This window comes from Nocardia wallacei (assembly GCF_029868745.1).
Classification (GTDB): domain Bacteria; phylum Actinomycetota; class Actinomycetes; order Mycobacteriales; family Mycobacteriaceae; genus Nocardia; species Nocardia wallacei_B.
On sequence record NZ_JARWOP010000194.1, the window covers coordinates 1 to 49,877 of the forward strand.

The following is a 49,877-nucleotide window of genomic DNA, read 5'->3' on the forward strand; positions in this document are numbered from 1 at the left end:
CGGGGGGCATTGCGCCGCGGGGTGGTCTGGGGGTGGTGGGGTGGTGTGGGGGGGTGGGCCTTGGGGGGGTGGGTTTTGTTGGCGGGGGTTTTGGGGTTGTGGGGGGGGGTGGGGTTGTTGGGGGGGGGGGTTGGCGAGAGGAGGTGAGAGGGCGAGAGGAGGTGGATGAGAGAGGGGGCTGTGGACGTGGGGGTGGTGGGGCGTGATGATGGGTTTATGTCGTCCTTTGATGAGCCGATCAGTGGCGTGGCGGGGGTGGGGCAGCCGTTGGAACCTGCTGTTCCGCGGGATGCGTTGGAGGATGTGGTGGATGTTTCGCTTGCTGGGGGGTTCATTCCGGGGGGGTCGGGGGGCTCGCATCGGTCGGCGTATCCGCCTATTGATGACTACGCGTTCTTGTCGGATTGTGAGACCAGTTGTCTGGTTGCGCGTAATGGGGCTGTGGAGTGGATGTGTTTGCCGCGGCCGGATTCGCCCAGTGTGTTCGGGGCGATGCTGGATCGGAGTGCGGGGCATTTTCGGGTGGGGCCGTATGGGGTGAATGTGCCGGCGGCTCGGCGCTATCTGCCGGGCGGGATGATCGTGGAGACGACCTGGCAGACCGAGACGGGGTGGTTGATCGTCCGCGATGCGCTGGTGCTCGGGCCGTGGCACAACAACGACAAGCGCAGTCGGACCTATCGCCGTACGCCGCGGGACTGGGATGCCGAGCATATTTTGCTGCGCACGGTGAAATGTGTGAACGGTGTGGTCGAGTTGGAGCTGACCTGCGAACCGTCCTTCGACTACCACCGCGGCGTGGCCTCCTGGGCCTACACGGGGCAGGTGTACGAGCAGGCGACCGCCACCTGCGCGGACGTGCCGGGCGCGCCCGAACTCACCCTCACCACCGATATGCGGCTGGGGCTGGAGGGGCGGTCGGCGCAGGCCCGCACGCGCATGCAGGAGGGCGACGAGGTGTTCGTGGCGCTGTCCTGGTCGCCGCTGCCGCCGCCGCGCACCTTCGCCGAGGCCGCGCAGAAGATGTGGGCAACGACCGAGTACTGGCGCCAATGGATCACGCTCGGGAAGTTCCCGGACCACGAGTGGCGCGGCTACCTCCAGCGCAGCGCGCTCACCTTGAAGGGCCTCACCTACGCGCCGACCGGGGCCCTGCTCGCGGCCGCCACCACGTCGCTGCCGGAAACCCCTGGGGGCGAACGCAACTGGGACTACCGCTACAGCTGGGTGCGCGACTCCACCTTCGCCCTGTGGGGCCTCTACACGCTGGGCCTCAACCGCGAGGCCGACGACTTCTTCGCCTTCCTCTACGACGTCGCCAACAGCGACAACGGGGACACCCTGCCGCTACAGGTGCTCTACGGCATCGGCGGCGAACGTGAGATCACCGAATACGAACTCGGGCATCTGCACGGTTACGACGGCGCGCAGCCGGTCCGCATCGGCAACGACGCCTACCAGCAGGATCAGCACGACATCTGGGGCACCATCCTGGATTCGGTGTACCTGCACGTGAAGTCGCGCCAGCAGGTGCCGGAATCGCTGTGGCCGATCCTGGAGCGGCAGGTGCGGGCCGCGATCGAGCACTGGCGCGAGCCCGACCGCAGCCTGTGGGAGGTACGCGGCGAACCCCGGCACTTCACCTCGTCGAAGGTGATGTGCTGGGTGGCGCTGGACCGCGGCGCGAAACTGGCCGAGATGCACGGCGAATACGACTACGCCGAGAAGTGGCACGATATCGCCGCGGAGATCCACGCCGACATCCTCGACAACGGCGTCAACGCCGACGGCGTCTTCACCCAGACCTACGGCGGCGACACCCTGGACGCCTCGCTGCTGCTGGTCCCCCTGCTGCGATTCCTCCCGCCCGACGACGCCCGGGTGCGCAAGACCGTGCTGGCTATCGCCGACGATCTCACCGAGCAGGGCCTGGTGCTGCGGTATCGCACCGAATCCACCGACGACGGTCTGAGCGGTAAGGAGGGCACCTTCACCATCTGTTCGTTCTGGCTGGTGTCGGCGCTGGTGGAGATCGGCGAGGTGCAGCGCGCGCGGCATCTGCTGGAGCGGCTGCTGGGCTATTCGAGCCCGCTCAAGCTCTACGCCGAGGAGATCGATCCGAGATCGGGGCGGCATCTGGGGAACTACCCGCAGGCCTTCACGCATCTGGCGCTGATCAACGCCGTCATGCACGTGATCCGGGCGGAGGAGACGGTCGGCGCGGGCGAATTCCATCCGGCGCACCGGACCGCTTGAGCCCTAGCGGTCGGCCGGCGACTGCCCGCCCGTCGGCGTGCACTTGATCGTGTCGAACTCGGCTTGCCCACGCCATTCCGGGCGCGCCCGCAAACGCGCCTGGGAGGTGCCGTTGCGGGCCTCCACGACGACGGGCTCCAACTGCTGACCGTCGTAACCCTGGGCCGTGCAACTGTAGGTCGGTACGGCGGCGGCTTCCGGGGCGACCACCACGGCCACCGCGGAACCCAATAACAGGGCGACCGGCAGACCGGCGACGAGTTTGGTGCGCACAACGACTCCATCCCGCGACAACACGTTCGGCCAGGTAACTTACCCCACCAGCCTGTCGGCAGCACCCGGATCGGGTCGCCGCGGACTAGGCGGCGTCGGCGCGTTCGCGGATGTCGCGGAGGCGGACCAGGGTCTTCTCGATCTCGGTGAGGCGGCGGTCGCGGCTCTCCGGGGAGTGCACGGCGGCGGCTTCCTCGGCGGCGCGCAGCGATTCGTCGACCGTGCGCAGGGTCTGATTGGCGATCTCGGTGAAGTGGTCGCGCAGGGTGCGCTGCACGTTGCGCAGCCGGAACCGGGATTCCTTGCTGACCTGGAAGATGACGTCGTCCATCAGCCGCGCCACGGCCACCTTCGCCTCGGACTGGCGACGGTCCCGGCGCATCTTGCGGTCCTCCCACACCGCGTTGATACCGAGCGCCGCCGCGGCCGCACCCGAATACCAGTTCACCAGAGGAAGATTCAGCAACTGGGTGAGCACGCCGACCATCAGCAGGCCGCCGTATGACCCCCGCATGGCGTTCAGAACCGATTGGGTGACACTGACTTTCGCGCTGCCCAGCGGTTCCAGTGACGCCACCGGCTCGAGTACCTCGCCCGGATTCTCCAGCCGCATGTCCGGCAGCGGCACATCCCATTCGGTGTGCGGGAACTTCTCCGACACCTGCTCGGCCAGTTCGATCGAGCGGTAGTGCGCGATGACGAAGTTCTCCTCGACCGCCTCGCAGATGCGGGCGTCCAGGTCGGCGCCGAACTCCTGCCAGCGGCGGGCCGGGTCGCGCTTGCCGATCTCCGACTCGGCCTCCCGGATCAGCGTGCGCAGCCGGTGCCGCAGGTCGTGTTCGATGTCGGCCATCAGCTCCGAACAGCCGTCGGCCAGGGTGACCTGCCAGTTCGCCGAGCGCTGCCGCAGTTCGTCGGCGTCGGCGCGGGCGGTGCGCAGTTGTTCGGTGAGCGCGCTGCGGCGGCGCGGGTCGCGCAGCGTCTCGGCCTCGGTGCGCAGCGCCATCGCCAGGTGGTCGGTGATGGTGCGGATGTCGCGGACCGCGGCCTCGCGGGCCACCGCGTCGGCGCGCGCAAGCACGTACTCGCGCAGGTGATCCAGCAGTTGCGGCACCCCCGACTCGAGGTCGCGGCGCTGATCGCCGCCGGCCCGCAGGTGCAGTTCGGCGGAGATGGGCGCGACGGCGAATCCGAGCCCGGCCGCGTCCAGCAGTTCCCGGTTGCGCTGCTGCACCCGCGCCCAGTACGGGTACCGATCGATCTTGTTGAGCACGCAGATCACCGTCGGGCAGACCTGCTGGATGCGCTGCAGCAACGCGATCTGGTCGGGCGTGTACTCCGCCCCGGCGTCGGCGACGTACAGCGCGGCGTCGGCGGCCGCGATCAGAGACCAGGTGGTCGGGGTGTCGGCGGGTGCGCCGGGCGCGTCCATCACCACGAAGCCCTCGGCCAGCAGCGGGCTGGGCTCGGTGAATTCCGCGCGGATGACGTCCGCGGCGGCGAGTGCCGGGCCCGGGTCGAGGGGGTCGACGGACTGGCGTTCGGTGCGGCCGCCGCCGATCGCGCGGACCAGGGTCGCCGTCGGCCGCGGGCCGTACTCGGCGATCGCGGGCACGCTGATCGGGCTGTCGGTCGGGCTGACCGCCGTCCCGACCAGGCCGTTGACCAGCGTGCTCATGCCGTTCTTCGGCTCGCCGACCACGACCAGGCGCACCCGGGGATCGGCCACCCGCGCGCGGGCCATGCCCAGCCGGGCGGACAGGTCGGCCCGGCCCGCGGTACGGGTCTGCTCGAGCAGGTCGTCGAGCAGTCCGAGCAGCGGCGCCATCGCGTCCGGATGCTTGGCGGCGGCGGATTCCACTGCGGCCGTTCCGGTCACAGCATGATGTGGTGGTCGGTGACGGGGTGCAGCACCGGGTGATCGAATTCCGCGCCGGTCGGGCCGGGCAGCAGGGTGCCGGACAGCGCGTGGTGGTCGCCGCCGGACAGGCTCACCGGCCACGCCGCGGCGTCGGCCGAATCCGACTGGTACGACATCGGTTTCACCGGGTGCACGCCGTTGGGCGCCGGGTCGATGGTCGTCGGCGGTTTCACCGTGTGCGGCTGGGTCATCGGCTGCGTGTGGGTCGCGACGCCACCGCTGTCGCCGGGATCCGGCTGCACCGGCTTGCTGATGCTGGGAACCGTCGGAGCATGACTGGGCATGGTAGTGGGGGCGGACCCGGTCGGTTCGTGCGAGGGCATGTCGCGGGTGGGTTCGTGACCCGAGCCGTCGTGCGTCGGGAGCGTCGCGGTCGGCTCGTCGCCGTCGGACGGGGTGGGCCGGTGCGCGCCGCTCGCGGGCTGATCGGAGTCCGTGTCGCGCGGCAAGGTGACCGTGGGAGTGACGCTGGTGGGGTCCGTGTCCCTGGTCCCGCTCGGGTTCGTGGACGTTCCCGGCCTGGTGTTGTCCGGCGTCGACGGATCGGGTTTGGTGGTGCCCGGCTCCGTGGTCGGCACGACCGTGGTCGACCGGCCCGGCCCGAAGATCGGCAGGCCCGGCGTGCTGGGGTCGGGGCTGTGCGACGACGTGCCGCCGGGAGTGGTCGGACCGACGTGCGGCATGGTCGACGGCGCGGAGCTGCCCGTCAACGCCTGAGTGGGCGTCGACGACACCGGCGAATCCTCGTGCGGGCGAGTCGAACCCGGATACCCGGCGTGGTCCGGACCGCGTTCGGACAGTGCCGGCCCGGCAACGACGGGCACGGTCAAGGGCACCGAACCCGGATGCGCGAACAGGACATTGCCGACCGGGTGCGCGGCCATCTCCGGCTGAACGGTGTTCTGCAGCGGTGTCACGACAACGGGCTGAGCGATGACCGGCGCGGGCGGAGGCACCGGAGCCGGCGGAGCCGCGATAGGCGCGGGCGCGGTGGTAATGGGTTGTGCCACAGCGACATTCGGCATAGGCGCGGGAGCCACAGCGGGCATGGGCGCGGGAGCCGACAACTGCGCGGGAGCGGCGGCGAAAGGCGCGGGAACTCCAGCAGGGCCACCCGCAACCGGGACAGGTGCACCACCCATAGCGGGGGCACCACCGACCGCGGGCGCGGCACCCACCGCAGGCGCACCACCTACCGCGGGGACACCGCTCACCGCAGGCGCACCTACCGCGGGAGCACTACCCACCGCGGGCGCGGCGCCCATCGCGCCACCGGGCTGCACACCCGGACCAGCGGACTGCGCGCCCACGACAGGCTGCGCACTCCCAGCGCCAGCGACATGTGTACCCGAACCAGCAGACTGCGCACCCTCCCGACCGGCGGCATGCACACCGGAACCGGCGACTTGCGCACCTTCGGGACCGGACGGCAATCCATGCGAACCCAGGATCACGGAACCCGATCCGGCCCCCGGCTGCACACCAGCCGCCACCGGACCACCGTGCACGTCGGTACCCGTACCCTGCGCGCCGACACCGTGCGAACCGGGGATCGCGGAACCCGACGGGGTACCCGGCTGCGCACCGAACGCTGCCGGACCGCCATACACGTCGGTACCCATACCCTGCGCGCCGACACCGTGCGAACCGGGGATCGCGGAACCCGACGAGGTACCCGGCTGCGCACCGAACGCTGCCGAACCGCCATACACGTCGGTACCCGTACCCTGCGCGCCGACACCGTGCGAACCGGGGATCGCGGAACCCGACGAGGTACCCAGCTGCGCACCGAACGCTGCCGGACCGGCGTGTCCGTCGATCCCCGTGGCCTGTGCGCCTGCCGAACCAGCCGCTTGCGCGCCTACCGGACCGCCGAACTGCGCGCCGTGCGAGCCGGGGATCATGGAACCCGGTCCGGCCTCCGGGTGGGCAGCAGTTGCCGGACCGATGTGCGTATCCGTGGTTTGCGGGCCGGCGGCAGTGGGATCGAGTGGTGTGCCCGGGGCGTGGGAGCCGAGGCCGGGCAGCAGAGGGCCGTCGCCGGGGGTCGACGGGTTGGCAACGCCGCCGAGCCAGTCACTGTAGTGGTCGAGTTGGTGGCCGACATCCCCGACGACTATGTCGACCTGGGCGCCGCCGGTCACCCAGATGCCGTCGAGACCGATGTGGGCGTCGAGGGTCGCCTGGGTGTCGAAGAACACGCCGATCATGTGGCCGTCGCCGATCCCGTCGAACGCGTGGCCGGTGTCGGTGGTGCCGTCGGGCAGGCCGAAGCCGTTGGCTCCCAGCCCGTTCATGCCCGGGAGATTGAGACCGTAGGTGCCGGGCAGGCCGAGGCCGTGCCCGAACGCGCCCGTCGGATGCGGGTGCGCGTCGAACGGCCCGAACCAGTGCCCGTCCTCGTCGTCGGGCAGCACGCGACCGGTCGAGGCGACGTCGCCGACCGTGGAGCTGGTCGGATGCGTCAGATAACCGGGCAGGTCGAAGCCCTCGTCACTGAAGCCCGGCAGGCCCGGCAGCCCGAAACCGGGATCGCTGAGCGAGCCGAACGGCAGCGAACCGGAATCGCCGTAGTCGGGCATCGTGGACTGACCCGAACCATGCGACCCGCCGGGCGCCTGCCCCCCGGAACCGCCCGACGACACCGACGGCGAATATCCGTCACCCGTCGGGACCGAGTACCAGTACCCGCCCCCGTTGAACGAGCCGTCCGGTGTGGACATCCCGAAGCCGCCGTCCTGCGGCGGAGTCCACTGGTGCGGGGCGGCGGGCTCGGCCGGCGCGGGCTGGCCGAGCACCGGGGGCGGCACGGAATCCGGATCCGGATCGGGATAGGTCACCACCGGGCTGGGCGCGTCGGGCTGCGGATCGTCGGGAACCAGGCCCGTGATGCGGCTGGTGTGCGACTCGTTGGTGGGCGCCGGGGAGCCGTTGGAGGCGATCAGCGCGCCGCCGGTGACATACGCGCCCGCCCGCGCCACCCGCGCGACGCCGGTGGCGACACGATATGCGGCGTCTCCCGCATGATCGCCCGCGCCCGGATCGTCGTCCTCGATGGGCAGGTCACGCGTCATACAAGCTCCGCTCTCAGGTGTTCGGTGTCCGAACCGAACGGTGGTGTTGCCAATTCAGATCGCTTTACACCTTATTTCCGGACAACCGGCCTGTCACATCCTTTGGGCCCGGTCGGCACGGCCGTCTTCGAACCGCCGAACGGGAACCGACCATACGCCGGTGCGCTCCACATCCTGGCAGTGCTGGTTTCAGTATGAAAGCCCCGAGATCAACGGGCAATACCAACCGGTCACACGCTCAGACCAGCGCGAACGCGCCGCTACTTTCCCTTCGACTTATCCGTCGACGACTCCGTGGAAAGCGCCGCCACGAAGGCCTCCTGCGGCACATCGACCCGACCGATGGTCTTCATACGCTTCTTGCCCTCCTTCTGCTTCTCCAGCAGCTTGCGCTTGCGGCTGATATCGCCGCCATAGCATTTGGCGAGCACGTCCTTGCGAATCGCGCGAATGTTCTCGCGGGCGATGACCTTCGACCCGACCGCCGCCTGAATCGGCACCTCGAACTGCTGACGCGGGATCAGCTCCTTGAGCTTCTCGGTCATCCGCCGACCGTAGGCCTGCGCCGCGTCGCGGTGCACGATCGCCGAGAACGCGTCGACCGCCTCACCCTGCAGCAGGATGTCCACCTTCACCAGGTCGGCCTCCTGCTCGCCGGCCTCCTCGTAGTCGAGGCTGGCGTAACCGCGCGTGCGCGACTTCAGCGAATCGAAGAAATCGAAGATGATCTCCGCCATCGGCAGCGTGTACCGCATCTCGACGCGGGTTTCCGACAGATAGTCCATGCCGCCCAGCTCGCCGCGGCGCGACTGGCACAGCTCCATGATGGAACCGATGAATTCGCTCGGCGAGATGATGGTGACCTTCACGATCGGCTCGTACACCGCCCGCGACTTGCCCTCCGGCCAATACGAGGGATTGGTGACGACATGCTCCGTGCCGTCCTCCATGACCACCCGGTAGATCACGTTGGGCGCGGTGGAGATCAGATCCAGATCGAATTCGCGCTGCAACCGCTCGCGGGTGATCTCCATATGCAGCAGGCCCAGGAACCCACAGCGGAAACCGAAGCCCAGCGCCACCGAGGTCTCCGGCTGATAGGTCAGCGCGGCATCGTTGAGCTGCAACTTGTCCAGCGCGTCACGCAGATCCGGATAGTCCGAGCCGTCCACCGGATACAGGCCCGAGAACACCATCGGCGACGGCTCGCGGTAACCGGTGAGTGGTTCGGCGGCACCGCCGCGCGCGAAGGTCACCGTGTCGCCGACCTTCGACTGACGCACATCCTTCACACCGGTGATGAGATAACCGACCTCACCGACACCGAGTCCCTGCGTCGGCTTCGGCTCCGGGGAGACGATCCCGATTTCCAGCAGTTCGTGCGTCGCGCCGGTCGACATCATCTTGATCTTCTCGCGCGGCGTGAGCTTGCCGTCCACCACGCGGACGTAGGTGACCACGCCCCGATAGGTGTCGTAGACCGAATCGAAGATCATTGCGCGGGCCGGGGCGTCGGACTCACCCACCGGCGCCGGGACCTTCTCGATCACGGTGTTCAGCAGCTCCGGCACACCCACGCCGGTCTTGCCGGACACCCGCAGCACATCCTCCGGCTCACAGCCCACGATGTGGGCGAGCTCCGCGGCGTAGCGATCCGGATCGGCGGCCGGCAGATCGATCTTGTTGAGGACCGGGATGACCTCCAGATCCTTGTCCAGTGCCAGATACAGATTGGCCAGCGTCTGCGCCTCGATCCCCTGCGCCGCGTCGACCAGCAGCACCGCGCCCTCGCACGCCTCGAGCGCCCGCGACACCTCGTAGGTGAAGTCGACGTGGCCCGGAGTGTCGATCAGGTGCATCACGTAGTCGTCGCCGTCGACCGACCACGGCAGCCGGACGTTCTGGGCCTTGATGGTGATACCGCGCTCCCGCTCGATATCCATCCGGTCCAGGTACTGCGCGCGCATCTGCCGCTCCTCGACCACGCCGGTCAGCTGCAGCATGCGGTCGGCCAGGGTGGACTTCCCATGGTCGATGTGGGCGATGATGCAGAAGTTCCGGATCCGCGCGGGATCGGTGAACGTCGTATCGGCGAAGCTAGGCACTCCACCCTCTCTCTGATTGCGCCGCCTCCGGCGTCGCGGGTTTGCGGTGTTCGATTGCCGCGGCTCCGCCACGGCGGGTTTTCGGCGCCCTATGGCTCGGTTTTCGGCGGCCGCCGCTTGCTCCTTCGTCGCTTGCGCGGCGGCCACCGAAAACCGAGCCGCGCCGCAAACCGTTGGGGAGGCGGGGGCCGTTCGCTTGTGTTTCAGCTTATGGGCAAGCGTCGGCGGAGTTGAAACGGCCCTCCTCCCGGGGGCCGGTCGACGGGGTTGCCAGGAGATCTCGGGCACAGCAACGCTGGTTTGTGGTCTGGGGCATCTAGGCGCGGAACTGGTCCGCGGAGGTTCGGGTTGGCAATTTCGCCCCTCGCGCAAAGGGGTTGGGGTGGGGTGAGTTTGCGTGCTTGCGCCGATATAGTCCGACTCATGGCCAGTGCGTGGAGTTCTCTCGGCAAGCAGTTGGGGACCATTGCCAGGGAGCAGGGGCCCAAGATCGTCAAGAAGCAGGCGCCGAAGCTGGTCGGGCGGGTGCAGCGGTCGCCGGTGTGGGAACGGGCGCTGGGGCGGCGGAAGGCGCCGGTGGTGGCGGTGCGGCCGACGGCGTCGCCGCCGGTGCCGACGCGGGAGCGGGCTCGGCAGGTCGTGTACTGCCCGCAGTTGGACGGGCGGGCGGATCCCGGTGAGATCGTCTGGACCTGGGTGCCTTTCGAGGAGGATCCGCACAACGGCAAGGATCGGCCGGTGCTGGTGGTGGGGCGGGAGCGGAAAACATTGCTGGGGCTTATGCTTTCGTCCAATCCGGAACGCGGTCACGATCGTCATTGGATCGAGATTGGTTCGGGGCCTTGGGATTACGCCGGGCGGCCGAGTTGGGTGCGGCTGGACCGGGTGCTGGACGTGCCCGAGGCGGGCATTCGCCGCGAGGGCGCCGTGTTGCCGCGGAAGACCTTCGATCGGGTCGCCCACCGGCTGTGCGCCGAGTACCACTGGTTCTGAACCGGACCGACGACGACAAGGGGGCGCGGTGGACAGCACACCGGAGGACAGCACCGCGGCACTGCGGCGGGTCATCGAACGGAATTGGGACGCACGCACTCCCATCCACGTGGCGTCCCGGTTCTACGCCGGCCGGGACTCGGACTCCTGGTTCGCTCCGTTCGAATGGGACGATCTCGGCCCGCTCGCCGACCGCGATCTGGTGCACCTGCAATGCCATCTGGGCACCGAGACCGTCGCGTTCGCCCGGCGCGGCGCCCGCGCGGCCGGTCTTGACATCTCCGGCCGATCGATCGAGTACGCGCACCGCCTCGCCGACGAGCACGGCGTCGACATCGACTACGTCCGATCCGATGTGTACGACGCGGTCCAGGCACTCGGCGCCGAGCGCTTCGACATCGTCTACACGGGCAAGGGCGCACTGTGCTACCTGCCCGACCTGGACCGCTGGGCCGCGGTCGTCCGCGACCTGCTGCGGCCCGGCGGCCGGTTGTACCTCGTGGAATTCCATCCCCTGCTGACCTCGCTGGGCCCCAAACCCGGCCCGGACGACGGCCCGGAACTGCTGCTGCGCCACGACTATCTCGAGGGCCGCGGCGCCGTCGAGCACAACGCCACCCACACCTACACCGACGGTCCCGCCCTGCCCGCCGACGCCACGCGGGTCTACGAGTGGGCGCACGGCCTCGGCCACGTCGTCACCGCCCTGGTCCGCGCGGGGCTGACGATCACCGGGCTGCGCGAGACCGAACTGCTGCCGTGGCCGCGCTGGGAACGCATGGTCCGCGACGAGGCGAGCGGATGGTGGCGGCTACCCGCGGCCGATCCGCGGGTGCCGCTGCTCTACGCCCTCAGCGCCGCCAAGCCGTGAAACCGATCAGGAGACCATGTTGCGGGAACGGCCGAACAGCAGCCCGTACACCAGCGCGCCGAGCAGCCCACCGATGAGCGGGAACACCACGAACACCCACACCTGCGCGAGCGCACCCGGCTGGTAGGGCGCGACGGCCAGGCTGCGGGCCGGATTCACCGAGGTGTTGTCGATCGGGATCGAGATGAGGTGCGCCACCGCGAGCGTGATGCCGATCGACAGCCCGGCCAGCGGCACATCCGACAGCTGGTCGGTGGAGGCCAGCACCACGAACACCAGCAGCGCCGTCAGGATCACCTCCACGGTGATGGCGGCGGCAAGGCCGTAGCCGTTCTGCACCAGCGTCCCCATCGGCCCGTCCACCTGCAGCTTCGACGGACTGTGCGCGCCCCACCCGTTGGCGCCGAGGCCGTCGCGCACCCGGTGGTAGCTCGGCAGGTTCTGTGCCAGCGCGTACACCACCGCGCCCGCCGCGAACCCGCCGATCAGCTGCGCCACGACGTAGCAGCCCGCGGTGACCGCGTTGATCCGTCCGAGCACCAGCTGGCCCAGCGTCACCGCCGGGTTCACGTGGCATCCCGAGATCGGCCCGATCGCATACACCAGGAACAGCAGCGTGAATCCGAACGCGAGCGCCACGCCGAGCGCGCTCACCCGCTCCCCCGCGATCACCGCCGTGCCGACACCCCCGAGCACCAGTACGAATGTGCCGATCGCCTCGGCCAGCAGCTTGCGCGTCAGCGGCACCGGCCGCCGTTCGACGTCTTCCTCGACAACTTCCTGAGCAGTCGGAGACATGTATCTGCCACCCTTCCCGTTCGAACGGAATGCTTCGAGACCAGGTAATGCGCGGAGATTTCGGACGCTACGCCGGCCGGTACTCCGGCACAACGGAAACCGCGCCGCCACGCCGGACATTCGGAAATCGGGCAAAAACGGCGCGGCGCTCTCATCGTGCGGAATCGAGCACGATCGGCAGCTCGACCGGCCCGGTGGTGCTGATCTGCGGCACATACGCCAGGTCCGCGGGATCGCAGGCGAGCGCCAGCCGGGGGAACCGGTTGAACAGCATCGACAGGGCGATCCGGCTCTCCAGCCGGGCCAGGGGCGCACCCAGGCAGAAATGCGGTCCACGGCCGAAGGCCAGCTGGTCGCGATGATCGTGGTCGATGTCGAAGGTGTCCGCGTCGGGGTAGTGCCGCGCGTCGCGGCCGACGCCGCCGTGCCAGAGCACCATGCTGCCCGCCGGGATGTCGACGTCCGCCACCGTGACGTCGCGGAGCGGATAACGCATCAGCGCGCCGACGACCGGCGACCCGTAACGCAGCGCCTCCTCCACCACATCGGCCCACCGCGACTCCTCGAGCGCCTTGGCGCGCTGCTCCGGATTGGTGCACAGGGTCACGACGGCCGTGCTCAGCAGGTGCACCGTCGTCTCGTGCCCGGCCACGATCACCAGCCACAGCATGTTGACCATTTCCTCGGTGGTCAGATTGTTGTCCTCGTTGGCCTGCAGCAGGGCGGTGGTCAGGTCGTCGCCGGGTGCGCGGCGCTTGCGATCGAGCAACTCGGTGAAGTAGCCGATCATGCCGATCATCGCGTTCTGGGCCTGTTCGCCGGTGCTCGTGGCCGACACGATGGTGGCGGTCCAGTCCTTGATCCGGGTCTGCTCGACGCCGGCGGGCACTCCGAACAGTTCGCAGATCACCCGGACCGGGAGCGGGGTGGTGAAGTTCGCGACCAGGTCGACCTTGTTGCCCGCCGGGAAGTTCGCGATCAGGTTCGCGGTGATCTTCTCGATCCGCGGTTCCAGGGCGGCGATCCGGGCCGGTGTGAAGGCCTGGCTGATCGTCTTGCGCAGCCGACGGTGCTCGAGGCCGTCGAGGTTGAGCATGTGATCCATATCGGTCAGCGCGCGCAGCGGCCAGTCGGCCGCAATGGTGCCGTCGCGCAGGGCCGGGCAGTTGGCCGCGCTCTTGGCGAACAGCTTGTCGTCGAGCACCTCGCTGACGGCGCGGTAGCTGACCGCGACGAACGCCGGCACGCCCCCGGGCAGCTCGATCGGGACCACCTCGCCCGCGGCCCGAATGCGGGCGTAGGTCTCGTGGACGGATTCGCCAGCGGTAGGAAGCTGGATGACTGCGTCGGACATGATGTCTCCCAAGGGTTTTCCGGCTGTTCCTCCGCAGTCTCGGTGGTGCCGGGCGCTCGCCGGTAGCTCTTGCGGGATCTCCTGCCCGCCAAAACAATTCATCGGCACAAAAACGTAAGTCGCCCGTGACAGGCGATAACTCGCGCCGCTGTCGCGACTGGTGGAGAATTCACGCACGCACCGGTCGCCGTCCGAGCCGAGGATCGAGCCACCCATGAGATACGACCAGCTGACCATCGAGGACGCCCAGCAGTGGACCGAACTCACCAACACCTTCGTGCCGATGGATCATCGGATCGGCGCGCCGGAACGCTGGACCTCCACGCTGAGCGTGCAGCAGACGTCCACCTACAGCCTGCTGCGCTGGGACGAACCGGGCGACCGGGTCGCCTACCGCACGCCCACGCATGTGCGGCGCACCCCCGCCGACGACTTCTATTGGCTGGTCCTCCCGCGCCACGCCCCTTTCACCCTCGGCTGGCAGGGCGACGGGTTGACGGTGCCGCCCGGCCGAGCCCTGCTGATGGGCCTGGATCAGGTCTGCCGGATGCGGCCCGGGCCGACCGCGCTGGCCCTCCAGTTACCCCGCACCGAGATCGACCACGCGGTCCCGGCCGCGGCGCCGCGGCGCACCGTGCTCGACCTGACCTCCGGCCTCGGCCGTGTCACCGGGTCGCTGATCCGCAGCGTGCACGCCGAACAAGCGCGGCTCGGTGACCAGGAGTTCGATGGGCTGTGCGATCGGATCGGCGAACTGCTGTGCATGCTCGCGCTCGGCGATCTGCGGCCGCAGCGGGGACAATTGGACGAGACGGTGGCGACGGTCCGGCGCTACGTGCGCGAGACGGTGGGATTCGGTGACGTGCGGCTGCCCGCGGTCGCCCGCGCCCTCGGCTGGTCGCCGCGACAGCTGCGCGCGGTGCTGCAGCAGGCCGGCACCACCTATCGCGATCTGCGCCGGGAGGAGGCGCTGCGGGTCGCCCGCGACATCATGGAACGCCCCGGGCCGCCCTCGATCAGCATCACCGAGATCGCCGCGCGCAGCGGGTTCACCGCGACCTGGTTCTCCGCCGCCTTCAAGGCCCGCTACGGTGAGACGCCGCGAGAGTTCCGGCAGCGGCGAACGCGGTCCGGGTGAGCTTCGCCACGGCATTCCTCACAACGGGATTGCCTCGGCACGGCCCCGGCCGGGGTGATTTCGCCCCGGACCATGCCAACTGGTAACCTCGATCGTCGGCGAGGCGCTGCGCAGCTGGCGCGGCGCGCCCAGAGACTTCAGAGCACGAAACCAACTGACGACAGGAATCAGAGGAACAGGCGTGGCCAACATCAAGTCCCAGATGAAGCGGATCCGCACCAACGAGGCGGCGCGGCAGCGCAACCAGTCGGTCAAGTCCGCGCTGCGCACCTCCATCCGCAAGTTCCGCGAGGCCGCGGCTTCGGGTGAGAAGGGCAAGGCGGAGGAGCTGCTGGTCTCGGCGAGCCGCGACCTCGACAAGGCCGCCTCGAAGGGCGTCATCCACGCCAACCAGGCCGCCAACAAGAAGTCGGCGCTGGCGCTGGCCTACAACAAGCTGGGCTGATCCCGCGCGGTAGCACTACCGCGCACCTACTTCGTGATGCCGCCGTGGCAGAGGGTCTGTGAGAGCAGACGACCACGGCGGCTTTTGTCGTGTCCCGCAAGCTGACTCGCCAGGCTCGGGTCCGTCGGATACCGTGAGCGGGTGTTCGGTGGGGAGTTGAGCAGAATAGCGGTGCTGATCGCGGCGGGGGCGGCGTTGGCCGGATGTGGCGGATCTTCCGCTCCCGCAACGCATCCGGAGCCGGTGGCGGCCACCACGGCGGTGGAGTCGGCGGGGCTGCCGGGGTTCGGGTCGACCGGCGCCCACGGAAAGCTGGATACCGCGAGCAATCCCGACTGGATGGCCGCGTTGCCCGACGATCGTCCGCTGAGCCGGATCTCGATTCCCGGCACCCACGACACCCTGGCCGTGCACGGCGGTAAGGCGGGTCCGGCGGTCGTCACGCAGGAGACCTTCGACAAGGGCTGCGCGGACGACCGCTGCACCTCACGGCAGAGCCTGCGCATACAGTTGGAGGCCGGTATCCGGGCGCTGGACGTGCGGGTACGCCGCGACGAGACCGACTCGCTCGCCGTGCAGCACGGGGGTTTCTTCCAGCAGGTGAGTTTCGACGACGTGCTCGGTGTGGTCGACGACTTCCTGTCCCGGCACCCGCTCGAGACGGTGCTGATGCGCGTGAAGGCCGAATGCACCACCGTCGCCAAGCCTTTCGGCTGCACCGATGCCGGTGGCGTGCCGCCGGACCTGGCCCGAATCGACCGGACCCTCGCCGGACAGCCGCGGATCTGGCGGCCGTCGGCCAGCGGCCGTGCCGAGATCCCCGCATTGCGCGAGGTGCGCGGGCGGATCGTGGTCACCCAGTTCAGCGATATCGCCGACGGCGGCAGCCGCGGTCTGGCCGTCGACGCGCAGGACCTCTGGGACGGCCCCGACATGGACGCGAAGTGGGCCGCCATCGCCGCCCACCTCGACCGCGCCGCCACCGCCGCCCCCGGCACCCTCTACCTCAACTACCTCTCCGCCAACGGCGCCCCCGACCCCACCAAACTCCCCCGCCGCTACGCCACCGTCGAGAACCAGCACGCCCTCGACCGCCTGCGCACTACCTCCGGCGCACCGACCGGGATCTTGATGACGGATTTCCCGGGTCCAGCGCTGGTCGGGGAGATCATCCGCCACAACACGGGGTAGGTGGACATCGCGCCGACCCGGTATCTGCAATAGCAGCAATGCAGGCATTGCAGCTAGACTGGCGACATGACCGCCCTGACCATTCGCGATGTACCCGATGAGGTGCTGCAGGCCGTCAAAGTCCATGCCGCACAGGCCGGTTTGTCGCTGCAGGCGTACATGCTCACGCTACTCGAGCACGAGGCCACTCGCCCCAGCCCGTTGGCTCCGGCGGGCGAGACCAGGGGCCAGCGCGCGGTCCGCCGCGCTCGCGGCAGTGCGAACAACCCTGAGACCAGGGGGATGTCGACCGAGGAGCTCATGAAACTGCTGCGCGGTGCCTAAGACGCTGGCCGATACGTGCGTCCTGCTCGACATGCTGGGCGACGACCCGAAATGGGCAGATTGGTCTACCGAGCGGATACAGGCGGCCATCGACGGCGACGGCTTGGTGATAAACCCGATCGTGTACGCCGAGGTCTCGATTCACTTCGCGGAGATCGAAGCACTCGAGGCGGCGCTGCCACCGGCGGACTTTCGCCGCGAGGCCCTGCCGTGGGAGGCAGGATTTCTGGCCGGGCGGGCCTATCTGCATTACCGGCACCGGGGCGGGGCGAAGACCTCGCCGCTGCCGGATTTCTATATCGGTGCACACGCGCTGCTGAACGGTCATCGCCTGCTGACTCGCAACCGCAAGGACTTCCGCAACTACTTCCCGGCTCTGGAGATCATTGCGCCCGAATAGGCCAGCGGGTCAGCGGGTTTCGTGGAGGTCGAGGATTCGGGAGAGGGCGTGTTCGAGGGCGAAGTCGGTGTCGGCGGCGCCGCCCTTGACGTCGGCGTTGAGGGCGGCGACCACCTGGAGGGCGGTGCCGATGGTGGCGGGGTTCCAGCCGCGGGCCTGCCCTTGGGCCTTCTTGACCTTCCACGGCGGCATGCCCAGCGAGGAGGCCAGTTTGAACGGGTCGCCGCGGCCGGCCGAGCCGACCCGGGCGATGGTGTGCACGGAATCGGCGAGGGCGTCGGCGAGCAGGACGGCCGGGACGCCGCGGTCGGTGGCCCAGCGGAGCGCTTCCATGGCGGCCGGGCGGTCGCCGGAGACCGCGAGTTCGGCGACGTCGAAGCCGGTGACCTCGGCGCGGCCGGAGTAGTAGCGACGCACGGCGGCGACGTCGATCTTGCCGCCGGTGTCGGCGGCCAGTTGCGAGCAGGCCGCGGCTAGTTCGCGCAGATCCGAACCGACGGCCTCCAGCACCGTCTGCACCACCTCGCCGGGGACGCGGAGACCGGCCGCGCGGAATTCGTTGCGCACGAACTCGATTCGCTCACCCGCCTTGGTGACCTTGGCACACGGATGCACGACCGCCCCGGCCTTCTGCAGGGCCGGGGCCAGCGCCTTCGCGCGGCCGCCGCCGGTGTGCAGGATTATCAGCACCACGCCCTCCGGCGGGGCCGACGCCGCCTCGGTGATCACCGCGACGGCGTCCTTGCCCGCCTCGGCCGCCGACTCGAGGACGATCACACGATCCTCGGCGAACAGCGACGGGCTCAGCAACTCGGCCAGCTCGGAACTGCTCGCGTCCCCAGCACGCAGCCGATCCACCGGCAGTGCATCCGGACCTGGTGCGACAGCGCGCACCTGCGCCACGATCGCGGCGACCGCGCGCTCGATCAGCAACTCTTCTTCACCGAGCACGAGATGGACAGGTCCGGGGCGTTCGGTCACGCGGACGATCCTACGGGTGTGGTCCGACATCCCGCCCCACCCCCGAAGACCTTCGGCCATGTTGGCGGCCACTCTCATGGCTGGTGGACGGATGAGGCTTACGGCGTTGATGGTTCGGGAGCGATCGTTCGACGGGCACGGATCGGTCCGGAAGCAATCCATCGGCGGGCACAGGTTGGTCCAGGAGCGATCCACCGGTGGGCGCACGTTGGTTCGGGGGCGATCCTTCGGCGGGCACGGGTCGGCCCGGGAGGGAACTACCGGCAGGCGCGGGCCTGTCCGGGAGCGATCCGTCGGTCGGCGCGGGCCGGTCCGGGAGCGATCGTTCGACGGGCACGGATCGGTCCGGAAGCAATCCATCGGCGGGCACAGGCCGGTCCGGGAGCGATCCACCGCTGGGCGCACGTTGGTCCAGGGGCAATTCACCCGTGGGCGCACGTTGGTTCGGGGGCGATCCTTCGGTGGACGCGGGGTCGGGGCGGAGCGGGGCCGTAGTTCGATGGCGGGTTGATGGGAGGGCGAGTCGGTACAGCACGAGGATCAAGAGGCCGGTGATGGTGGTGGCCGTGAGGCCGGTTCGGAGGCCGCTGGGGACTATGAGTGAAATGTCCAGGGCGGCACCGTGTTCGGCGACGGCCAGTAACCACCACAGGGGTGGGCCGGTCAGGTGGAGCAGCAGGACGGCGGCGGGCTGGTACAGGCAGGACAGTGCCGCGGCGACGGTTCCCAGGATGGTGATGGGCGCTACCACCGGCTCGACCAGGACGTTCGCCAGGATGGCGAGCAGGCCGACGTGGCCGGTTAGCGCGGCGATAATCGGGGTCGTCACCAGGAAGGCCGCGGTGGCGACGGCGAATGCCTCGGCTACCGGGCGAGGCCAGCCGTGCCGCTGCAACCACAGCGCCCAGTTCGGCGCCAGCAATATCAGCCCGGCCGTCGCGAACACCGACAGTGCGAATCCGGCGTTCACGGCCAGTGCGGGCGAGTACGCGAGTAGACCGAGCACGGCCGCGCACAGGGCGGGCAGCGCCTGTTTCCGGCGCCCGGTCGTCGCGGCCAGCAGCGCGATCGCGCCCATCGCGGCCGCCCGCAGCACCGAGGGCGACGGTCGCGCGAGGATCACGAACATCATCAGCGCCGCCGCCGCGAGCGCGATGCCCAGCCGGGCGTCCAGAGTCAGCAATCGCACGGTGAGCAGCACGGCGGCGAAGAGGATCGAGACGTTCATGCCCGACGCGGCCGTCAGGTGCGCCAGGTCTGTCTTCTCGAAATTCTCCCGCACGTGTTCGGGCAGGTGCGACACGTCACCGGCGACCAGCCCCGGCAGCAGCCCGGCGGCATCATCGGGCAGGGCGCGATCGCACGCGGCCACGAATCTCGCCCGCACCGCGCCCGCGATGTCCTGGTACCACCGCGCTCCCGAGACCGTTCGCGGCGGACCTTGCGCCCGGAGCACTGTGACCGTCAGGTCCCGCCGCCACGGCCGGTCGGTCCGCGCGCGGAATTCCACTGTCTCCCCGGGCAGTACCCTCGGCCAGCCGTTGTCGGGCGCGATGATCACCACGGCTCCGCCCGCCCGCACAGGCACCTCACCGTGCCGATACTCCCGCAGATTGGCCCGTACCAGCCATTGGCGACCGCCGAAGGCTTTGCGGGTCAACGGTTTCGGGTCATCCACCGGTGTGGCGACGATCGTCACATAGGTGCCCGCCGCCGCAGCTCGCAACGGATGCGTCGCCACTCGATACTCCTGCCAGGCGGCAGCCACCGCGAATCCCCCACCCGCCAGCACCGCCGCCAATGCCGACACGACCACCACGCCGCGACGGTGTCGCCGGGCCACGCTCCGGCCGCTCGCACCTCGGTTCCCGGCCCGCCGCGACCGCCGCACCCCCACAGCCAGCGCCACCCCGGCCACAACGAGCGCCGCTGCCAGCGTCAGCCCCGCCCGCCACCCGCAGGTGACGGCCACAATCGTTGCGCCCCAGCACATCACCACCGCAGGCACCAGCCGCACATCCAGCGGCTGCGGCTCGACAACCGGATCGCCCACCCCTCGCCGATTCCGTCCCGACCCGGACCCGGCGGAGCCGTCGACAGCCACGGAAGCCGAAGGCGTACGAACACGAGACAACCGAACCTTCATGCCCCGCCCACCGACCTCCCGCCGTGACGGCAGTGCGGACGTCCTCGGGCCGACACTGCCCCGGGAGTCAGTTGCTGAACCCACAGGCACTGGGCTCAGAGGGAATCGACTCGAAAGGGATGGACTCGAAGCGAATCGACTCGAACGGGACGGACTCGAAGCGAATCGACTCGAACGGGACGGACTCGAACGGGACAGATGCGACCGGGACGGACTCGAAGAGGATGGACCCGAAGGGAAGCGGCCCGAAAGGACTCGACGCACGGTGGTCGCCAGTGACCGAAGCGCGCTGAGGGTAGGCCTGGAGGCGGAGATGTTCATACCGTGACCAAATCGCGGATGCGGGCGAGGCGGGAGGGGCCGATTCCGGTGACCTCGGAGAGTTGGTCGACGGACGTGAAGCGGCCGTGTTCGGTGCGCCAGGCGAGGATGGCGCGGGCCGTGGTGGGGCCGACGCCGGGGAGCGCGTCCAGTTCGGGCTCGGTGGCGGAGTTGAGGTCGACTTTCGCGGTCGGGGAAGGTGGTGTGGCGCCGATGCTGCCGGGACCAGGGGCCTGCCTGCTACCGGGGATGACGACGCTGCCCAATTGTGGTGGGCCGGGATTCGATCCGGCCGGCCCGACCACCACCTGGTCGCCATCGGCCAGCCGTTGGGCCAGATTCAGGCTCGCCAGGTCGGCGCCGTCGCGCGTCGCGGCGGCCGAAAGTGCGTCGGCGACACGGGAACCCGGCGGCAGGTGCAGCAGTCCGGGACGCTCGACCAGGCCAATCACGCTGACCACCAGTTCGGCCCCGCGAGGCACCGGAGTGACAGCCCCCGAGTCCACCCCGCGACTACCCGCGGGCACCTGTGTAGCCGCACCCGAGCCGGTGCCACGGCTACCCGACGGCACCTGTGTGGCGGCGCCCGGGTCGGCCCCAGGGCTACCCGAGGGTGTGGCGGCGCCGATCGCGCCCGCGGTCGGTAGCGCATCGGAGTCCGAATCCGCAACGTCGGCGTTCATCGCGCTGGTCCGCACCACCGGCAACGGCGGAACCGGTTGTGCCACTGGCCTTTCCCGCTGCGCCGCCGCGCCCGCGATGATCACCGCCACCACCCCGACCACAGCGAGCACCAGCACTCCCCGCCGTCCCGGATCGAGCCGGGTCCCGCGGAACCGCTCCGGCACCAGCCGTTCGTGCCACGCCGCGAGACCTCCCGAGGGCTCGCTCAGCCACTGCGGTGTGCGCGGCCCCTCGACCACCTCGCCCCAGTCGTCGGCGGCGGACCGTTCCGGCCCCCGATCCTCCTCCTGTTCGAACTCATCGAGATCCCAACGCCCACCCGCAACAGACCGGGTACCGGCCGGTTCACCGGCCAGCGCCCCGAGCCGCTCCCGCACCCGCCGCCGCTCCTCGTTTCGCGCCATGCGAGCCACCGTATGCACCCCGCACCCCGAGACCTCCCCGCCGACAAGCCCTTTCGCCAAACCTGGGGACAACAGATCCCCTGTGCACAACCAGCCGCACCACAGTCGAACCTGTCACACCGATCTGATAGCCCACGAACGTGTCCGCCCAACATCTCGGTCCACGTAGCAATCAGCTTGCGACACAGGGCCAACGACACCGAACGGCGCAACGAACATGGTCACTCCGCTCGATCCAACAGCTCAGAGCATGTCGGGAGATCCGCCCGCCATAGCCCCGCGCAGAACACTCCTCCGCTCCATCGACCACACGAGGCCAGACCAGACCAGAATGCAACCGAGGGGCCACTGGCCATGACGACCACTCCTCGATCAACCACACCACGCCAGGCAAGAACCCCACGCACCGATAGAGCCACTCACTACGAGCCGACCACTCCGCTCGACCAACCACGCCACGCCACGAAGTCCCTACGCGACCGAGGGACCGCTGCGGGTCGAGTACTCCGCTCGATCAACCAGGCCAGGTAAGTGAACCGGGGTATCGATCCGACCGGAAATCACCCGGCGTGCTTGCCTACCCGCTCAGTCTCGAGGGCGGCGGGCGTAGTGGACGGTTCTGGCGGTCAGGAGGAAGACGTCGGGGCGCTGGTCGATGCCCGAGGGGTCGTTCGGGTCCAGGAGGCGGTCCAGGGTGGTGCGGTCGTCGGGGGCCAGGTCGTCCGCCATGCCGCGGTAGCGCTCGATCCACTGGCGTACAGAGCGGCGCGGGCCGGCCTCCAGCGGGGCGGGGCGGTCCACGAGGAAGGTGCGGCTGTGGGCGTCGATCAGGCCCGCGGCGCGCAGCAGGGCCGGCCAGTCCTCGGTGACGGCGACCGCGTCGGGCAGTTCGGCACGCATCCGGTCGAATCGTTCCGCCATCACAGCGTCCAGCCGGACCTGCAATCCCGGCCGACCGAATCCGATGTCGCGCGGCAGCCAGCGCGCCGACAAGCCGCCTTCGGCGATGGCCAGCACACCGCCCGGCCGCAGCAGTCCGGCCATGCGGGTGAGGGCGTCGAGCTGATCGCCGACATGGTGCACCACATTGGCCGACCACACCAGATCCGCCTCCGGCAGCCCGCCCAGATCCTGCGGGAACTGCGCCACCCGCGTGTGCACCCGCACGCCGAGATCGCGGCCCCGCTGCTCCGCGCGGGCGAGCAGTTCGGGTGTGCCGTCCACTGCGATCACCTCGGCATCGGGAAACCGCTCTGCCAGCACGCTCGCCGCCACGCCGGGACCGGCACCGATATCGAGGATCCGCTCCGGCTTCAGGTCGGATAGTTCATCAAATGCCCCGTGCAGGTAGGGGCTGTACGCCTCGCCCTCGTCCACCAGCATGTCGGCCATCGCGGCCCAGTCGAAATCGTCGTGGTTCATGACATCGACAATGCCGACCGTGTGCGCATTCCGGCAAACATTGTTGCCGATTCGGCAAACGGTCAGGCGCAACCGCCTGGCACCACCACCACACCCACCGCGCCGGGCCCCAGATGCACGGCAAGCGTCGGCCCGAATTCCGCGCTGACCAGCTCGCGGATGCCGGGGATGAGGTCGTTGAGCTGCGCGGTGATGGTGGCGGCGGCCTCGGGCGCGCCGAGATGCTGGACAGCTACGGTGGCGCCGCCCTCCCCTGCCGCGCCGACGGCGGCCGCGACGAGCTTCGCGTGCGCCTTGGACCGCGTGCGCGCCTTCTCACGCAGCTCCAGGCGGCCGTCGACCATCTGCAGAATCGGCTTGGTGACCAGCTCGGTGCCGAAAAACGCGGCGGCCGAACTCAATCGGCCGCCGCGGCGTAGCTGCTCGGTGCGATTGACCACGATGAACGCCCGTCCCCTCACCGCAGCCGAAGCCGCCGCGTCGTAGACGACGTCCAGCGCCGCGCCCTCGCGAGCCCGGCGCGCGGCGGCCAGCACCGGCAGACCGGTGCCGAGCCCGGCGCTGAGCGAATCCACCAGCCGCACCCGCTCGGCGGCGTCCATATCGCGGATCGCCTGCCTGCCCGCCTCCCAAGTTGCCGACAGCTGCCGCGAAATATGCACGGCCACAACGCCGTCGCCCTCGCTGAGGGCCAGAGCCCGCTCGTAGGCGGCGCGCAGTTCGCCCGGCGCGGCGGCCGAGGTCGTCACGGTCGAGGACGCGTAATCGATCGGCTCGTCGTCGATGCCTTCCCGGTACGCCCGGTCATCGACCAGTACGTGCAGCGGCACCACCAGAATGCCCAGCTCCTCGACAAGGGCGACGGGCAGGCTGGCGGACGAATCGGTCACCACCACGACGGCCACGGCTATCCGGCCTCTCCCGAGCCGAGCGGCTGCGTGTCACGAACCATCGGACGCCGACACAACCCGTCGGCAAGCTCCTGTTCACCCACCCCCGAAGCCCCGCAGCGCTCGAGCGGTGGTCGATGGCAACGGGTGGCCGAGCGGTGTTTTTCGCTGAGTCCCAGGAGGATCCGGCTCATGCACCGGCCTCGGGCGCGCGGACCTCCGCCAGCGCCTTCACCATGGCGCGGGCGACGGCGCTGTGGCCTTCCCAGCCCCAATGGATGCCGTCGGGATTCGACTCGCCGTGGAAGATGTTGTCTCGCACGGCTTCCGCGAGATCAACGAGCGGCACGCCGGACTTCTCCGACCACGCGCGGAGCGCCCGCACCGCCGGCTCGCGGCCGGTGTGCACGCGGCCGTAGGCCTCGCAGTCGTGCACGGACGGCAGCACACCGACGATCGGCAGTTCGGGCCGCAACTGCGCCAACGCGTTTCGCGACTGCTCCAGGTAGTCGACGCTGACGTGCGGCGGCAGCGCGACCGGCCTTCCCAGCTTGGACAGTCGCGGTTGCAGCCACTGGTAGCCGGTACGCACCCGCCGCCGCAGCGCGGGCGGCCGCACGTAACGGATGAGTTCGCGCAGCGCGGTCGGCAACGGCGACGGCAGCGAATCCATACCGCCCGTGGCGAACACCACCGCGCCCGCCCGCGGCACCGCCGCCCACACCCGCGGATCACCGATCAGCGCCCAGTGCGCATCCCGGCACGTCCAACCGATCCGAGCAACCAACTCCACATCCCAATCCAGTTCAGCCGCAACCAGATTCGGCCAAATCCGCGGATCGTCAGCCGCCAGCCCACCCTTGGGCCCGAAGTATGCCAGCGAATCCGCGATCACCAGCAAAACTGGCCGACCGGACCCCGCGGCGACACCGTCCTCAGGCACCGCCACAGCGCCGTCCTCAGGCGCCGCTGCCGGAGGATCGGCGGACGGCACCGCAGCGCCGCTCAGTGACGCTGCGGTGGGGGAAGGAGGCTGCGGGTCTGGGCGGTCGTCGGGGTCGGCGTGGCCGGACTGGGTCACGTCGATCGCCCTCGGAACAACCGCGATACCGCTCTGCGCAGGAACCCTCCGCCGGAACCGGAATCCGCCTCCGGCGCAGCAGGAGTCGTAGCCGCGGCGGTTTCACCGCCCACCGGGGTGCTCGCCGCGCTTTCGTCGGCCGCACTGGCATCGGCAACACTGGCATCGGTCACACCGGCATCCGTCCCACTGGCGTCCGTCGCACCGGCGTCCGTCCCACTGGCGTCCGTCCCACTGGCGTCCGTCGCACCGGCATCCGTCCCACCGGCGTCCGTCGCACCGGCATCCGTCCCACCGGCGTCCGTCGCACCGGCATCCGTCCCACTGGCATCCGTCCCACTGGCGTCCGTCGCACCGGTATCGGGCGCACCCGCATCGGCCGTAGTGGCGGCGGCAGGTGTGGTTTCCGTATCGGTATCGGAAGCCGTCACAGCAGCGGGATCGCCCCCGTCAACTGCTTCGTTCTCCGCGTCGCCGGACATCTCGGTGGATGTCGCGTCACTACCAGCCTCCGAGGCGGCACTCTCCTGCCCCGCAATCGAATTGTCCGCCAACGGTTCAGCACCGTCGGCCACCACGTCAGTTCCGGCCTCAGCCTTCTCCTCGGCCGCGACAGAATCCGATTGCGCCGACGCACCAGGCTCCACAACGCCCGCTGCCGTATCGGCATCGCCCTGTTCCGCTACCGTCTCCGACGCAGCATCACCCGACGTACCGACCGCTTCGGTTGCTTCGGCGGTATCCGCGACCGCATCCTCAGCATCGGTATCGCCCTGCTCGACAGCAACATCCGACGACTCGGCTTCTCCGTCGGCCGGTTCGTCTACCGCCACAGCGCCAGTCGACGCAGCACCGCCATCGGCCGCAGTGTCGGCACCTTCTTGCCCCGCAACCGAATCCGACGGCGAGGACGCTACCGCTTGCTTGTCGGACTCGGTGACATCACCACTCCCCGTATCGGAATCCACAGCCGTCTCGGCTTCCCCCGATCCGGCCTCGGCGGTGACAGCCTGTGTCTCCACCGGCGTTTCGGCATCGGAGGCTGCCGCATCAACACTGCTCTCCTGCTCCGCAACCGGCTCCGGTGGCGTCACCGGGCCGCCGAACAATACGTCCGGCAGATGCCGCACCGGCGCTTCGGACGCCTTGCGGAACAGTTCGTCGGGCACGGATTTGCCGCGCTCGTAGTCGGGTTCGGCCTCCGGTTCCGGGTCTTGGTCGGCTGCGGCGGGCGCGGGCCCGCCGAACAAGGCGTCCGGTAGGCGCCGCACGGGCACCTCGGACGCCTTGCGCAGCAATTCGTCGGAAACCTGCCGGACCGGTTCATCCCGGTCGTCGGAGGACTTTTCAGAGGACATCAGGTGCTACCTTCGCCGCCGCGTTCCACACATCGAGTCGCCACCCGGGCTGCTCGATGCTCGGACCGTGACTGCTCAGCTGCACCCAACTGGTATTGGCCAGCCCACCGAGCACGGGCCAGTTCTTCCGGGGCAACTCCAGCAGCGCGGCGGTCAGAGCGGCGATCAATCCGCCGTGCGCGACGAGGATGATGGTACGACCGGGCCAGTCCGGGCGCGCGGCGAACAGCTCACGAACCACCGGCAATGACCGGGCGCCGACCTCGAGCTTGCTTTCCCCGCCCGGCGGAGTGAAGTCGGCGTTGAGCCGCCAGGTCTGGCGCGCGCCCGGGTACTGCGCGTCCACCTCGAGGTGCGTCAGCCCTTCCCACTCGCCGAGGTCGGTCTCGCGCAGCCGCCGGTCGCGCACCACCTCGAGCGTCGTGTGATCGGCCAGCGCCACCGCGGTGTCGTAAGCGCGCCGCAGGTCCGAGGACACGATGGCGATCGCGTCGTGGCCCAGCAGCTCGCGGGCGGCGTCCTTGGCCTGGCGTCGGCCCAGCTCGCTCAGCTCCGTATCGATCTGGCCCTGCATGCGATCGGCTGCGTTCCACTCGGTCTGCCCGTGCCGCAGCAGGATCAGGCGGCGCACGTTGGCATGCTTGTCGTAGCGGGCGCCCTGCTCCTCGGACTCGTCGAGGGCGTCGCCGAACCCGAGGCTCACTCGGAGGCCTCGGTCTCGTCGCCGCGCGGGCCCCCGATCCCGTCCACCGGAACCTGCGGACAGTCCTTCCAAAGCCGTTCCAGGCCATAGAAATCGCGCTCGTCGCTGTGCTGGATATGCACCACGACCTCGACATAGTCCAGCAGCACCCAGCGTCCCTCGCGGGTGCCCTCCCGGCGCACCGGCTTGTGCCCGGCCAGCCGCAGTTTCTCCTCGACGCTGTCGACGATCGCGTTGACCTGCCGCTCGTTCGGCGCGGACGCGATCACGAAACAGTCGGTGATCACCAGCTGTTCGGAGACGTCGAGCACCACCACGTCGGAAGCCAGCTTCTCGTCGGCCGCGCGCGCGGCGATCCGCGCCATCTCGACCGCTTCGACGGATGCCGTCATCCAGCTCTCCCGTTCCCTCCCGGCACGTACAGGTGCCGCTTCGATATGTACTGCACGACCCCGTCCGGGACGAGATACCACACCGGCCGCCCCTCGGCAGCGCGGCGACGGCACTCGCTCGACGAGATCGCCAGGGCGGGGATCTCGATGACGGTGACCGCGTCGGCCGGCATGTCCCGCAGGTGTTCGGCGAGGTGGTCGATGTTCAACTCGTACCCCGGACGACTCACCCCGACGAATTTCGCCAGCTCGAACAGTTCCGCCCAATCCTGCCACGTGAGGATGCTGGCCAGCGCGTCCGCACCCGTGATGAAGTACAGGTCCGCGTCGGGATGCTGACTTTGCAGGTCACGCAGGGTGTCGACGGTGTAGGTGACCTTGGCGCGGTCGATGTCGGCCCGGCTGACCGAGAATCGCGGATTGGACGCGGTCGCGATCACGGTCATCAGGTACCGGTCCTCGGCGGGACTGACCTGCTTACTCGATTTCTGCCACGGCTGCCCCGTCGGCACGAAAATAACCTCGTCGAGGTCGAAGCGATGCGCGACCTCGCTGGCGGCAACCAGGTGCCCGTGATGGACGGGATCGAAGGTCCCACCCATCACACCCAGTTTGCGCCGACCTGTTTCTTGCACGAATGCCGAGCTTACTGGGCGCGCGACAAAGTACCCGGCACCGCCGCCCTACTCGGCGGCCGGGGCTTCCCGTCGCCGGGAGCCCCGCGCGCCACGCCGAGTGAGAGCGGAAAGCCGACGGCGCAAGACCGCGCCCGGGAGAGCCGCCGTGCGGGCGGCGGCCGCGGCGGAGAGCAGGTCGGCGTGCAGGTCCCGGCAGTCGGAATCGTGTGCGGCGAATCGCGCACCGCTCTCGAAAACCTTTGCCGCACGGCGGTATCGGTGCAGCGCGACCAGACAGGCACCGAACTGTTCGTGCAGGATGGCGATTTCGGGAGGCGGATAGGGGATGTCGGGACAGGCGAGGGCGCGCTCGTAGAGCTGGGCGGCGGCGCGGTGGTGACCGGACCGGTAGTGGATGCGGGCGGCCAGCAGCGTGTGATGAGCGGCGTCCGCGGCCGACAAGCCCTGCCAGCGTTCGGCGGCGACGAGCGCGGCGGCGGCCAGATCGGCGTCGCGGCCGGGCTGGCCGCAGATCGCCGTGACGATCAGCGCGTGCAATCGAGCCAGCTGTTCGGCGGGCAGGACGCCCGCACCGGCGCCCGCCGCCCGCCGCAACGCACCCTCGGCCACCGCGGGTGTGTCGGCCAGTCGCGCCGTGCCGAACTCGATCAACGCCGACAGCTCGGCGGGGCCGTACCCGGAATCGTCGGACGATACGAACCGCGACGGGTCGGCTGGGCGCTCGTCGGTCTCCCGGGGTCGGCTCGGCACGCGTGCATGGTCGCCCGCCGCACTTGCGGGCGGCTTAACGACTTCTAATGTCCCGCGCGGGAGTGCTATACCGGCAGCAGGCGGCTCACCACGGAGGTGAGTTGGCGGGCCGAGCGGCACTCGTGCATCTCGATCACCTCGGCGTACCGTTTGGCGGCGGAATCGCCTGTGCCCCACATCTTTTCCGACTCCGGATTGAGCCAATAAGCGTGCTTGGCGACCCGCACCAATTCTTCCAGCGTGCCCAGCGCCGGGTCGCGGTAGTTGGTGCGGGCGTCACCCAGGATCAGCAGTGAGGTGCGGCTGGTGACGGCGTCCGGGAAGTTCTCGGCGAAGCCCTCGAGGGCGGTCCCGTAGTCCGAGTGGCCCTCGATGCCGACCACCCGCGCCTCGGTGAAGATCCGCCGCGTTATCTGATCCAGCGGGGTGACCTGGTCGAACAGGTCGGTGACCTCGTCCACCCGGTCGACGAACGCGAAGATCCGCACCCGGGAGAACTGTTCGCGCAGCGCGTTCACCAGCAGCATCGTGAAACTGGAGAATCCGGCCACCGAACCCGAGATATCGCACAGCAGTACGAGATCCGGCCGTCCGGGACGCGGTTTGCGGGCGGCCAGCTTGATCGGGACGCCACCGGTCGACATGGATTTGCGCAGTGTCTTCCGCAGATCGATCTCGCCGCGCCGGGAGCGGCGGCGGCGCGCCGCCAGCCGCGAGGCCAGCACCCGCGCCAGCCGCTCGCTGCCGCGGCGCAGTTCGGCCAGTTCGTTCTCCGAGATGCGCAGGAAATCGGCGTCCTCGGCCTGGCGCTGTACGCCGTAGGTGGCGACGCGTTCGCGGCCGATGCGCTCGGCGACGCGGCGGCGGGTCTCGGATTCGACGGTGCCGCGGAAGTCTTTGATGCGCTGCCGCGCGGTGCGGCGCGCGACCTCGTTGTCGAAGTCGGAGTTGTCCATTCCCGCGGCGAGTCCGGCGAGGATCTTGCTCACGAGCAGTTCCGGCTGCAGGTCCTTGAGGGTCTGATACGCCGAGAACGACGGTCCGTTGGCGGATCGGTATTGACCCATCTGCTCGACCATCTGCGCCGCGAGATCCTGCAGCTGCCGCGCCCGTTCGCCCGTGGGATCGGCAACGAGCAACTCCGCCAGCATCTTTCGCAGTTCGATGATGTCGACCTCGCCGTCGGGCTTGCGCGGGATCTCCACCTCCTGCGCACCCGTGCGCTCGCCGAGCGCGGCGGGGAACCACAGGTCGAACATGCCGTCGAAGGTGGGCCGCTGCGCGGCGCGGCGCACCAGCGCGCAGGCCAAGCCCTCGCGGAGCATCTCCCGATCCATCAGGTCCACCACCGTGAGTACCTGTCCGGCGTCGACGGTTTCCGACGGGCCCACCGGAATTCCGCGGCCGCGCAGCGCCTCCACGAATCCGACCAGGTGCCCCGACAGTCCATGCGGCGCAAGGGGTTCCGGTTCCGTCGCGGACGGTTTGCCTCGCAGCGCCGCCGAGACCAGCGAGCGGGTGCCGCGCGTGCCGGACACGGTCAGGCCAGCTTCAGCTCGGCCAGCGCGCGCTGGTGGTCGCTGCGGTGTTTGAGCACCACGCCCAGAGTGGCGCGGACGGTCTTGTCGTCGAGGTCCTTCAGGCCGAGGGCCAGCAGCGTCCGGCCCCAGTCGATCGACTCCGCCACCGACGGCAGCTTCTTCAGCTGCATGCCGCGCAGCACGTGCACCACCCGCACCAGCTGTGCCGACACCGCGGGCGCCAGCTCCGGCACCCGGCTGGCCAGGATGCGCCGCTCCAGTTCCTCGTCGGGGAAGTCGATGTGCAGGTAGAGGCAGCGGCGCTTCAACGCCTCGGACAGTTCGCGGGTGGCGTTGGAGGTGAGCACCGTGAACGGGCGCCGCACCGCCGTGATGGTGCCGAGTTCGGGGACGGTGACGGCGAAGTCGCTGAGCACCTCGAGCATCAGGCCCTCGATCTCGACGTCGGCCTTGTCGGCCTCGTCGATCAGCAGCACCGTCGGGTCGGTGCGGCGGATCGCGGTGAGCAGCGGGCGCGAGAGCAGGAATTCGTCGCTGAAGACGTCGGCCTTGGTGTCCTCCCAGCCGTTCTCGCTGGATGCCTGGATGCGGAGGATCTGCTTGGCGTGATTCCACTCGTACAGCGCCCGCGCCTCATCGATGCCCTCGTAGCACTGCAGGCGCACCAGTTCGGCGCCCGCGACCTGGGACACCGCCCGTGCCAGCTCGGTCTTGCCGACGCCGGCCGGACCCTCGATCAGCAGCGGCTTGCCGAGCCGGTCGGCGAGGAACACCGAGGTGGCGGTCGCCTTGTCGGACAGGTAGCCGGTCTTCGCCAGCCGCTCGATCACATCGTCCACCGACGTGAAGATCGGCTCGTGCACTGCGGTCTGCACTGGTCCTCCTCCGGAGCGGCCCGCCACTCCCGTACGGCCCGCCGGCCCGCAGGCCGCGAGCACACCGGTATGCACCGTATAGATATCCTTGTTCGACGGTACACATCCGACGTACCCCGCAGATACCGGGTGTTACGAATCGCACGCGCGGACCGGTTGCCGGGCACGACCGGATGCCGCGGCAGCCGCCGACGGGAGAATTCTCCGTTGCCGAAGCGCTGCCACTATCGGCCCGCGGTCAGAGCGGGCGGACGCTGCCGAGGATCTGCTGGGCGACGGACGGGGTGAGTTCGCCGGTGGTGCCGGTGTCGGCGACGATGCCCAGAACCAGCGTCGAGCCGCTCGGTGCGGTGAAGGCGAAGGTGTGGACGGCGTACGTGGTGGTGGTACAGCCGGGGCGGGAGGGTCGCCATGTGCCGGTGACCTGAACTGCCTTGCCGTTCATGCCCTTAGCGGTGAGCGACGTCGGCGGAGTGGCGGTGGCGTCGGTGGAATTGCTGTAGCCCGATTTGGCCGCGCTCAGCCCCATGGTGCGAGCGGCCTCGGCGAGATCGGCTGTCGGAGAGGGAGATATGAACGTGACCGTGCGATAGGCCGAACCGGGGCAATAGTTCTCGCCATCCGAAGCCGTTGCCGTGCCCGCGATCCGGTACGTGGTCGTTGCGGCGACGGTCCAAGTAGCGGGGACGTCGTATGCGACCCCGTAGTTCAGCGCGGCAACCGTCCGATATCCGGGAACGACGGGTGCCGGTGCCTTCACCCCACTTGTCCGCGGCGCGCTCGACCGAGTACTGCTCGCCGGACTCGCCTCATTCGACGATGAACCACGGTTCACCGCGAACACCACCGCCCCCACGATCGCCAACACCACAACCACACCGGCAGCCAGCAACCCGATCAGCAGCCCCTTGTTCCCACCGCCGGGCGGCGGCGGATAACCACCTTGGTAGGGATACTGCGCCTGTCCCGAGTACGGCGGCTGACCTGAAAACGGTGACTGGCCCGGATGCTGCGCCTGTTCTGAATACTGCGGCTGACCTGGAAACTGTGGCTGACCCGAATACTGCGGCTGGCCCAGATGCTGCGCCTGACCAGGAAACTGCGGCTGGCCCGAAGACTGTGGCTGGCCTGGAAACTGCGTCTGGTCTGGATGCTCCGGCTGGCCTGGATGCTCCGGCTGGCCTGGATGCGGCGCCTGACCTGAATACTGCGCTTGGCCCGGGTGCTGCGGCTGCCCGTACCCGCCCGCTCCGAATTGCGCCTGCCCCTGGTAGTTCGCCTGTCCCCCAGGGTATTCCGCCGAGTACCCAGGCGGAGAAGGCTCGCCCGACCCTCCGTACAGCACCGTCTCCGGCGCCCCAGGCTGCCCTTGACCGCCGTACAACACCGTCTCCGGCGCCCCCGCCACACCCTGTCCCCCGGACTGCGACACACCCTGACCACCGGGCTGTACCTGCTCCGACTCACCCGACCGCCCGAATCCCGGCCCGCCGGGCTGGGTGGACCGCTGTCCCTCGGGCCGATCCTCCCCCGGCGTATTGGGCTGGGCGAGACCGTGATTGCCGGATTGTGTCTGGTCGGCGGGGTGGGCCGGGTCTTGTTCGCCGGGAGGGGTCTTCTCCGGGTGAGGCGCCGCGTTCCACCACTGATCGTCTGTCATCGTGTTCTCTCTGTTCGTTCGCCGCGTGTGCGGGCGGCGAACCATCACCCGGGTCAGGCGGGGCGGATTTGCCCGTCGCCCCAGACGATCCACTTCGTGGAGGTGAGTTCGGGCAGGCCCATGGGGCCGCGGGCGTGCAGCTTCTGGGTGGAGATGCCGATTTCGGCGCCGAAGCCGAACTGCTCGCCGTCGGTGAACGCGGTGGAGGCGTTGACCATGACGGCGGCCGCGTCGACCCGGTTACCGAACTCGCGGGCGGCGGCCAGGTCGCCGGTGACGATGGCCTCGGTGTGCCCGGTGCCCCAGGTGTTGATGTGTTCGACGGCCGCGTCCAGGTCGGCGACCACCCGGAGCGCGATGTCCAGGCTCAGGTACTCCTCGCCCCAGTCGGTGTCGTTCGCCGGGATCAGGCCGGGCAGGTCGCCGTGCACGGTGACGCCGTGCCGTTCCAGCGCCTCGATCAGCCGGGGCACCGCGATGGTGGCGATGGCGTCGTCGATCAGTACGGTCTCGGCCGCGTTGCAGACGCTGGGGCGGCGGGTCTTGGCGTTGAGCAGGATCGCCTCGGCCATGTCCAGATCGGCGGCGGCGTGCACGTAGACGTGGCAGTTGCCGGTGCCGGTCTCGATGGTCGGTACCTGCGCGTCGCGGACCACGGCGTTGATCAGACCGGCCCCGCCGCGCGGGATGACCACGTCGACCAGGCCGCGTGCCTGGATCAGATGAGTGACGCTGGAGCGGTCCTCGCTGGGCAGCAGCTGCACCGCGTCCTCGGGAAGTTCTTGCGCCACAAGGGCTTCCCGCAGCACCTCGACGAGCGCGGCATTGGAGCGAGCGGCGGAGGAGGAGCCGCGCAGCAGCGCCGCGTTCCCCGACTTCAACGCCAGCCCGAACGCGTCGACGGTGACGTTGGGCCGCGCCTCGTACACCATCCCGACCACGCCCAGCGGCACCCGCACCTGCCGGATCTCCAGCCCGTTCGGCAGCGTCGAACCCCGCACCAGCACGCCCACCGGGTCCGGCAGGCCCGCGACCTGACGCAGCCCCGCGGCGATCCCGTCGACCCGGGCCGCGGTCAGCCGCAGCCGGTCGAGCAGCGACTCCTCGGTGCCGGCGGACCGGGCGATCTCGAGGTCCTCGGCGTTGGCGTCGAGCACGCGATCCGCGGCGGCCAGCAGCGCGTCGGCGGCGGCGTGCAGCGCGGTGTTCTTCTGTTCGGTGGTGAGCTGGGCGAGCGTTCGCGACGCCACCCGGGCGCGGCGCGCCGCGTCGTGCACCACCGTGCGGACGGTGTCCTGATCGGTGGCAGTGGGAGCAGTCATGGGTATCAGCCTACTGTGCGGATATGGCGCGAATCGCGGTGGTGGGAAGCATCAACATGGATCTGGTGACGACGACCGGGCGGCGGCCGGAGCCCGGTGAGACGCTGCTGGGCCGGGACTTCGAGATGGTGCCCGGCGGCAAGGGGTCGAATCAGGCGATCGCCGCGCGGCGGGCGGGGGCGGAGGTCGAGTTCGTGGGGGCGGTCGGCGCCGACCTGTTCGCGCCGGTGCTGCGCCAGGTGCTCGACGACGCCGGTGTGGGGACGCGGCAGCTGCGCTCGGCGCCGGGGCCCAGCGGCGTCGCCTCGATCGTGGTCGATGAGACGGGCGAGAACACCATCATCGTCATCGAGGGCGCGAACGCGGCACTGACCGAACTCGGCCCGGCCGATCTGGCGGCCGTCGCCGCCGCGGACATCCTGCTGTGCCAGTTGGAGATTCCCGTGCCGACCGTACTCGCCGCCGCCCGGCACGCCCGCGTTGCGGGAACGACGGTGCTGCTCAATCCCTCACCCGCGCAAGATCTTCCCGCCGAACTCTGGTCCGCCGTGGATATCGCCGTGGTGAACGCGGGCGAGGCCGAACGACTGGCCGCGCCGCTGAACAGTGTGGCGCACGTCGTCGTCACACGCGGCGCGGCGGGTGCGGAGTACCGCGGTCCCGAGGGCGAGGTAACTCATCCGGGCGTCCGGGTCGAGGTGGTCGACACCACCGGCGCGGGAGACACGTTCACGGGCGCGCTCGCTGCGCACTGGCACGAGGGCCCGGCCGCCGCCCTCGCCTGGGCCTGCACCGCCGGCGCCCTGGCAACGACGAAACTCGGTGCCAGCGCAGCGATTCCGAGTCGTGCCGAGGTCGAGTCGGCGCTGCCCCGGGCTCAGCGGAACTGATCGGCGTGGGCGGCGGCCCATTCGGCGAAGGTGGTGGCGGGACGGCCGGTGAGATCGGCGATGGCGGTCGTCGCCTGTTGCGGGTGCTCCACCATCGCGGCGAGGCCGTCGACGTACCACTCGGCGAATTCGCCCATCGCCGGGTGCAGCCGGTCGATCGTCTCCTGGCGGGACTCGGTCTCGAACGACAGGTCCCGCCCCAGCGCCGCGGCCAGTTGCCGGACCCGCTCCGCCCTGGTGAGGGTTTCGGGGCCGGTCAGCGGGTAGGCGATGCCGTCGTGGCCGTCCTGGGTCAGGATCGTCGCGGCGATGCGGGCGATATCGTCCATCGCGATCGGCGCGTTCGCCGACTCGGGATACGGCTCGCGCACCGTGCCGGTGGTGCGCACCTGCTCCGCCCACATCGTCGTGTTCTCCATGAATTCGCCCGCGTACAGGTGCGTCCACGGCACGCCGGACTTCTCGACCGCGCGGGCGATCGGCTGCCAGTCGGTGGTCTCGTCGCCGGACAGGTCGACGATCCGGCCGACACCGGCCTGCCGCGCCAACTCCACCACCTCGGTGACGGTTTCCAACACGGGCGCCAGATACATCCGCTGCACACCCTCGAGTGCCGCGGGCAGTGTCGACACCCGGCGCAGATACCCCCGCACGACCTCCACGCCGTCGGGTAGGTCGGCGCGTTCGGGGTGATTGGACAGGGCGCGAATGTCGTCCGCCCCCAGCGCAATCAGATGATCAACCACTTTCCTACCGATGTTCCCGGTGGCTCCGGTGACCAGAATCTTCATGGGAGACAGGCTAGTTGCCCACCCCCGGCCCGGGCACGTCGGATTTCGGTCCCGTCACGACAGGGTCTCGGCCGCGGCGCGCCACCGGCGGGGCGGAGCGCCGTGCGTGCGATGGAACAGCCGGGTGAAATATCCGGGGTCGGCGACGCCGACCCGGCGGGCGACCTCGGCGACCGGCAGTTCGGTCTCGGCCAGCAGCCGCCGCGCCTCGGCCATCCGCCGGTCGACGATCCAGTCCTGCACGGTGCGGCCGGTGCGGCGGCGCACCACGGTGGTCAGGTGTCCGGGCGTCATGCCGACCGCGCGCGCCACGTCGCGCAGCGACAGCGGTTCGCCGTGCCGCCGCTCGATCACGTCGAATACCTCGGCCAGCAGGGGCTCGCCGCTGCGCCGCAGGTCGCCCACGACGTCGGCGGCGAGACGGGCGAGATCGATGAGCAGCAGGGTCAGGTGTGCCGAGGCGGCCTGCCGATATCCTTCGTGCCGGTCGGCGAGTTCGGTCTCGATCGCCGCGATCGCGCCGTCCCACAGTGGGCGGCGAGCCGGGGGCACCTCGAGCCGCAGCAGCCCGCCGGACCGGCCGTGCAGGAACGGGAACAGCAGCGGATGCGACCGCCAGGCCGGCCACGGCGCCCGGCCGTCATCCAGCACGGACGGGTCGAAGAACACCCCGACCCCGCTGCCGACGGTCCGGGCCGCGGCGATATCGACGACCTGACCGGCCCCGATCACGTACACGACGGCGTTGTCGGCATAGAACAGCACCGGGAAGTCGTGGATGTGCGGGCGCACTTCGCGCCGCACGCCCGGTGCGCTGCCGTCGCGCAACAGCATGGTGTGGCCGTCGACCGCGCCGAAACGCAGCAGCGACACCGGCGGGACGGCGTTGTCGGTCCGATAGTCGTACACGGGCACACCACGCCGGTGGCCCACCATTCTGGTCGACTCGCGCACGCCACCGAAGATAGTCCCATTTTTGCCGAGTATCACCCAACTACCCGCGGCCACATGTGTTCACCATGGATCACATGACCGAACATCGTCCACATTCCGTCACTACCGCCATGGGTAACCGGCACGACTACCTGCCCGCCGCCGGCCGCGACGCCTTCCTGCCCGCCTACGATCTGCTGACCCGCCTGCTGGGCGCGCCCCGGCTGCACGAGCGACTCGTCGACCAGGCCGACCTGAGCGACGACCATCGCATTCTCGAAATAGGCTGCGGGACCGGCAATCTCACGCTGCGAGCGAAGCGCGTCCGCCCCGCCGCCGAGGTGATCGGCACCGATCCCGATCCCCGCGCTCTGGCCCGCGCCGAGCGAAAGGCTCAGGGGCAGCGGGGCATTCGCTTCGAACGCGCCTACGCTCAGGAACTCCCGTACGGCGACGGCGAATTCGACCGGGTGCTGTCCTCGCTGATGCTGCACCACCTCGACACCGACATCAAGCAGGCGCTGGCCGCCGAGGCACTGCGGGTGCTGCGTCCCGGCGGGCGGCTGCATGTGGTCGACGTCGGCGGCCCGATGACGCCCGCCGACGGCCTCGCGGCCCGGCTGATGCTGCGCGAGGAGCACATCGCCGGGAATCTCGGCGACGGGATCCCGCGGCTGCTGCGCGACGCGGGTTTCGACTGCACCGTGGTGGATTCGCGGCGGCACCGCCATCTGGGCCGGGTCACCTACTACCGAGCGGTCCGGCCGGACTGAGACTTCCGGCTATCGGGTGTATCCGGCGACAAGATCCGACAGCTGGGCGCCCACCCGTTCGAGCGGCTCGGCGGAGCGAGTGGCCAGCGACATCACCACGGCGCCCTCGATCGCGGCGACGATGGTAGTGGCCAGCGACAGCGCGCGCTCGGGATCCACCCGCTCCGCGCGCAGGCGCTCGGCGAGGATCTGCTCCCAGTCGGCGAATGTCGCGCCGGCCGCGTCCGCCGCCGCCGGCGCCTCGGTACGACCCAGGGCCGCCGCCACGATCGGGCAGCCGGCGGTGAAATCGCTCGACACCATCGTGTCGCGCCACAGCGACGGGAACGCCGCCACCGCCGCGGCCAGGTCCGCTCCGGCGGTGAGCTTGCGGATCAGCACGCTCGCCGCCTGCCCGGCCGATCGGGTGGCGGCGGCGACCAGTTCTGCCTTGCCCTCGGGGAAATTCAGGTAGACCGATCGCCGCGAGATGCCGCTGTGCTGCAGCAATTGCGCGATGCCGGTCCCCGCGACCCCGTTGCGGCGCATCAGATCGACGGTGCTGTCGATCAGCCGATCCCGAGCGCCCATGGTCCGATTCCTCTCCGTCCGCCCTGCGCGACCAGCCTACCTTGCCCTAGACCGATCGGTGTACTACCGTGCTGCTAAACCGATCGGTCTACCACGACGGAGGAGCATTCCGATGGCGACCCTGCACGACCCACTGCCCCTCCCCTGCGGGCAGACACTGCCCAACCGGATCGTGAAAGCGGCACTGAGCGAAGGGCTCGGCGATGCCGGACTGGGACCCGACGAGCGCTTGCACCGTCTGTACACCCGCTGGGGCGCAGGCGGTTTCGGCTTGATCGTGACCGGCAACGTGATGATCGACCGCACGCAACTCGGGGAGCCGGGCAATGTGGTCATCGAGGACGAACGGCATCTGGACGAGCTGACCCGATGGGCGAAGGCGGCCGAGGACGGGGGTACACCTGTCTGGATGCAGCTGAATCATCCGGGGCGGCAGGCGAATCCGCTGGCCACCCGCAACCGGCCGGTGGCGCCCTCGGCCGTCGCGCCGGGTATTCCGGGCCTGCCCGTGCCGCGGGCGCTGACCGACACCGAAATCACCGATCTGATAACGCGTTTCGCCACCGCGGCCCGGGTCGCGGAGGCGGCCGGATTCGACGGCGTGCAGATCCACGGCGCGCACGGCTACCTGGTGTCGCAGTTCCTGTCGCCGCTGGCGAACCGGCGCACCGACGATTGGGGCGGCGACGCGGAGCGACGCAGGCGGTTCGTGCTCGAGGTGGCCCGGGCGATCCGCACGGCGGTACGGCCCGCGTTCGCGGTGGGCATCAAGCTCAATTCCGCCGACTTCCAGCGCGGCGGTTTCACCGAGGAGGAGTCGCGGGCGGTGGTCGAGGCGCTGGCCGCCGAAGGGCTGGACCTGATCGAAATCAGCGGCGGCAGTTATGAATCGCCCGCGATGATGGGCCGGGCGCGCGGTACGTCGGCGAGCACGCGGGCGCGCGAGGCCTACTTCCTGGAGTACGCCGAGACCGTGCGGCGCTCGGCGGGCGCGGTGCCGCTGGCGGTGACCGGCGGCTTCCGCTCGCGGGCGGCCATGTCGGCCGCGGTCGGCAGCGGTGCCTGCGACGCCGTCGGTCTGGGCCGTCCCGCGGCCGTATTCCCCAGCGCCGCAGCCGATCTCCTCAGCGGTGACGCCGCCGCGCTCCATCCCCCGCTGATCTCCCTGGGGCTACGCGGCCGATGGGCCGGCGACAGCATGAAGACCGTCGACGGCGCGCTGGACCTGCAATGGCACACCGACCAACTCCACCGCCTCGGCGCCGGATCCGACCCGGACCTTTCTCGCTCACCCTGGCAAACCGCCCTGACGATGGTGCGGCGCAACGGAGTCGACGCGTTCCGGCCGCGCCGCGGCGGCTCGGGGCGCGGCGGAAAAGGCGACCGAGGCCACGAACACGATGGTTTCGAGCACAGCGACCTGCGTCACGACAGACCCCGTCGCAGCGGGTTCTGGCGCAGCGCGATGGGACGCAATGAGGCCGAGCGCGGCGGGATCAGGCGCGGCGAGGGGACCCGCGCGGATCGTCCGGAGGCGCTCGCGCGCAAGTTCCGTATCGAGCGGAGCGTGGGGCGTTACGTTGTCAATCCGGCCTTTCGGGCGCTGGATCGGCTGGGGGTGCGGTCGGCCTTCGCCACCGAGTTGGAGACCATCGGACGTAAGTCCGGGCAGGCGCGGCGGGTGCCGGTGTCGGTGCTGTTCGACGACGAGGGGGCCTGGATCATCTGCCAGCACGGCATGCGGTCGGGGTGGGGCAACAATGTGCGCGCGAACCCGCGGGTGCGGCTGCGGCGCGGCGACCGGTGGTACGCCGGGACGGCGGAGTTGCGGCCCGACGACGATGTGGTCGCCCGCGCTCGCGCCTTCGCGCCGCATCCGCTGCTCGCCCCGCTCACCGCGGCCGGCTTCGCCGCGTTGCAGACCACGCCGGTCTCGGTGCGAGTCACGTTCACCGGCAACGATTCCGCCGCGAGCTGATACATACGAGACGGGTCCGCGCTGTGACCGGAAACACAAACTGTGAAATTCCACATGCCGCGGTGGTGTACTTCTAGACTCCACGTGAACAACGGAGGAACCCATGACCGTCACCGTGCCGCCCGCGGAACGCTCCACTCCCGCCCAGCGCCACGCGACGGACAACCGCAATGCGCTCCCCGTCTCGATGATCGAGCGGATGACCCTGATCCTCGACGCGTTCGACGTCACCACGCCCACCTTGACGCTGCTGGAACTCGTCGAACGCACCGGCCTGCCGCGCTCGACCGTGCACCGCATCCTGGATCAGATGATCCGCCTGCGCTGGCTGGCGCATACGACCGGCGGCTACCGCCTGGGAATGCGCACGCTGGAGCTGGGCGGGCTGACCGCCGATCACAACGAGATCCGCGACGCGGTGGGCCCGCTGCTGCACGAGCTGTCCCAGCGCACCGGGATGGTCGGCCATCTGGCGGTGCTGGACGGCCGCGATGTGGTCTATCTGGACAAGGCCGGTGGCCGGTTCGCCACCGCCCTGCCCACCCGGCTGGGCGGCCGGATGCCCGCGCACGCCACGGCGCTGGGCAAGGCCGCGCTGGCGGCGCTGGAACCCGGCATCACCGAGGCGGCGCTGCGTGCCCGGCTGCCCCGCCTCACCCCGCGCACCGTATCCGAGCCCGACGCCCTGCGCCGGGAGCTGGCGCAGATCCGGCTGCGCCAGGGCGTGGCGGTCGATCGCGAGGAGGCGGTCGCCGGAATCGCTTGCGTCGCAGCGCCGTTGCGGGCGCGCGGCACGGCACCGGCGGCACTCTCGCTGTCCGGCCGGGCCGACGCCATGAGCTTCGACCGATTGGCGCGAGTCGTACTCGAGGTCGCGCACGAAGCGGGACGCGCCCTCTCCCCGCACCACCAACGCTGGCACTGAGCCCTCCCCGCACCACTCACGGAATATTCTCAGCTCCCACAGACAACTCCGAAGCACGCAGTCTCGAACTGTGCCTGCGGACGGTGCAGGTCGGCTTGCACCTTGGCAACCGCACGGTGCAGCCTCGAACTAAGCCTGCGGACGGCACCCGCCGGCTTGCCCGTGGCAGCCGCACGATGGGGTCTCGAACTGTGCCTGCGGACGGCACCCGTGGGCTTGCCCGTGGCAGCCGCACGATGCGGTCTGGAACCGTGCCTGTGGACGGGTCCGTTGCCCACCCTGTGGCGGCCGCAGGACGCAGCGTGGAATCAGAGGCGGCGGATGCGGGCCAGCCAGGCGGCGGTGTCGATGATGCCGTCGGCGGCGGGGTTCAGGTCGAGGTTCTCGACCTCCGCGGCGACCAACCCGGTGACGCGGCCACGGTAGCTGCTGGGCTGGAGGTCCTCCAATTCCCAACCCGCGCCGAAGGATTCGCGGATCACCGTGTCGCTGATGCGCGGGCCGATGCCGGGTTCGGCGGTCGACAGCGCCAGCACGTGCACGTATCCGCCAGGCTTGGCGAGCGTGTGCAGGGCGCGCACGTAGTCGGCACGGGTCTCGGGTTCCGTGCCGAATATATGGAACAGCGCGCTGTCGACGATGGTGTCGAACACCCCGAGTTCCGCGGCGGCCGCGGGCTCGCGACCCAGCCGCACCGCGTCGGCGACCTGGAATCGTGCTGCGGCAACCCCCTTTTCGGCCGCGTTGCGACGAGCGTAGGCGACGGCGCTGGGCGACAGGTCGACGCCCAGCACGTCGTAGCCGAGCCGGGTGAGCATGATGGTGTGCTCCCCGGCGCCGGTGCCGGGGTCGAGCACGCGCCCGCTGATTCGGCCCTCGCGTTCGAGCGCCACGATCGCCGGCTGCGGCTCGCCGATGACCCACGGCGCGGTGTCGTTGTCGTAAACGGTGTTCCAGAACTCTGCGGTCTGCGTCATGCCCTCACTGTGCATCCTCAACCACACTCGAGGTCAACACCGCCTCCGCGGTCATTCGTGTTCCGCCAGCCAGCGTTTCGCCCGTGTCGGCGAGGCGCGGCACAGCCAGGCGTCCTGGACGACCTCGGTCAGTTCGTCCAAGCGGAGTTCACCGATCCGGCTGCCCCGCAACAACACCGACAGATGACGGTCGAAGTGCGGTGTGCTGAAGAACGGCGAGGCCGGATCCTGCACCAACGCCAGTTTGTCCGACTCCGAGGGCACCCAGAACACGATCACATCCTCGAAGCGCTCACCCGTGGCGGGGTCGAACGCATCGGGTCGCGGGGTCCGGAAGAAGATGAACGACTTGCGCCCGACCTGGTAGATCGCGTTGCCCTGCGGGCCGTACTCGACCGTCACGTGCGGCATCGCCTGTGCCAGCTCGTGCACATCGTCCACCCGGGCGCGCCGTGCCATCGTCATTACCTCAATCGGCAAGTCCGGCAAGGAGTTTGCGGGTGCGGGCGGCCGCGTCACCGCCGGCGAACACCACGCCGTAGAACTCGGTGGCGCCCGCCTCGGAGACCTCTCGGAGCCGCGCCGCCACATGCTCCTCGGAACCGATGATCGCGAGATCCTCCGGGCCCGCCGCGCCTTCCCGATCCATCATCGCGCGATACGACGGCAGCGAGCCGTAGGCGCCGAACACCTCCGCCGCCGACTGCCGCGCCCCGTCGACATCGTCGGTGACGAGCACCGGCAGGGCACAGACCACGCGCGGCGCCGGGCGACCCGCCTCGGTCGCGGCGGCGGTGATGGTCGGCGCGATGTGGTCGCGAATGGTGGCCGGGCCGGTCATCCACAGCACGGTCCCGTCGGCGCGGCGGCCCGCCAGCTTCAACATCTGCGTGCCCATCGCCGCGACCAGGACCGGCACCCGGCCCTCGTTCGGGACGCTCAGGGCGAGATTGGCGCTGAGGGTCTCACCCTGGTAGGAGACCGTTTCGCCCTCGAGCAGCGGCAGCAGAATGGACAGATATTCCTTCATGTGCCGGGCGGGCCGCTCGAACCCGTAGCCGAACATGTTCTCGATGACGACCTGATGCGAGAGGCCGATACCGAGCGTGAGCCGCCCGGGGCCGGCCGCCAGCGCCGCGGTGCGGGCCTGCTGGGCCATGGCGGCCGGATGCCGCGGATAGGTGGGCACGACGGCGGTCCCCAGCTCGATGCCCGGCACCTGGCTCCCCGCCACCGCGAGCGCGGTCAGCGCGTCGATGCCGAAGATGTGCGACAGCCACGCCGAATCGAACCCTTCCTCGGCCGCCTGTGCCAGGTCGTCGGTGATCCGGCGCAGCGCGTCGGGTCCGGTCGGTTCGTTGAGCAAGATGCCGATCCGCACGGTGGGGCCTCCTCGGTCGATGAATCGAACACGTCGATGAATCGAACACACAACGTCCGTCAGTTCATCCACCCTATGCCCCGCCCAAGGCGCTCCATCACCCTGTCGACGCGTTCCCGCGACCCCACACCCCGCCTCGACGCGCGGCCCGGCGTACCTGCCGTGCGGACGAACTTCTCGACGCGCCGCGCGACATACCCGTGCCGCATGTATTCCTCGGGCGGGTTCGGGTTTGTGGTGGCGAATCGTGACCGCGCGGGGTGGGTGGCATGTCAAAATCCCGATGGTGCACGAACTATGGCGGCTGGACCAGGGACGTACCCGCTCGATCAGTCCGGAGAACCCTACGGGGGCGCCGGGGGCGGGGGGACGCGCGGCGACCGGGACGGGTGTGGCCGCGGCCGGTGACCTGGGGGTCGGGTGGAAGGTGTCGCCCTCGATCGACCTCGCGCCCGGCGAGACGGCCACGCTCGCCGACGTCGCGGGGCCCGGCATCATCCGGCATTTCTGGCTGACCACCGATCGCACCGCCCTGAGCCGGCTGCGGCTGCGCATGTACTGGGACGAGGAGGCCGAGCCCGCCGTGGACGTGCCGCTGGGCGCGTTCTTCTGCAATGCGTGGGACGAATTGGCGCTGGTGAATTCGGAAATGGTGGTGGTCGCGGCCGCGGGCGGGCTGAACAGCTTCTGGCCCATGCCGTTTCGCGCGCACGCCCGGGTCACCCTGCACAACGGCGGCGCGGAGCCGGTGCCGGTGTACTACCAGCTGACCTATCTGGAGCAGGAGGTGCCGCGCTCGGCGGGCTACCTGCACGCGCGGTGGCGGCGGTGCAATCCCCTGGGCAGTCCGGCCGTGCACACCGTGCTGGACGACGTGCCCGGGCCGGGCCGCTACGTCGGCACCTATCTGGCGATCGCGCCGAACGCGCCCGGCTGGTGGGGCGAGGGCGAGGTGAAGTTCTATCTCGACGGCGACACCGAATTCCCGACCATCTGCGGCACAGGCACCGAGGACTACTTCGGCGGCGCCTGGAATTTCGACCTCGGCGACACCTACCGGACCTACTCGACCCCGTACCTCGGTTTCGTGCAGGCCCTGCCCGACGACCGGATCTATCAGCCCGAACAGCAGTTCGGCATGTACCGCTGGCATGTGCGCGACCCGATCTGCTTCGACCGGAGCCTGCGCGTCACCGTCCAGGCGCTCGGATGGCGCGACGACGGCTGCTACCTGCCACTCGATCGCGCCGATATCGCGACCACCGCACTCTGGTATCAGCATCGATCGGTCACCGGCCGTCGGCGTTCGTCGATATCGCGGTGATTCGGCGAATACCGGCATAGTGCAAGGTGAGCGTATGGGCGCAGCGTGATGGCCGAGGATGAGCCGGTGGCGCGGGTCGACATCTTCCCGCCGGCGATCCGGGCAGCGGTGCGCCGTGGAAGGAAGTGAAGCTGATGTTGGTAGCCGGGGTCGACAGTTCGACGCAGTCGTGCAAAGTCGTGGTGTGCGCGGCGGACAGCGGAAAGATTTTGCGGCACAGCAAGGTTCCGCATCCCGACGGCACCGAGGTCCCCGCCGAGGCATGGTGGCGGGCACTGCGGTCGGCGCGCGAGGGGCTGCTGGACGGGGTGTCGGCGATCGCGGTCGCGGGCCAGCAGCACGGCCTGGTCGCGCTGGACACGGCCGGTGCTCCGGTGCGACCGGCGCTGCTGTGGAACGACACGCGCTCCGCGCAGGCCGCGACGGACCTGGTCACCGAATTCGGCGGGCCGCGGGCATGGGCCGACGCGGTCGGCATCGTGCCGCTCGCCGCGCATACCGTCGCCAAATTGCGCTGGCTGGCCGATCACGAACCGGCGCACGCCGATCGGGTCGCGCGGGTACTGCTGCCACACGACTACCTCACCTGGCGACTGCGCGGCGGCACCCCCGACCTCGAACCGACCACCGATCGCGGTGACGCCTCCGGCACCGGCTACTGGTCACCCAGTACCGGCGAGTATCGGAAAGACCTTGTCGCCCTGGCCTTCCGGGATCGCCTACCGGAACTGCCCCGGGTGCTCGGTCCCGCCGAACCGGCGGGCCACACGTCCGACGGCCTGCTGCTGGCGGCGGGCACCGGCGACAATGCCGCCGCCGCATTGGGTCTGGGCATCGGCGCGGGGGATGTCGTGGTGTCGCTGGGTACCAGCGGGACGGTCTTCACCCGCGCCGAACATCCCAGCGCCGATGCCGATGGGGCGATCAACGGCTTCGCCGACGCCGCCGGGGCCTATCTTCCGCTGGTGTGCACGCTGAACGCCGCGCGGGTGCTCGACCGGACGTCCACCCTCGCCGGTGTCGGCCTGCGCGAGCTGGAACGCCTTGCCCGCCAGTCGGTCCCGGGCGCGGCGGGCCTCACGCTGCTGCCCTACCTGGCCGGGGAACGCACCCCCAACCTCCCGGACGCCACCGGCACCCTGCACGGGCTCACCGTGTCGAACATGACCCCGGAACACCTGGCCCGTGCGGGCATCGAAGGCATGCTGTGCAACCTCGCCGACGCGCTGGACCGCCTCCGGGCCGACGGCATCCGCCCCCGTCGAGTGCTGCTCATCGGCGGCGCGGCAGCCAACCGCCTGGTCGCCGAGATCGCCGCCCAGATCTTCGAACTCACCGTCGCAGTCCCCGAACCCCAGGAATACGTCGCCCTCGGCGCGGCCCGCCAAGCCGCCTGGGCCCTCGCCGCCACCCCCGAACCACCGACGTGGGCCGCACCTCCCGCCCAGGAATTCCCAGCCCCCACTGACGGCCCAGGTCAGGAGATCCGCGCCCGGTACGAACGCACCCGCCGCCTGCTCCACGGAAGTTAGCCGCCCGGCCTGCACGGACACAATCCGCCCGCACACGGCAATCCTCGCCACTTCGCGCCGATCCGTGTCCGCCCAGGCCGGATCACGATTTCCGGCGACGATTCCTGATGACCGCCACGACCTCGTCGACGCAGTGATCCATATCGTTGAACACGTCGGCGGCGGCATATCGCAATACGAGCCAGCGGTGCAACAGCAGCCAGTTCTGGCGTCGGCGGTCGCGCCGGAAGACGTCGTGGTCGGAGTGGAACTCCCGGCCGTCGATCTCGACGAGAGTCCGGGATCGAGTGTGGACGAAATCGCACACGTACGGTCCCACGGGATGGTTCGGCGCCAACTTGATTCGCGTGCGAGCCATCGCGCGGGCGAACAGCCGTTCCGGTTCCGATGCCGCCTTGCAGGCGGCCTCCCGCAATTGCCGACGTAAAACAGGTGAGCCGTGCGCGCCGCAGCGTCCCAGTTCGAGCACCTCCTCGGGCGGCACGAGGCCGCCCAGGCATTTGTCCACCAATTGGCCCGCGGCAAGTTCGGGTAGTACCGCAACACAGTCGAGCAGGGTCACCGCGCGGCTGGTGATCGGGAGTCCCCACGCCTCGTCACTCGCCGCCGGGGGTAGGTCACGCCGGTACAGCCGCAACCAGTCCGGTGTCGCCCGATGCGCGTGCCGCGGGATCGTCGCCTCGACGACGTCCGGTTCGTCGGCCATTTGTCGCAACCACGCGGCGGTGCGATGGCTCAGCGTGGCGGTGGGCAGCCACGCCACCACGGCGGCGCAGCGCGCCAATGTGGTGAGCCGGTCCACGCAGTAGACGCGGGGCAGCACCCGGGTGTAAACGCCGCGGCGACACCGGTCATCGATGGTCGACGCGGCGACGCCCGCTGCGAGTAGCTGTTCGCGAGTTCGAATGCCGTACATGGGATCGAGGCTCTCCCAACCCTTTCGGCCGTACACGAAGCCGACCTGGCGAAACGGAGACTCTGTGGATGGTCCTCCGAACTGGGGATAACTGCGCTCCGGCCTGCACGGACACAATCCGTGCCGACGTGGCGATATCTACCGTCCGGCGTCGATCTGCGACCGCTCAGGCCGGAGCCCTTCCCCGCCGCTTGGTCCGGTGCCACCATGGCGGCATGAAACCGGACGACTTCGAACTCGCGGAACAGCTGGTGCGGGAACGGTTTCCGGAGGCGCGGGCGGCATGGCTGGGCGGCAGCATGGCGGACGGAACCGCCACCGCCACATCGGATTTAGATATCACCGTACTGCTCGCGGGGCCACCCGCACCGTACCGGGAGTCGTTCGATCAGTGAGCTTTCAGTCCCGGCCAGCCGTACCGGGCCGGTCCTGCCGCCAGACCCGCAACGCGTGGCGGCGCAACCGGACTCGGCGCTTCCGGCTGCTGCGCACCGCGTTCACGGCGCACCTGCTCCATATCCATCCACTGGATGGACTGAACGGCATCCTCCAGCTTGGCGGAGGTCTGGAAGCCGAGCTTTGTGTAGACCAGCAATCCCTCCCGGAAAACCATCAGCGTGGGCAGGCTGGTGATCTGCGCGGCCGCGGTGAGCGCCTGTTCGGCCTCGGTGTCGACGGTCCCGTGCGGGATGTCCGGATGCTGATTCGACGATTCCTCGTAGATCGGCGCGAACCGGGAACACCAGCCGCACCACCCCGCCCAGAAGTCCACCAGCACGATGCCGCCGCGTGAGATGGTCCGGTCGAAGTTCTGCTGCGTCAACGCGTGCGTGGGCATGCGGTCCTCCCGGTGACGCTCGGTTCCGCCGACATCGGTCCGGATTCTTCCACGGATCCCGCACGTCTGTCGCGGCCTGCCGTCAGTCTCCGAACCGCAGCCGCGCGAAGTGCACGCCGCCCTGCCCCCACCCGGCGCGGGTGATCCACAACGTCCCGCCGTCGTCGACGATCTCCGCCGCGTGCGCCGCGATATGACCGACCTTGTCCGCCGCTCGGAAGTGCAGCGGGTCGTCGCTGCGAAAGACGTCGGTGCCGACATAGCGGGGCCGCGGGCCGATGAACAAATACCAGGAACCCTTGTGGCACAGCACGAACGGTGACTCGGTGGGTCCGGCGCCGGTCCCGGTGCTCGGGTCGGTGTAGGCGATGGCGCGGTCGCTCCAGTGCACCAGATCGGTGCTGGTCCGGTACGCGACCACATGGTGTCCGCCGCCCGGCTCGCTGGTCGCGCAGTAGTACATGACCCAGCGGTCCTCGAGCCGCAACACCATCGGATCACGGGCGTCGTAGCCGTCGCGGAACAGCGGACCGCCCGGGTGACGAGTCCAGCGCCGCAGATCGGTGGACGTGGCGAGATTCATCGCCGTGGCGGTGCGGTCGGTCCCGCCGCCGTCGTAGTACATGAAATACCGGTCGGCGGCGCGGATCACGTACGGCGCCCACAGGTGGGTCTCCCCGTAGTCCGGATCGGCGGTCAGTACGGGCGGCCGTTTCGTCCAGGGCCCGGCCAGCCGATCGGCGGTCGCGTGCGCGAAAGCGACCTCCCGCCACGGGTCGGCCGGTTCGGTACCGGTGATGCCGAACAGATGCCAACCGTCCGGGCCCCGCACCACCGTGTGATCGTTGATGTACCACGGCCGCGTCTCCCCCACGCTCGGGTCGTAGACACGACGAAACCGGCCCGCACTCACCTGCACCCGTACACGGTGCCGTCCCCGTCGCCTCCGTACGAGCAGACACGCCGTCGAATCGTGCGACCCGGATCGGGTAGCCCCTCACCATGGGACCCCGCCTGGGCAAACACCCGAAGCGAACACCGTTCTACGGGACGCTGATGATGCTCACGGCCATGATCACCGGCCTGTGGGTGCAGGACATTCCGTGGCTCCCCCTCCGCGTCGTCACCTACGCCGCCCTGTTCTGCCTCGCCGCGGCCGGCTTCCTCATGACCTTCCGCGACTATTCGTAACGGGCTCAGCGACCGCGGCGGGCACGCAGGACGACGTCGTGGGTGTGGTGCGTTCCGGCGGGCGGCGGTCCGGTGCGGGGGCGGGTTTCGGAGGTCTCGACGACCCAGCCGGAGTCGAGCAGGGCCGGAATGTCGGTGGGGTGATAGAACGCGGTGGGGTCGATGTCCTCGTGACCGGTGAGGTCGGCCGGGTCGTGGCCGACGAAGAGCAGGATGCCGCCCGGGGCCACGGCGTCGATCAGGCCGCGCAGCGCGCGCGGGCCCGGTTGCCGAGGAAAGGGAAAGTACTGCACCGAAACCAAATCGAAAGCCGCGGCGGGCATAGCCGTGGCGGTCAGGTCCGCGCGGGTCCAGGCGACCCCGCCCCGCCCCCGCCCCCCCCCGGCCGCCGCGCGGTGCCGCGCCCCCCCCGAAAAGTCCGCCGCAACCCCACACCCCCCCATTGTACATACACACCAACCCCCCCCCCCCACCCCCCACCGATTAAGCGCCGGGGGCGCGCTTTGTTGGGGGGCGGGAGGGGCCGCGCACGGCGGAACCGGCCCCG

General features: G+C 69.8%; 48 protein-coding genes. 17 read left to right on the forward strand and 31 right to left on the reverse strand.

Annotation, left to right across the window (positions count from 1 at the left end):
• Positions 1-216 precede the first annotated feature (216 nt).
• Entirely contained in the window at positions 217-2,256 is a 2,040-nt protein-coding gene (locus tag QH470_RS15975; RefSeq protein WP_280273152.1) for a glycoside hydrolase family 15 protein, read from the forward strand.
• A gap of 3 nt (positions 2,257-2,259) precedes the next feature.
• Here QH470_RS15975 and QH470_RS15980 read toward each other — a convergent pair whose 3' ends face one another.
• From QH470_RS15980 to lepA, 4 genes are all read right to left on the reverse strand, one after another.
• A complete protein-coding gene (locus QH470_RS15980) occupies positions 2,260-2,529 on the reverse strand; it encodes a hypothetical protein (protein WP_280273153.1) in 270 nt (89 codons plus the stop codon).
• A gap of 85 nt (positions 2,530-2,614) precedes the next feature.
• Positions 2,615-4,408 carry a P-loop NTPase family protein gene (locus QH470_RS15985; protein ID WP_280273154.1) on the reverse strand — a complete coding sequence of 598 codons (1,794 nt, stop codon included), beginning with the start codon at positions 4,406-4,408 and terminating at the stop codon, positions 2,615-2,617.
• Positions 4,405-7,524 carry a hypothetical protein gene (locus QH470_RS15990; RefSeq protein ID WP_280273155.1) on the reverse strand — a complete coding sequence of 1,040 codons (3,120 nt, stop codon included), beginning with the start codon at positions 7,522-7,524 and terminating at the stop codon, positions 4,405-4,407. The genes QH470_RS15985 and QH470_RS15990 overlap by 4 nt, the downstream gene beginning before the upstream one ends.
• Before the next feature lie 260 nt (positions 7,525-7,784).
• Complete coding sequence (lepA, locus tag QH470_RS15995) at positions 7,785-9,629, reverse strand: translation elongation factor 4 (RefSeq protein WP_280273156.1); 1,845 nt, start codon at positions 9,627-9,629, stop codon at positions 7,785-7,787.
• Positions 9,630-10,052: 423 nt separating this feature from the next.
• Between lepA and QH470_RS16000 the strand changes: the two genes are divergently transcribed.
• Entirely contained in the window at positions 10,053-10,622 is a 570-nt protein-coding gene (locus tag QH470_RS16000) for a type II toxin-antitoxin system PemK/MazF family toxin (RefSeq protein ID WP_280273157.1), read from the forward strand.
• 28 nt (positions 10,623-10,650) lie between these two features.
• Complete coding sequence (locus QH470_RS16005) at positions 10,651-11,493, forward strand: class I SAM-dependent methyltransferase (protein ID WP_280273158.1); 843 nt, start codon at positions 10,651-10,653, stop codon at positions 11,491-11,493.
• 6 nt (positions 11,494-11,499) lie between these two features.
• Here QH470_RS16005 and QH470_RS16010 read toward each other — a convergent pair whose 3' ends face one another.
• On the reverse strand, positions 11,500-12,291 hold the full coding sequence (locus tag QH470_RS16010) for an aquaporin (RefSeq protein WP_280273159.1): 792 nt from the start codon (positions 12,289-12,291) through the stop codon (positions 11,500-11,502).
• Between the two features lie 151 nt (positions 12,292-12,442).
• Positions 12,443-13,645, reverse strand: a complete 1,203-nt coding sequence (locus tag QH470_RS16015) for a cytochrome P450 family protein (protein WP_280273160.1) — start codon at positions 13,643-13,645, stop codon at positions 12,443-12,445.
• A gap of 214 nt (positions 13,646-13,859) precedes the next feature.
• On the opposite strand from QH470_RS16015, the gene QH470_RS16020 reads away from it, so the two are divergent.
• The 5 genes from QH470_RS16020 to QH470_RS16040 all read left to right on the forward strand — a co-directional run bounded on the left by QH470_RS16020 (position 13,860) and on the right by QH470_RS16040 (position 17,143).
• Entirely contained in the window at positions 13,860-14,783 is a 924-nt protein-coding gene (locus QH470_RS16020; protein ID WP_280273161.1) for a helix-turn-helix transcriptional regulator, read from the forward strand.
• 181 nt (positions 14,784-14,964) lie between these two features.
• Positions 14,965-15,228: a 30S ribosomal protein S20 gene (rpsT, locus tag QH470_RS16025; RefSeq protein ID WP_280273162.1), complete on the forward strand. Its 264-nt coding sequence runs from the start codon at positions 14,965-14,967 to the stop codon at positions 15,226-15,228.
• 156 nt (positions 15,229-15,384) lie between these two features.
• Complete coding sequence (locus tag QH470_RS16030; protein WP_280273163.1) at positions 15,385-16,419, forward strand: phosphatidylinositol-specific phospholipase C; 1,035 nt, start codon at positions 15,385-15,387, stop codon at positions 16,417-16,419.
• A gap of 66 nt (positions 16,420-16,485) precedes the next feature.
• Positions 16,486-16,743 (forward strand): FitA-like ribbon-helix-helix domain-containing protein, encoded by a 258-nt coding sequence (locus QH470_RS16035; protein WP_280273164.1) that lies wholly within the window; start codon positions 16,486-16,488, stop codon positions 16,741-16,743.
• A complete protein-coding gene (locus QH470_RS16040; protein WP_280273165.1) occupies positions 16,736-17,143 on the forward strand; it encodes a type II toxin-antitoxin system VapC family toxin in 408 nt (135 codons plus the stop codon). Before QH470_RS16035 ends, QH470_RS16040 begins: the two co-directional genes overlap by 8 nt.
• A gap of 9 nt (positions 17,144-17,152) precedes the next feature.
• Here the strand turns inward: QH470_RS16040 and holA are convergent, their stop codons facing one another.
• The 14 genes from holA to QH470_RS16110 all read right to left on the reverse strand — a co-directional run bounded on the left by holA (position 17,153) and on the right by QH470_RS16110 (position 32,089).
• Positions 17,153-18,124: a DNA polymerase III subunit delta gene (gene holA / locus QH470_RS16045; RefSeq protein ID WP_280273166.1), complete on the reverse strand. Its 972-nt coding sequence runs from the start codon at positions 18,122-18,124 to the stop codon at positions 17,153-17,155.
• Positions 18,125-18,134: 10 nt separating this feature from the next.
• The gene (locus QH470_RS16050; protein WP_280273167.1) at positions 18,135-20,177 is read right to left on the reverse strand and encodes a ComEC/Rec2 family competence protein; all 2,043 of its coding nucleotides are present in this window, start codon (positions 20,175-20,177) and stop codon (positions 18,135-18,137) included.
• 410 nt (positions 20,178-20,587) lie between these two features.
• The gene (locus tag QH470_RS16055) at positions 20,588-21,319 is read right to left on the reverse strand and encodes a ComEA family DNA-binding protein (protein WP_425302682.1); all 732 of its coding nucleotides are present in this window, start codon (positions 21,317-21,319) and stop codon (positions 20,588-20,590) included.
• A gap of 945 nt (positions 21,320-22,264) precedes the next feature.
• A complete protein-coding gene (locus QH470_RS16060) occupies positions 22,265-23,101 on the reverse strand; it encodes a methyltransferase (RefSeq protein WP_280273169.1) in 837 nt (278 codons plus the stop codon).
• Between the two features lie 62 nt (positions 23,102-23,163).
• Positions 23,164-24,006 (reverse strand): DegV family protein, encoded by an 843-nt coding sequence (locus QH470_RS16065; RefSeq protein WP_280273170.1) that lies wholly within the window; start codon positions 24,004-24,006, stop codon positions 23,164-23,166.
• A 175-nt stretch (positions 24,007-24,181) separates the two neighbouring features.
• The gene (gene octT, locus QH470_RS16070; protein ID WP_280273194.1) at positions 24,182-24,934 is read right to left on the reverse strand and encodes a diglucosylglycerate octanoyltransferase; all 753 of its coding nucleotides are present in this window, start codon (positions 24,932-24,934) and stop codon (positions 24,182-24,184) included.
• Positions 24,935-25,068: 134 nt separating this feature from the next.
• Positions 25,069-26,370 carry a hypothetical protein gene (locus QH470_RS16075; RefSeq protein ID WP_280273171.1) on the reverse strand — a complete coding sequence of 434 codons (1,302 nt, stop codon included), beginning with the start codon at positions 26,368-26,370 and terminating at the stop codon, positions 25,069-25,071.
• A 49-nt stretch (positions 26,371-26,419) separates the two neighbouring features.
• A complete protein-coding gene (locus QH470_RS16080) occupies positions 26,420-27,004 on the reverse strand; it encodes a histidine phosphatase family protein (RefSeq protein ID WP_400183016.1) in 585 nt (194 codons plus the stop codon).
• Between the two features lie 125 nt (positions 27,005-27,129).
• Complete coding sequence (gene rsfS / locus QH470_RS16085) at positions 27,130-27,525, reverse strand: ribosome silencing factor (RefSeq protein WP_280273172.1); 396 nt, start codon at positions 27,523-27,525, stop codon at positions 27,130-27,132.
• Entirely contained in the window at positions 27,522-28,160 is a 639-nt protein-coding gene (gene nadD / locus QH470_RS16090) for a nicotinate-nucleotide adenylyltransferase (RefSeq protein WP_280273173.1), read from the reverse strand. Before nadD ends, rsfS begins: the two co-directional genes overlap by 4 nt.
• 48 nt (positions 28,161-28,208) lie before the next feature.
• Entirely contained in the window at positions 28,209-28,913 is a 705-nt protein-coding gene (locus QH470_RS16095) for a hypothetical protein (protein ID WP_280273174.1), read from the reverse strand.
• A gap of 65 nt (positions 28,914-28,978) precedes the next feature.
• Entirely contained in the window at positions 28,979-30,424 is a 1,446-nt protein-coding gene (locus QH470_RS16100; protein WP_425302683.1) for a vWA domain-containing protein, read from the reverse strand.
• A gap of 29 nt (positions 30,425-30,453) precedes the next feature.
• Complete coding sequence (locus QH470_RS16105; protein WP_280273175.1) at positions 30,454-31,329, reverse strand: AAA family ATPase; 876 nt, start codon at positions 31,327-31,329, stop codon at positions 30,454-30,456.
• 238 nt (positions 31,330-31,567) lie between these two features.
• On the reverse strand, positions 31,568-32,089 hold the full coding sequence (locus QH470_RS16110; RefSeq protein WP_280273176.1) for a DUF8017 domain-containing protein: 522 nt from the start codon (positions 32,087-32,089) through the stop codon (positions 31,568-31,570).
• 318 nt (positions 32,090-32,407) lie between these two features.
• Between QH470_RS16110 and QH470_RS16115 the strand changes: the two genes are divergently transcribed.
• Positions 32,408-32,533 carry a hypothetical protein gene (locus QH470_RS16115; RefSeq protein ID WP_280273177.1) on the forward strand — a complete coding sequence of 42 codons (126 nt, stop codon included), beginning with the start codon at positions 32,408-32,410 and terminating at the stop codon, positions 32,531-32,533.
• A gap of 509 nt (positions 32,534-33,042) precedes the next feature.
• Here QH470_RS16115 and QH470_RS16120 read toward each other — a convergent pair.
• A complete protein-coding gene (locus QH470_RS16120) occupies positions 33,043-34,311 on the reverse strand; it encodes a glutamate-5-semialdehyde dehydrogenase (protein ID WP_280273178.1) in 1,269 nt (422 codons plus the stop codon).
• 23 nt (positions 34,312-34,334) lie between these two features.
• On the opposite strand from QH470_RS16120, the gene QH470_RS16125 reads away from it, so the two are divergent.
• On the forward strand, positions 34,335-35,201 hold the full coding sequence (locus QH470_RS16125; RefSeq protein ID WP_280273179.1) for a ribokinase: 867 nt from the start codon (positions 34,335-34,337) through the stop codon (positions 35,199-35,201).
• Here QH470_RS16125 and QH470_RS16130 read toward each other — a convergent pair.
• Positions 35,189-35,992: an NAD(P)H-binding protein gene (locus tag QH470_RS16130; protein ID WP_280273180.1), complete on the reverse strand. Its 804-nt coding sequence runs from the start codon at positions 35,990-35,992 to the stop codon at positions 35,189-35,191. The two genes, QH470_RS16125 and QH470_RS16130, sit on opposite strands and share 13 nt — an antisense overlap.
• A gap of 54 nt (positions 35,993-36,046) precedes the next feature.
• On the reverse strand, positions 36,047-36,946 hold the full coding sequence (locus QH470_RS16135; RefSeq protein WP_280273181.1) for a helix-turn-helix transcriptional regulator: 900 nt from the start codon (positions 36,944-36,946) through the stop codon (positions 36,047-36,049).
• A gap of 74 nt (positions 36,947-37,020) precedes the next feature.
• Between QH470_RS16135 and QH470_RS16140 the strand changes: the two genes are divergently transcribed.
• Positions 37,021-37,698 (forward strand): class I SAM-dependent methyltransferase, encoded by a 678-nt coding sequence (locus QH470_RS16140; protein ID WP_280273182.1) that lies wholly within the window; start codon positions 37,021-37,023, stop codon positions 37,696-37,698.
• A 9-nt stretch (positions 37,699-37,707) separates the two neighbouring features.
• On the opposite strand, the gene QH470_RS16145 is transcribed toward QH470_RS16140, so the two are convergent.
• Complete coding sequence (locus QH470_RS16145; RefSeq protein ID WP_280273183.1) at positions 37,708-38,268, reverse strand: TetR/AcrR family transcriptional regulator; 561 nt, start codon at positions 38,266-38,268, stop codon at positions 37,708-37,710.
• 112 nt (positions 38,269-38,380) lie between these two features.
• Here QH470_RS16145 and QH470_RS16150 point away from each other — a divergent pair, with 112 nt between their 5' ends.
• The gene (locus QH470_RS16150) at positions 38,381-40,246 is read left to right on the forward strand and encodes a nitroreductase family deazaflavin-dependent oxidoreductase (RefSeq protein WP_280273184.1); all 1,866 of its coding nucleotides are present in this window, start codon (positions 38,381-38,383) and stop codon (positions 40,244-40,246) included.
• 103 nt (positions 40,247-40,349) lie between these two features.
• Entirely contained in the window at positions 40,350-41,171 is an 822-nt protein-coding gene (locus QH470_RS16155; protein WP_342228446.1) for an IclR family transcriptional regulator, read from the forward strand.
• Between the two features lie 308 nt (positions 41,172-41,479).
• On the opposite strand, the gene QH470_RS16160 is transcribed toward QH470_RS16155, so the two are convergent.
• From QH470_RS16160 to QH470_RS16170, 3 genes are read right to left on the reverse strand one after another with little or no spacing between them, the layout of a single operon-like run.
• Positions 41,480-42,148 carry a class I SAM-dependent methyltransferase gene (locus QH470_RS16160; RefSeq protein ID WP_280273185.1) on the reverse strand — a complete coding sequence of 223 codons (669 nt, stop codon included), beginning with the start codon at positions 42,146-42,148 and terminating at the stop codon, positions 41,480-41,482.
• Between the two features lie 51 nt (positions 42,149-42,199).
• Entirely contained in the window at positions 42,200-42,607 is a 408-nt protein-coding gene (locus QH470_RS16165; RefSeq protein WP_280273186.1) for an MmcQ/YjbR family DNA-binding protein, read from the reverse strand.
• A 10-nt stretch (positions 42,608-42,617) separates the two neighbouring features.
• Complete coding sequence (locus tag QH470_RS16170; RefSeq protein ID WP_280273187.1) at positions 42,618-43,529, reverse strand: LLM class F420-dependent oxidoreductase; 912 nt, start codon at positions 43,527-43,529, stop codon at positions 42,618-42,620.
• 247 nt (positions 43,530-43,776) lie between these two features.
• Here QH470_RS16170 and QH470_RS16175 point away from each other — a divergent pair, with 247 nt between their 5' ends.
• Positions 43,777-44,853 (forward strand): glycoside hydrolase family 172 protein, encoded by a 1,077-nt coding sequence (locus QH470_RS16175; protein ID WP_280273188.1) that lies wholly within the window; start codon positions 43,777-43,779, stop codon positions 44,851-44,853.
• A 131-nt stretch (positions 44,854-44,984) separates the two neighbouring features.
• Positions 44,985-46,385: a xylulokinase gene (gene xylB / locus QH470_RS16180; RefSeq protein WP_280273198.1), complete on the forward strand. Its 1,401-nt coding sequence runs from the start codon at positions 44,985-44,987 to the stop codon at positions 46,383-46,385.
• A gap of 82 nt (positions 46,386-46,467) precedes the next feature.
• On the opposite strand, the gene QH470_RS16185 is transcribed toward xylB, so the two are convergent.
• A complete protein-coding gene (locus tag QH470_RS16185; protein WP_280273189.1) occupies positions 46,468-47,301 on the reverse strand; it encodes a DUF559 domain-containing protein in 834 nt (277 codons plus the stop codon).
• 215 nt (positions 47,302-47,516) lie between these two features.
• On the opposite strand from QH470_RS16185, the gene QH470_RS16190 reads away from it, so the two are divergent.
• Positions 47,517-47,696 (forward strand): nucleotidyltransferase domain-containing protein, encoded by a 180-nt coding sequence (locus QH470_RS16190; RefSeq protein ID WP_280273190.1) that lies wholly within the window; start codon positions 47,517-47,519, stop codon positions 47,694-47,696.
• Here QH470_RS16190 and QH470_RS16195 read toward each other — a convergent pair.
• Together QH470_RS16195 and QH470_RS16200 are read right to left on the reverse strand one after the other, a co-directional pair.
• Entirely contained in the window at positions 47,690-48,139 is a 450-nt protein-coding gene (locus tag QH470_RS16195; RefSeq protein WP_342228447.1) for a thioredoxin family protein, read from the reverse strand. The genes QH470_RS16190 and QH470_RS16195 overlap by 7 nt on opposite strands.
• Positions 48,140-48,221: 82 nt before the next feature.
• Complete coding sequence (locus QH470_RS16200; protein ID WP_280273191.1) at positions 48,222-49,013, reverse strand: glycoside hydrolase family protein; 792 nt, start codon at positions 49,011-49,013, stop codon at positions 48,222-48,224.
• A gap of 128 nt (positions 49,014-49,141) precedes the next feature.
• Between QH470_RS16200 and QH470_RS16205 the strand changes: the two genes are divergently transcribed.
• A complete protein-coding gene (locus QH470_RS16205; protein ID WP_280273192.1) occupies positions 49,142-49,330 on the forward strand; it encodes a hypothetical protein in 189 nt (62 codons plus the stop codon).
• Between the two features lie 5 nt (positions 49,331-49,335).
• On the opposite strand, the gene QH470_RS16210 is transcribed toward QH470_RS16205, so the two are convergent.
• Positions 49,336-49,653 (reverse strand): hypothetical protein, encoded by a 318-nt coding sequence (locus QH470_RS16210; protein ID WP_280273193.1) that lies wholly within the window; start codon positions 49,651-49,653, stop codon positions 49,336-49,338.
• Positions 49,654-49,877 lie beyond the last annotated feature (224 nt).

Bases quoted from the DNA above. Each gene is read 5' to 3' on its own strand.
- QH470_RS16160 (WP_280273185.1), bottom strand. From the start codon at position 42,148: ATGACGCAGACCGCAGAGTTCTGGAACACCGTTTACGACAACGACACC.
- QH470_RS16010 (WP_280273159.1), bottom strand. From the start codon at position 12,291: ATGTCTCCGACTGCTCAGGAAGTTGTCGAGGAAGACGTCGAACGGCGG.
- QH470_RS16120 (WP_280273178.1), bottom strand. From the start codon at position 34,311: ATGACTGCTCCCACTGCCACCGATCAGGACACCGTCCGCACGGTGGTG.
- QH470_RS16185 (WP_280273189.1), bottom strand. From the start codon at position 47,301: ATGTACGGCATTCGAACTCGCGAACAGCTACTCGCAGCGGGCGTCGCC.
- QH470_RS16035 (WP_280273164.1), top strand. From the start codon at position 16,486: ATGACCGCCCTGACCATTCGCGATGTACCCGATGAGGTGCTGCAGGCC.
- QH470_RS16210 (WP_280273193.1), bottom strand. From the start codon at position 49,653: ATGCCCGCCGCGGCTTTCGATTTGGTTTCGGTGCAGTACTTTCCCTTT.
- QH470_RS16155 (WP_342228446.1), top strand. From the start codon at position 40,350: ATGACCGTCACCGTGCCGCCCGCGGAACGCTCCACTCCCGCCCAGCGC.
- QH470_RS16060 (WP_280273169.1), bottom strand. From the start codon at position 23,101: ATGAACCACGACGATTTCGACTGGGCCGCGATGGCCGACATGCTGGTG.
- QH470_RS16000 (WP_280273157.1), top strand. From the start codon at position 10,053: ATGGCCAGTGCGTGGAGTTCTCTCGGCAAGCAGTTGGGGACCATTGCC.
- QH470_RS16190 (WP_280273190.1), top strand. From the start codon at position 47,517: ATGAAACCGGACGACTTCGAACTCGCGGAACAGCTGGTGCGGGAACGG.
- QH470_RS16150 (WP_280273184.1), top strand. From the start codon at position 38,381: ATGGCGACCCTGCACGACCCACTGCCCCTCCCCTGCGGGCAGACACTG.
- QH470_RS15975 (WP_280273152.1), top strand. From the start codon at position 217: ATGTCGTCCTTTGATGAGCCGATCAGTGGCGTGGCGGGGGTGGGGCAG.
- QH470_RS16020 (WP_280273161.1), top strand. From the start codon at position 13,860: ATGAGATACGACCAGCTGACCATCGAGGACGCCCAGCAGTGGACCGAA.
- QH470_RS16115 (WP_280273177.1), top strand. From the start codon at position 32,408: ATGCTGCGCCTGACCAGGAAACTGCGGCTGGCCCGAAGACTGTGGCTG.
- QH470_RS16125 (WP_280273179.1), top strand. From the start codon at position 34,335: ATGGCGCGAATCGCGGTGGTGGGAAGCATCAACATGGATCTGGTGACG.
- QH470_RS16195 (WP_342228447.1), bottom strand. From the start codon at position 48,139: ATGCCCACGCACGCGTTGACGCAGCAGAACTTCGACCGGACCATCTCA.
- QH470_RS16140 (WP_280273182.1), top strand. From the start codon at position 37,021: ATGACCGAACATCGTCCACATTCCGTCACTACCGCCATGGGTAACCGG.
- QH470_RS15990 (WP_280273155.1), bottom strand. From the start codon at position 7,524: ATGACGCGTGACCTGCCCATCGAGGACGACGATCCGGGCGCGGGCGAT.
- QH470_RS16015 (WP_280273160.1), bottom strand. From the start codon at position 13,645: ATGTCCGACGCAGTCATCCAGCTTCCTACCGCTGGCGAATCCGTCCAC.
- QH470_RS16165 (WP_280273186.1), bottom strand. From the start codon at position 42,607: ATGGCACGGCGCGCCCGGGTGGACGATGTGCACGAGCTGGCACAGGCG.
- QH470_RS16080 (WP_400183016.1), bottom strand. From the start codon at position 27,004: ATGCAGGGCCAGATCGATACGGAGCTGAGCGAGCTGGGCCGACGCCAG.
- QH470_RS16145 (WP_280273183.1), bottom strand. From the start codon at position 38,268: ATGGGCGCTCGGGATCGGCTGATCGACAGCACCGTCGATCTGATGCGC.
- QH470_RS16205 (WP_280273192.1), top strand. From the start codon at position 49,142: ATGGGACCCCGCCTGGGCAAACACCCGAAGCGAACACCGTTCTACGGG.
- QH470_RS16130 (WP_280273180.1), bottom strand. From the start codon at position 35,992: ATGAAGATTCTGGTCACCGGAGCCACCGGGAACATCGGTAGGAAAGTG.
- rsfS (WP_280273172.1), bottom strand. From the start codon at position 27,525: ATGACGGCATCCGTCGAAGCGGTCGAGATGGCGCGGATCGCCGCGCGC.